Genomic DNA, 56,998 nt, shown 5'->3' with positions numbered 1-56,998 from the left:
ACGGCGATGGCCGGGTTCCTCGGCGGGGCGGTCGTCTACGTCGGTCTCGACGTCCTGCTGGAACGACGCGGTGCACGGAAGAAGCGCAGCGGGGCCGGCTCGACGGGATCCGGGACCGGCCTCGGCATCGCCCTCGGCGCGTTGCTCGACGGCATCCCGGAGACGGCGGTGCAGGGAGTCGGGCTCGCCGCGGGCGGCTCGCTGTCGATCGCGGTCGTGGCCGCGGTCATCATCTCGAACCTGCCGGAGGGGCTGTCCAGCACGTCCGACATGAAGGAGAACGGTCGGGGAGCGCGGTACGTGTTCTCCGTCTGGGGCGCCATCGCCCTCGCGTGCGCCCTCTCGGCGCTCGGCGGGTACGCGATCCTCGGGCAGGCACCGGCCGGGGTGCAGAGCGCCGTGACCGCCGTCGCCGCCGGAGCCATCCTGGCGATGCTCGCGGACACCATGCTGCCCGAGGCCTTCCGGAAGACCGGCCCCTGGACGGGCCTCATCGCTGTCCTCGGGTTCTTCGCGGCGTACGGCATCCACGTGATCGGCGGCTGACCTGGAAGCACTCAGCGCCGGTGCGTTCCCGGTGCCGGTCACCCTGGTCTGCGCCGCGCTGCTCGTGATCGCCGTGGGCTGCGCGGCGTTCGTGGCGGTCGACGTCGCGCCGCCCGCCGCAGATGCGCGTCATGGCGTTCGTGTGGCCGCTCACGATGCTGTTCGGCAGCGTCGTGTGGCTCGTCTTCTACCTGCGCCGGGGTCGGGCCACCGCGCCTGTCCACGGACGGTGGGCGGGCAACGCGATCGACACGAGTCACTGCGGTGCCGGCTGCGCACTCGGTGACCTGATCGGGGAGTTCGGGCTCGCGGCGTTCCCGGCGGTCGGGGTGGCGGTCGGCCTGGGCACGCTCTACCAGGACCGGATGATCGCCGGGTGGATCGTCGACTTCGTCATCGCGTTCGTGCTCGGCATCGCGTTCCAGTACTTCGCCATCGCGCCGATGCGGGGCCTCGGCGTCCGGGCCGGGCTCGTCGCAGCGCTCAAGGCCGACACGTTGTCGATCATCGCGTGGCAGGTCGGCATGTACGGACTGATGGCGGTGTGGCAGCTGGTCGTGTTCCCGGCACTCGTCGGCGGACGCGCGAGCGTCTTCTCGCCGGAGTTCTGGGTGGCGATGCAGCTGGCGATGGTGGCCGGCTTCGTCTGCTCGTACCCCGTGAACGTGTGGCTGGTGCGTCGGGGGATCAAGGAGGCCATGTGACGGACCAGCGAACGGACGGGAGGCCCGGTGCCAGCTGGCACCGGGCCTCCCGTCCGTTCTGTGGTCGCGCTACGGGCGCAGGAGCACCTTGCCGACGCGGCCGGCGGTGTCGCTGGCGCGCACGGCGTCGCGGACCTGCTCGAAGGCGAAGGTCTCGGCGACGGGGAGCGTCAGCGAGCCGTCGAGCACGCGGGTGATGAGCTCACCGAAGAGCTGCCCCTTCGTCTCGTCCGGCATCGTCTTGCTGACGACGGAGCCCCAGAAGCCCTTCACGGTGAGCTGGCCGAAGATGACCTTGCCCGACGGGATCTCGAGCGTCGGCGACGCCATCGCGCCGAAGACGACGAGGGTGGCGTTCTCGCCCAGCACCGAGGCGATGTCGCCGGCGGCCTTGCCACCGACCGACTCGACGCCCGCGATGATCGGGGCGCCACCGGTGATCGCGGCGACCTGGTCCTGCCAGTCGTCGGCGTCGGTGGCGACGATGCGCTCGATGCCCTGCTCGCGGAGCTCGTCGACACCGGCGGCGCGACGGACGAGTCCGATCACGTTGATGCCGCGGGCGGCACCGAGCTGGGCGACCATGCGACCGACCGCACCGTTGGCGGCGTTCTGGATGATCCAGTCGCCCTCGTGCAGGTCGAGCGAGTGCAGCAGGCTGATGGCGCTGAACGGCATCGAGACGAGCTGGGCTGCGGCCTCGTCGGTCATCGCGTCCGGCACCGGCACGAGTCCGGCGGCGTTCGCGGTGTAGTACTCGGCCCAGACGCCGAAGGCACCGCCGGCGACGCGCTGGCCGACCTGCAGGTTCGTGACGCCCTCGCCGAGTGCCTCGACGACGCCGAGTGCCTCGGTGCCCGAGGCGGCGGGGAGCTCCGGCTTGAAGCCGTAGGTGCCGCGGACGGTCCACAGGTCGTGGTTGTGGATGGGGGAGAGGACGGTGCGGACGAGGACCTCGCCGGCGCCGGGCGTCGGGACGGGGCGCTCCTGCACCTCGAGGACGTCGGCGGGCTCGGCGAACGTCTCGTGGACGACGGCGCGCATGGTGGTGGGGGTGGTGGTGCTCATGGGTCAGTCCTCCGAGACGACGATGGTGACGTCGATGTTGCCGCGGGTCGCGTTCGAGTACGGGCAGACCTGGTGGGCAGCGTCGGCGAGGGCCTGGGCCTGGTCGTGCTCCAGGCCGGGGATGACGACCTCGAGCATGACGGCGAGCTGGTAGCCACCGTTGCCGTTCGGGCCGATCGACACGCGGCCGCCGACGGAGGAGTCGGTGATCTTCACCTTCTGGCTGCGGGCGACGCCCTGCAGGGCGGAGTGGAAGCAGGCGGCGTAGCCGGCGGCGAAGAGCTGCTCGGGGTTGGCGCCGTTGCCGGAGCCACCCATCTCCTTCGGGATGGCGAGGTCGAACTCGACCGTGCCGTCGCTCGTGGCGACGTGGCCGTTGCGGCCTTCGCCGGTGGCCAGGGCCTCGGCGGTGTAGAGGGCTTCCATGGGGTTCCTTCCTTGTGGGCGGATCGTGCAGGACGTGGGCGCTGCGTTGGGGTGCTGCGTGCTCTCGCGCTCAGCGACAGTTCACGGGCGCACGTGGGCGTGAGCTGTCGCTCAGCGCGAAACGGCGCCAGCGGGATCGGCCGCCGCGTGCATCGTCTCGGTCAGCCGGTGCAGCGTCGCGATCAGCTCGGCGGCGGCGCGTTCGTCGGCCAGGCCCATCCCGGCGGCGATGCGCGCGGGGATGCCGCTCAGCTCGGACCGCAGTTCGCGGCCGCGCTCGCCGACGGTCACCGTGACGACGCGCTCGTCGGTGCTGCGGCGCTCGCGGCGGACCAGGTCGCTCTGCTCCATGCGGCGGAGCAGCGGCGAGAGGGTGCCGGAGTCGAGCTGCAGGTGTTCTCCGAGGCTCGAGACGGTCTGGTCGCCCTCGACCCACAGGGTGACGAGCACCAGGTACTGCGGGTACGTCAGGCCCCAGGGTTCGAGCATCGTGCGGTACGCCTGCGTGGTGGCGCGGGACGCCGCGTAGAGGGAGAAGCACACCATCTCGTCGGTCACGGGCATGCGTCCACACTGTCACGCAACTGAGTTGTGTGCAACCTACATCGACGGTTCGCAGGCGAGCTCACAGCGAGCGCCGGGCAGGTGCCCCGCCTCGGCGAGTGCGGCCTGGGCGTCCCGGAACGACGAGTAGGGCACGTGCACCCCGCGGACGTCCCGGTAGTCGGTCAGGCCCGGACCGGCCCAGTACACGACCCCGTCGTCACCGACCTCGGCGATCGCCCGGCGGATCGCCCGCGCCGGGTCCGGCTCCTCGACGACCAGCGCGTCGTGCCCGCTCGCCCGCGCACCGTCGACGATCGCCGCCCGGATCGGGGCGGGGGCCTCGAAGCGGGGATGGTGGTCGGCCACGACGACCACGTCAGCGGCCTCGGCCGCCACCGCTCCCATCGCCGCCCGCTTGCTCGGGTCACGGTCGCCGTCCGCCCCGAGGACGATCCCGACCCGGCCCGGCGCGAACGCACGCACCGCCGCCAGGCTCTTCGCGAAGGCGTCGGGGGTGTGCGCGAAGTCCACGAAGACACGGGGCCCGGTCGCCGCCGACGCATCCGCCATCCGCCCGGGCACGACGACGTCGAGGCGGCCTCGTGTCGCCTCGAGCAGGGCGGGCACCGGCACGCCCGCGGTCGCGAGCATCGCCACCGCCAGGCCCGCGTCCGCCGCCATGTGCACGCCGAGCAGCGGGAGGTCGAGGTCGATCGTCGTGCCGTCCGGTGCGGTCAGGGTCGACCGGGTGCCGTCGGGCCGCTGCTCCCGCACCAGCACGGTCCAGTCGGCCCCGGCCGCGGGGGCGGTCGAGATCGTCGTCACCGGGACCGTCGCCCGCCCGACGATCCGTCGGCCGGCAGGGGAGTCGAGTGACACCACGCCGGCGCGCGACCGAGCGGGCGTGAACAGCAGGGCCTTCGCCGCCAGGTACTCGTCCATGTCGGCGTAGTCGTCGAGGTGGTCGTGTGACAGGTTCGTGAAGCCCGCCACGTCGAACCGGACGCCGTCGGTGCGGTGACGGGAGAGGCCCTGCGCACTCACCTCGAGGGCGGCTCCGTCGACCCCGCGTTCGGCTGCGCGTGCCAGGAACGCGTGCAGTTCGGGGGCTTCCGGTGTCGTCAGCGCACTCGGCAGCGACTCGTCGTCGACACGGCGCTCGACCGTGCTGCTGATCGCCGACCGCCACCCGAGCCGGCGCATCAGGGCGTCGAGCAGGTGCACCGTCGACGTCTTGCCGTTCGTGCCGGTCACCCCGAACAGCGGGAACGGCAGCGACTCCGTGCCGGCGAGGAGCCGTGCGACGGCGCCCAGGTGGGCGCGGACGTCCGGGACGACGAGGACCGGCAGCCCGCTCCGTCGCGCCGCGGCCTGCCCGTCCGGGTCCGTCAGCACCGCGGCAGCACCGGCGTTGCGCGCCGCCTCGGCGAACTGCGCGCCGTGTGCGAGGCGGCCGGGGAGCGCGGCGAACAGCATCCCCGGCCGGAGTTCGTCGGTGGCGAGCGCCAGGCCGGCCACCGGGACGGCGCCGGGGCCCACACCGCCGCCGGCACCCGCGAAGGGCCCGGCACCCCCGCCGGGACCGTCGACACCGAGTGCTCGGGCGAGCTCGTCGAGCCGGACCGGGCGCGGTCGGGCCGGTCGTAGGGCGTGCGGCATCGCGGCTCCTCGTCGTGGGCGGACCCCGATGGTGCGCCACGCTCCCGGAACGGCGTCCCAGGTCCGCCCGCAGCGCACGACGAACACGCCGACGGCCGAGGCGGTTAGGCTGACGTGACCCACGATGACCAGCAGCGACCTCGACACCACCACGACCCCCGGCAACGGATCGGCGTCCTCCCACGGCAAGACGATCCTGATCGGTGAGCACGCCGTGGTCTACGGCGCACCCGCTCTCGTCCTGCCGGTGCTCGACGCACGGGTCGTGGCGACGGTCACCCCGGTCGCCGCCGACGCCGAGCAGCCCGGTCACAGCCTGCAGTCGACCGTGCACACCGGCCCCCTCGACCTCGCACCAGCGGCCGTGATGCCGACCGTCACCGCCGTCACCGCGACCCTGCGCCACTTCGGGGTCACCGACCGCCACTTCCACGTCCGGGTCGACAGCGAGGTCCCGACCGCCCGCGGCATGGGCTCGAGTGCCGCGGTCGCCGCCGCCGTGACCGCCGCCGTCGCCGATGCCCTGGGCGAGACCCTCGACGTCGAGACCCACCACGAGCTCATCCAGGAGTGCGAGCGCGTCGCCCACGGCCGACCGTCCGGCCTGGACGCCCGGGGCGTCGTCGCGTCCGCGCCGGTCTGGTTCGAGGCCGGCCGGATCGAACCCGTGACGCTCGGCGCCCGGTTCACCTTCGTCGTCGCGGACACCGGCGTCCCCGGGCACACCCGCGAGGCCGTCTCAGCCGTCCGCGCCCGCCACGACCAGGACCCGGTCGGTGTCGGCGCCGTGATCGACCGGATCGGCGCGCTCGCCCGGCGGGCACGGGGGACACTCGAGGACGGCGATGCCCAGGCTCTGGGTGCCACCATGGACGCCGCGCACGACCTGCTCAGCACACTCGACGTGTCGAGTGGCGACCTGGACCGGCTCGTCGACGCCGCACGCGATGCGGACGCCCTCGGCGCGAAGCTCACCGGCGGCGGGCGGGGCGGGTGCGTCCTCGCGCTCGCCGCGGACGACGACCACGCGGACCGCATCGCGGCCGCACTCCGCGGCGCAGGGGCCGCAGCCACCTGGACCACCACGATCGGAGCCCGCGCTTGCTGACAGCCACCGCCGTCGCGCACCCCAACATCGCCCTCGTCAAGTACTGGGGGAAGGCGGACGCGCAGCTCGCGCTGCCCGCCACGGGCAGCGTCTCGATGGGGCTCGACGTGTTCCCGACGACGACCACCGTCACGGTGGACGGCGGACGGGAGGCCCGTGACGCGTTCACGCTGAACGGTCACGTCGTCGACGACGGTGCGCTGGTGCGCGTGCAGCGGTTCCTCGACCTGGTGCGCGAGCTCGCGGGGTCGTCCGAGCGGGCATCGGTGGTGTCCGAGAACACGGTCCCGACCGGTGCCGGGCTGGCATCGAGCGCGTCCGGCTTCGCCGCCCTGGCGACCGCGGCCGCCGCGGCCTACGGCCTCGACCTGTCGCCACGGGACCTGTCCCGTCTGGCCCGTCGCGGTTCCGGCTCGGCCACGCGCTCGATCCCCGGCGGTGTCGCCGTCTGGCACGCCGGCGACGACCAGGGCTCCTTCGCCGAGCCGATCCCGGCCCCGCCGATGGCGATGGTCGTGGTCACGATCGACGCCGGCCCGAAGCCGATCGGGTCGCGCGAGGCCATGCGCCGCACCATCGCGACGTCGCCCTTCTACCCGGCCTGGGTGACCTCGACGACCGAGACCGTCGGCGACATGCTCACGGCCTGCGCGGCCGGTGACTTCACCCGCATCGGCGAGATCACCGAGAGCAACGCGCTCCGCATGCACGCGACGATCGAGGGCGCGTTCCCGCCGATCCGCTACCTCAACGCCCGCAGCGTCGCCGTGTTCGACGCCGTCGCCGAGCTGCGTGCCGGCGGCACCGAGGCCTACGCCACGGCCGACGCGGGCCCGAACGTCGTCGTGCTCACGAAGCCGCAGGACCGGTCGGCGGTCGCCGGCGCGCTCGCGTCGCTGGGGGACGTCATCGAGTCCGGCACCGGACCTGCCGCGCGGGTGCTCCGCTCCGAAGAGATCGGGAGCAATCCCGACCAGAAGGAGTCCGCGCAGTGATCGAGTTCCGTGCACACGGCAAGCTGTTCGTCGCCGGCGAGTACGCCGTCGTCGAGCCGGGCCAGCCGTCCGTCCTGATCGCCCTCGACCGCGCCATCACGGCGAAGGTGCGCGAGGGCCACGGCGCGGGCAGCGTGCACTCCGAGGAGTACGGGCACCTGCCGCTCACGTGGACCCGTGCCGAGGACGGCCTCGCGCTCGACCGTGAGCGCCACCCGTACGACTACGTGATGGCCACGATCGACCTGGTCGAGAAGCTCCGCGCCGAGCACGGCATCGCCCCGCGGTTCCACGACCTGCGCATCGAGAGCCAACTGGACGACGCCAGCGGCCGGAAGTTCGGGCTCGGGTCCTCGGCCGCGGTCACCGTCGCCACCGTCGGCGCTCTCGACCGGTTCTACGGCATCGGCCTGACGCAGCGCCAGCGCTTCCAGGTCGCGCTGCTCGCCACCATCCGGGTGAACCCCCGGGCCTCCGGCGGCGACCTCGCCGCGAGCACGTTCGGCGGCTGGCTGCGCTACAGCGCCCCCGACCGCGAGCGCCTCGCCGCGATGCTCGGCGACCACGCCGTGTCCGCGATCCTGACCGACGCCGACGCCTGGGACGGCTTCGACGTCCAGCGGCTGCCCGCCCCCGAGAACCTGCAGCTCCTCGTCGGCTGGACCGGCTCGCCCGCGTCCACCACGAAGCTCGTCGACGTGGTGCGTCGGCACCGCGACGGCGGGTACCAGGCGTTCCTCGACGAGAGCCGCAGCTGCGTCGACGACCTGACCACGGGCCTCCAGACCGGCGACGCAGCGCGCACGCTCGGGGCCCTCCGACGCGCCCGCGGGCTGCTGCAGCGCCTCGGTGCGTCCGTCGGGTCGCAGATCGAGACCGAGCGTCTCGCGACCCTGTGCGACGTCGTCGAGGCCGCGGGCGGGGCGGCGAAGCCGTCCGGGGCCGGCGGCGGCGACTGCGGCATCGCGCTCGTCCCGGCGGACACCGACCCCGCTGGCATCCACCGCGCCTGGGAGGCGCACGACATCAGACACCTCAGCGTCGCGGTGCGAGCACCAGAAGGAGCCCTCGATGAGTGACCTGCTCACACCGATCCCCACCAAGTGGGTCGGCCCGATCCGCGTCAGCGGCAACGCCGTGCAGGGGGAGCACGAGGTCCCCCTCGCCACCTACGAGTCGCCGCTCTGGCCGTCCGTCGGCCGCGGCGCACGCATCTCGCGCATGGTCGAGGACGGCATCGTCGCGACCGTCGTCGACGAGCGCATGACCCGCTCCGTCGTCGTCCGTGCCGACAGCGCCGCAGCAGCCCACGTCGCCGCGGGCCAGATCCTCGCGCGCCAGGACGAGCTCGCCGCGATCGTGTCCGGGCAGAGCCGGTTCGCCAAGCTCATCGAAGTGCACCCGGAGATCGTCGGGGACCTGCTGTTCCTGCGCTTCGCGTTCACCACCGGCGACGCCTCCGGCCACAACATGGTCACGCAGGCGGCGGACAAGCTGCTGCCGGCGATCCTGGACTGGCAGCCGGGCCTGCGGTACGTCTCGGTGTCGGGCAACTTCTGCACCGACAAGAAGGCCACCGCCGTGAACGGCATCCGTGGCCGTGGCCGCAACACCATCGCCGAGATCGTGATCCCCGGCGAGGTCGTCGAGAAGCGCCTGCGGTCGAGCACCGCGCGCATCGTCGAGCTCAACATCGCGAAGAACCTGATCGGGTCGACGATCGCCGGGGCCATCCGCTCGGCGAACGCGCACTACGCGAACATGCTGCTGGGCTTCTACCTGGCCACCGGGCAGGACGCCGCCAACATCGTCGAGGGCTCGCAGGGCATCACGAGCGCCGAGGACCGCGACGGCGACCTGTACTTCGCGACCTCGCTGCCGCACCTGATCGTCGGCACGGTCGGCAACGGCAAGGGCGGTGACCTGCCCGTCGTCGAGGACGCCCTGGTGCGCCTCGGCTGTCGCGAGGACCGCGAGCCGGGCGGCAACGCCCGCCGCCTCGCTGCCCTGTGCGCCGCGACCGTCCTGTGCGGGGAGCTCTCGCTCCTCGCCGCACAGACCAACCCGGGCGAGCTGATGGCCGCCCACGTCGCCATGGAACGTCGCGGCGCGAAGCCCGCAGGGGGTGCGGCATGACCGGCGTCGGCATCCACGACATCGCGATCGCGACCGGCCACCACGTGCTCGAGCTCGACGACCTGGCCGAGCGGCTCGGCGTCGACCCGGCGAAGTACCACGTCGGCATCGGGCAGGACGCCTTCAGCGTGCCCGCGCCCGACGAGGACATCGTCACGATGGGCGCCGCCGCCGCGAAGGAGCTCATCGACCGGCACGGCGTCGACGGCATCCGAACGGTGCTGTTCGCCACCGAGTCCGGCGTCGACCAGTCGAAGGCCGCCGGTGTGTACGTGCACGGCCTGCTCGGGCTGCCGAAGGCCGTCCGCGTGGTCGAGCTGAAGCAGGCCTGCTACGGCGGGATGGCCGCCGTGCAGCTCGCACTCGGCATCGTCGCCCGCGCCCCGCACGAGCGGGTGCTCGTCATCGCCGCCGACGTCGCCCGGTACGACGTCGACACCCCGGCCGAGCCGACCCAGGGTGCCGGTGCCGCCGCGATCCTGGTGTCCGCCGACCCCGACCTGATCGAGGTCGAGCCGGCGGCGGGTGTCTACACCGCGGACGTCGACGACTTCTGGCGGCCGAACGACCGCTCCACCGCACTGGTCGACGGGCGGCTCTCGGTGAGTGCGTACGTCAACGCGTTCGTCGGCGCCTGGGACGACCTGGCGGAACAGGGCGGCCCGGCGTACGACGACATCGCCCGGTTCGTGCACCACCAGCCCTTCACCAAGATGGCGATCAAGGCGCACCGCAAGCTCACGCAGCACGTCGGGGCAACCTTCGACGAGGCCGACCTGGCGATCGGGTTCACCTACAACCGGCAGACCGGCAACACCTACACGGCGTCGCTCTGGATCGGCCTCGCGGCACTGCTCGACCTCGACGACGACCTGGCTGGGGAGCGACTCGGCCTGTTCAGCTACGGCTCGGGCAGCGTCGGCGAGCTCATCACCGGCATCGTCCGGCCCGACTACCGCGAGCACCGTCGTACGGGTCGCGTGCGGTCGCTGCTCGAGGCACGGGTCCCGCTGACGGTCGACGCGTACCGCGCGCTCCACGCCGCGGGTGCCGCCACCAGCGAGGACGTCGAGCGTCCGCGCGTCACGACCGCGCCGTTCCGGTTCGCGGGCGTTCGCGGCGGCGCGCGCCACTATGAGGCGTCCTAGACCGGACACCGGGACGGACGGGAGGCCCGTGGCGGCGCCGCCACGGGCCTCCCGTCCGTCTGTCGGTCACGCTGCGGACAGGACCTCGCGTTCCAGCCGCTGGTAGCTGGCCTCCATGCCCTCCGTCATGCCGGTCGCGAGGATCGCGTCCCGCTGCTCCCGGTCCGGGTAGGTGACGAGCAGGGTCATGAGCGTGACGCCGTCGTTCTCGTCGAACTGCAGGTCGTTCGTGTTCGGCGGGAAGGGCGCCCCGGTCATGCGTTCGGTCGACACCATCCGGCGTTCCGGTTCGACGACGAGGTTCTCGCCCTCGAACCCGAAGGGCTCACCCTCGGTGTCACCCGTCGGCGCCCAGGCCTGCCGGAACGCGCCGCCCGGGGTCAGGTCGTTCTCGTACACCGTCATCTCCCACCCGTCGGGGCCGAGCAGCCACCGGCGCACCAGGTCGGGCTCGGTGTGCGCCCGCCAGAGCAGGTGTCGCGGCGCCGCGAACGCCCGGGTGATCCGGACGTGGGTGTCGTCGAGGACCTCGGTCCCGGTGCCGGCACGGAGGGCCCACTCGCGCAGGTCGGCGAGCACCCGGTCGAGCTGGCCGAAGGCCTGCTGGTAGCCCTCGAGCATGCCCATCTGGAGCATCGCGTCGAGGTCGGCGGCCGAGGCGAACGAGGACACCACGGAGACCCGGGCGCCGCCCTCGGCCGGCTCGAACGACAACACGGTCTCGCCTGCGGGCAGTGACTCGTCGACGGTGCCCTGGGGGTCGGTGAACAGGTCGCGGAAGACGATGCGACGGGGCTCGTCGACCTCGGTGACCTGCCAGACGGCGTGGAACCGCTCGCCCTGCGGTGACGTCATCCGGTAGTCGGCACGGCCACCGGGGCGCAGGTCGAACGTCGTGAACGTCGCGGGGAACCCGGGCGGTCCCCAGAACCGCTCGAGCTGGCGCGGGTCGGCGAAGGCGGCCCAGAGGCGTTCGACGGGGACGGGGAACTCGGCGACGAGGGTCATCGAGAGGGTGTCGGGATCGGTGTGGACGGACGTGGTGGGCATCATCGCTCCTGGTGTCGTCGGGTGTCGTCTGGTGCTGGGTGTCCGGAGGCGTCGCCGTCGAGGAGGTCGCCCAGACGGTCCATCCGGCTGTGCCAGAGGCGGCCGTAGGCGTCGAGGAGGGCACGGACCCGTTCGAGCTGCTCCGGCTCGGCGCGCACGATGCGGGTGCGGCCGCGGGCTTCCTTGCTCACGAGTCCGGCTCCTTCGAGGACGGCGACGTGCTTCTGGACGGCGGCGAACGACATCGAGTAGGCGTCCGCGAGCTCGCTCACGGACGACGACCCGACGAGCGTGCGCCGGACGATGTCACGACGGGTCGCGTCGGCGAGTGCGTGGAACACCCGGTCGACCTCGGCGTCGGACAGTTCGATTCGTACAACCATTTGGTTGTAGGTTACGTCCGGACGGTCTCGTCCACAAGGGGGACCTGCCGGTAGTCTTGCCGCGGAGATCGGAGGGGCGATGGCGGAGCAGCTGGGTGCGTCCGATGCCGTCCGTGCCCTCGTCGCCACCCTGCCCCGTGCGCCGCAGCTGTCCGATGTGGTGACCGGCGTCGGTCGGATGGTCGGCAAGCCCACGCGCGTCGTCGACGTCGACGGGCCGAGCTGGGGTCCGCTCACCGCGCTCGTGTCGCAGTTCGAGCACGAGAACCTGGTGCTCGTGCCGGCCGACGCACCGCCGCTCTACCGCATGCACTGCGTGCTGCACGAGCTCGGGCACCTGGTGCACGGCGACGTCGGCACACCCACCCCGTCATCCGTCGCCGAGTTCGCCGCCGGGGGTCACGTCTGCCGTCGTGCGCTCGACGCCGACTCCGGGCTCGTGAGCATCTCCGACGACGACGAGCACTTCGCCGAACGGTTCGCCTACGAGCTCGCGACGGTCCTGCTCGCCGGGGCCACGGGCGCGGACGAGCGGGCCTACGGCTGATGGCCGTCCTGCACGCCGCGGCCTTCTGGTTCGCGGCGCTGATCTTCCTCGCCCGCACGCCGTACGTGCTGCGGAACCCCCGTGGTCGGGCGGCCTGGGGTGCCACCGGCGTCGGGGCGCTCGGGCTCCTGACGCTCGGCAGCGTCGTGCCGCAGCCGGCGCTCGACGGCGCCCTGGGCGGCTCGAACCTCATCAACCTGGTGCAGAACGTCTGCGCGACCGTCGCGTTCTGGCTGATGCTGCGCGCGAGCACGGACGACCTGCCGGAGCGCCCGGTGCTCGCCAGGCCGATGGCGCTGCTCGTCGTGGTCGTGGCCTTCACGGTGCCGTTCCTGCTGGTCGAGGAGCGCGGCGGGACCGACTTCCACTTCATCGTGCGCGAGATCGAGCAGACGCCGATGTGGCTCTACGCGAGCGTGTACATGGTGGGCGTGGGACTGATCGCCGCGACGACACTGCGTCGCGGCGTGCTGCAGGACCCGGTGGCACTCGTGGTGTTCCGCGTCGGGCTCGCCCTGGTCGTCGTGGCGAGCGTCGACGAGGTCGCGTCGCTCACCGCCGACCACTTCGGACTCTTCCCGGCCGGGGTGCGGGACGGCCTGCGCCTGGCCTTCGATCCGCCGTTCTACCTCGGCATCGTGCTCATCGTCGTGGCGATGGCCTCGCTGACGTTCCGACGGTGGGGTCGTGACCTGCGCCACCGCGGGCACCACCGACGCCTGCGCCGCATCGCCCGTCGGCACGCGGTGCGGGCGGTCGAGCGGCCGGGGGACCCGCAGGCCCGGACCTACGACCTGGTCATCGCGATCCGCGACGCCGAGGTGCAGGGACGGACCCTCGACGACGCCGAACTCGCGCAGGTGCGGTCGGCGGAACGGACCCTGACCCGGAGCCTCGGAGGATGACGGCGTGACGATCGTGTGGTGGGTGCTCGGAGCGCTCGTGGTGCTGGTGGCGGTGTCCCTGGTGGTCCTGGTCGTCCTGCGGAAGGTCGTCGGCAGGATCGTGCTGCCCGGCGGCGATCGGTGGACGCCCGTGATCGAGTCCGACGCTGACTCCGTCCGGCTGCCGATCACCGACGACACCGTGCGGCCGGGGGAGTACGGGCTGTGGCACGACGGCCCCGGGCACACCACCGTCGGGCCGGTGCTCGAAGTCGACGAAGCCGCCGGGTTCGTGCGCCGGGCCGTTGTGCGGACGACCGGCGCGGTGTCGTCGCGGGTGCGGTGGAGCGGACACGTGCACCCCGACCCGGCGGCGATGGACGTCGACTGGTCCGAGGTGTCGCTGCCGACCCCGGTGGGGTCGGCACCCGCGTGGGTGGTGCGGCCGGGTCCGGGCGGCGCTGCCGACCGCGCTCCGTCTCCCGACCGCGCGGCTGCCCAGGGTGCGGACCCCGAGGCTGTCCGCACGTGGGCCGTCCACGTGCACGGGATCCGGACGACCCGGGTCACCGCGCTCCGGACCGTCCCCGCGGCGCTCGAGCTCGGCTGGACCTCGATCGTCCCGTCGTTCCGCGGCGATGGCGAAGCACCGTGGGAAGGACGGGCCTCGCACCTCGGCGCCCGTGAGTGGGCGGACGTCGAGGCGGCGCTCGACCACGCCGTCGCGAACGGCGCCCAACGGCTCGTCATCGTGGGGTGGTCGATGGGCGCGACGATCACGCACGAGCTCCTCGCCCGCTCCGCGCACCGCGACCGCCTGGCCGGGATCGTGCTCGTCGCCCCGGCCCTGGACTGGTCCGTCACCGTGCGGTCCCAGGCCCGCCGCGCAGGACTGCCGGGCCCCGTGGTGGGCGCTGCCCTCGGGGCGATGGCGGCACCGGTCCTCTGCCGGCTGGTGGGGCTGCGCTCGCCGGTCGACGTGCGCGCGCTGTCCTGGTTGCGCGCACCCCGGTCGCTGCCCCCGACCCTGCTCATCCACTCCACGGGCGACACCACGGTGCCGTTCTCGGCCAGTCAGGAGTTCGCCGATGCGCACCCGGGCACGGTGACCCTGGCGGTCAGCGAGCCCGCCGAGCACGCGTGGGAGCGCAACGTCGACGCCGTCTGGTTCGACCGCACCATCACGAACTGGGCATCGCACCTCGAACACACCGGAGCGCAGGAGTAGAAGGAGCCATGGGGCAGCTCATCTACGACGGCCAACCGCTCGACCTGCGGATCGACGACCGCGCGCTCACGCACCTGCAGATCGTCATCGTCAACATGCTCCGACGCGACCACCGCTTCGCGTTCTCGTGGAAGGACGACGTCGTCCACGGCAACGGTCGCAGCACGATCTGGCTGAACCCCAACGTGAGCCTGCACTTCAAGTTCACGGGCAGCCGGGTGCCGTCGATCAACCGCAGCTGGCTCGAGGACCTCTACGCCTCGGCCACCTCGGGGTCGGGGCTCGTGCTGACGCCGGAGCCGCCGGACACCAGCACGGCGGCCGACTCCGCGTGGTCGCGGGCGGTGGCGCCCGGCGACGCGGACGACGCCTCGGGGACACCGAGCGGGAGCACGGCGCGCTGATCCCGGGAGCAGTAGCACAGCGGGCTGATCCGGGTCAACGGGTTCCACTCGAACTCCACACCTCGTACGGTTTCCGTACCGCGGTTCGCTGTCGTCCCCCCGCACCGGCCCGCCAGGGCGCCGGTGCTGGCAGTGTCCGCGGCAGGAGGGGAACCCGAACAGCCCGTGACGCACAGCGAGTCCGGTGCCGACCAACCACCGGTGGCCGAGACGAGCGAGGGACGTGAGTCCCGGATCAGGGGACTCCCTGCTCGGGTCACCGGCGCCACGCGTCGGTGATGCGTGCGTCACGCTGCAGGGCTCGCCGGTCCGCCCCCATCGACCGGCGCTCCTCCGGGACCGCCCCGGCCATCGGATTCGGGTTCCGTGGCCGGGGCGGACTCATCCCGTCTGCATGCGGCTCAGTAGACGTCGCGCACGTACCGCTTCGCGCGACGCATGTCGGCCAGGTACGCCTGCGCGTCGTCCTCGCCGCGCCCGCGTCCGGTCCGGATGACCTGGAGCAGCGCGGCCTCGACGTCCTTCGCCATGCGTGAGGCGTCGCCGCACACGTACACGTGGCCGCCGTCCTCGAGCCAGGCGAAGAGCTCCGCCGAGCGCTCGAGCATCCGGGTCTGCACGTAGACCTTCTCGGCCTGGTCTCGCGAGAACGCAAGGTCGAGGCGGTCGAGCACGCCCTGTTCCTGCAGCTCGGTGAGCTCGTCCTGGTACACGAAGTCGGTGTCCCGGTGCTGGTCGCCGAAGAACAGCCAGTTGCGTCCCGTCGCCCCGGACACGGCCCGCTCGTGCAGGAACCCGCGGAACGGCGCGACACCCGTGCCCGGTCCGATCATGATCATCGGGGCCGACTCGTCCGCCGGCACCCCGAACGACGCGTTCGGCTGCAGGTAGACGTCGACGGTGCCGTCCGGGTCGACCCGGTCGGCCAGGAACGTCGACGCGACACCGGCGTACATCCGGTGCGGGTCGCCGTAGCGCACGGACGCGATGGTCAGGTGGATGCGGTCCGGGTGGGCCAGCGGACTCGACGAGATCGAGTACTGCCGCGCCTGCAGCGGCCGCAGGTTCGGCAGCAGCTCGTCGAGTCCCGGGGCGGCCGGTCCGGCGTCGCGGAGCAGGTCGAGGACGTCGCGTCCCCAGAGCCAGCGGTCTAGCTCGTGCTTGTCGCCGTGCGCCACGACGGCCGCGAGCTCGCTCGACGGCGCGCGCTGCACCAGGTCGGCGATGAGGTCCTTCGAGGGCGTCCGGATCTCACGGTCGGTCCGCAGGACCTCGGTGATCGGCCGGCCGTCGAACGCCTCGCCGCCGTTCGCGCCGACCTGCTCGAGCAGGTCCGCCACGAAGACCTCGTCGTTCACCGGCACGACCGCCAGGGCGTCGCCGGCCGCGTACTCGATGCCCGAGTCGCCGAGGTCGAACTCGTAGTGCCGGATCTCCTTCGCGCTGCGCGGCGAGGAGAGCAGCCGGTTCTCGACCAGGCGCGACGGGTACGGGTTGCGCTTGTTCCACTGCGACCCCGGACGGGAGGCACGGCTCGCGCCCGCCCCGCCGGTCGCGCCGGCACCGTCGCCGGCACCACCGCCCGCGGTCGCGCCGGGTGCAGCCGTCGCGCCGGCCTCGGCGGCGAGGCGGTCGAGGACCGCCGCGGTCCACAGAGCGGCCGGGTCCTCGAAGTCGACGTCGCAGTCGACGCGGTCGTGGACCCGGGTCGCGCCGAGCTGCTCGAACCGGGTGTCGAGGAGCTTGCCGGCCTGGCAGAACTCGTCGTAGCTCGTGTCGCCGAGGCCCAGGACGGCGTACTGCAGCCCCTCGAGCCGCGGCACGGTGCTCGCCTGGATCGCGTCCCAGAACAGCCCGGCGTTGTCGGGCATCTCGCCCTCGCCGTAGGTCGAGGTGACGACGAGCACGTGCGACATCTCGGCGAGCTGCTCGGGGGTGACGGCGTCGAGCGCGCTGGCACGACCGCCGAGTCCGCGGGCCTTCGCGCCGGCGACGAGCTCGTCGGCCAGGAACTCGGCGTTGCCGGTCTGGGTGCCGAAGAGCACGTCGATCGTCGTCGTGGGCGCGCTGGCTGCGACCTTCTTGCCGGCGGCGGCGATGCCCGCGATGAACCCGGCGAGCCAGGACTCCTGGGCGGCCGAGAACGGTGCGTCGACGGGGATCAGCGACCCGGTCGGGGGGAGCAGGCTCACGCGGTCACCGCCTCGGTCGGCGCCTGCGGTGCACGGCGGGCGATGTCCTCGAGCGCCGCGGTGGCGAGCAGCTCGTCGAAGCGGGCCTCGCGGACGCGGCCGTCGTTCTTGGCGTTCTGGTGCATGATCCACCCCGTGGTGCCCGGCGCGTCCATGCTGCGGTTGTTCCGCTGCGTGAGCGCGCGCTTGTAGTCGTCGAGCCGCTTGATCGCGATGAGGGTCGCGAGCTGGTCGTCGGCGAACCGGTCGAGCGTCCCGCGCAGGTACTTCACGACGCGCTGCTTGACGGAGAAGTCCTCGGTGAGCACGAGGTTCTTGACGGCCTCGGCGACCCGCGGGTCGGCGGCACCGAACGCACCCGGGACGCGCTCCAGGGCGACGTCCTGGGCGACCCCGAGCACGGTGTACGACGACAGCAGCGAGAACATGTCCTCGCCCTGGTCGCCGAGCGCCGGGGCACGACCGTCGAGCACCGTGCGCTGGTCGCGGTAGTCGAGCTTGAACGCGCGGAGCTTGTCGGTGGCGATCGAGGTCGCGAGCTCGTCGAGGAGCTCGGGCCGGGTCGCCGCCGCGAGGATCTCGCCGGCGTCCTGCGTGAGCAGCAGGGCACGGGGCATGCCGACGTAGACGTGCGCGCGGGCGGTGTCCCACTCGGCGAGCAGCCGCTCGGCCAGGGCCGAACCCGTCGCCTCGAGGTGCCACTCGAGCAGCAGGCGAGCGGCGGCCTCGTGGAACGCACCGCGCTCGGTGTCGGTGACCGGGAACACCAGGAGCGAGTCCGTGCTGGCACGCTCGGCGACCTGGCCGGAGGGGTCGTACTGGTACAGGAACCCGCCGGACATGCCGTTGCCGAGGCCCTTGCCGAACGCGCCGAGGTTGAACACGGCGCCGCCGGTCATGTACTCGCACCCGAAGTCGCCGAGGCCCTCGACGACGGCGGTCGCACCGGAGTTGCGGACGGCGAACCGGTCACCGGCCTCGCCCTCGACGAAGGTGCGACCACCGGTGGCCCCGAACAGCGCGAAGTTGCCGACCAGCACGTTGCCGCCCTGCTCGGCGCTGCCGCCACCGGGGGCGCGGACGATGATCCGTCCGCCGCTCTGGCTCTTGCCGACGCCGTCGTTCGCGGTGCCGGTGTGCTCGAGCACGACGCCGTCGTTGTTGAAGACGCCGTAGGACTGCCCGGCCGAGCCCTGCGTGCGGATCGTGACCGCGCCGTCCACCAGCCGGCGGCGTCCGCGGTCGTCCGTCGTCACGGCGGGCAGGCCCTGCACGTCCTCGGCCCCGAGCTCGTGGTTGAGCAGACGCTCGAGGTCGATGCCGAGCTGACCGCCGACCGACTTGTCGGCGTTGCCGAGCAGCACGCCGTGCACGAGCACGTGCTCCTGCGCGTGGTCGACGAGGGCGGTGCGGACGCGCTCGAGCAGGGCGTCGTCGGTGTGGAAGTCCTTCTCCAGGTACTCCGGGTCCGCGACGACCTTCTCGGGCACCTGGGCGAGCAGGGCGCGGGCGTCGAGCCGGCCCACGCTCGCCGGGTGGTCCAGGAGCTGCAGCAGGTCGGTCCGGCCGCGGGCCTCCCGCAGGGAACGCAGGCCGAGACGGGCCAGGATCTGCCGCACGTCGTGGGCGATGTTGAGCAGGTACTGCGCGAGCGCGCGGGGGTCGCCCTCGAACGCCTCGGCGTTCGTGGTCAGGCCCGCCGGGCACTTCACGTTGCAGTTCTTGGCCATCACGCAGCCGAGCATCATGAGCGCGGTCGTGCCGAACTCGAAGCTGTCGCCGCCGAGCAGGGCGCTCGTGACGACGTCGCTGCCGGTCTGGTGCGCACCCGAGCAGCGGAGCGTGACCTTCTGGCGCAGGCCGTTCGCGACCAGGGCCTGGTGCACCTCGGCGACGCCGATCTCGGCGGAGCGGCCGGCGTACTTCAGGCTGGTGACGGCCGCGGCACCGGTGCCGCCGGTGTTGCCCGCGACGTTGATCACGTCGGCGCCCGCCTTCGCGACGCCGACCGCGATGGTGCCGATGCCCTCGGACGAGACGAGCTTCACGATCACCCGGACGCGGGCGGCCTTGCAGTCGTGGATGAGCTGCGCGAGGTCCTCGATCGAGTACGTGTCGTGGTGCGGCGGCGGCGAGATCAGCTCGACGCCGGGCGTACCACCACGGGCCGCGGCGATGTCCACCGTGACCTTGGGTGCGGGCAGCTGACCACCCTCGCCGGGCTTCGCGCCCTGGCCGATCTTGATCTCGAGCTCCTCGAGCATGGGGTCGGCGAGGTAGCCGGCCCAGATGCCGAACCGGCCCGAGGCGAACTGCTTGATGCGCGAGCCGCGGATGGTGCCGTAGCGGGAGTGGTGCTCGCCGCCCTCACCGCTGTTCGACATGCCGCCGACCATGTTCGTGCCGTGCGCGACGGCCTCGTGGGCGGTGGCGACGAGTGCGCCGTGGCTCATCGCACCGGACGCCAGGGTCCGGGTGATCTCGTGGGCCGGCTGCACCTCGTCGAGCTCGACGCTCGCCGGGGCGCTCTGCAGCAGCGCGAGCAGGGCGACGGCCGCACCGGTGGCGCGGAGCGTCACCCCGGTGTCGTCGACGGCGTCGACGTCGATCTGCCCCGGGTGGAGCAGCGCGAGGCCGTCCGCCAGGGCCGCGTGGCGCAGTGCACCCGTGGTCCCCGTCGACGTGAGCTCCAGGCGGAACCGCTCCGTGCCTCCCGGCAGGTCCTGGTCGTCCGACGGACGCGAGCCGGAGAGCCCGCGCACGGTGACGCTGGCGTTGCCGCTCGTCGAGAAGCGGCCGAGCTCGCGGGCGAAGTCCTCGGCCGTGTCGATGCCGGTGACGTCCGCGGGCAGCGCGAGCACGTCGCGGAGCGCGGCGGGGCGGCGGGACCGCTCGTCGTGGGTCGTCTGCAGGAACGTGACGTAGCCCGGCGTGATGCGGTGTGCGTCGATCTCGGCATCGCTCAGCCGGTCGTACCCGGTGTTCCGGTACGCGGCGTCGGTGATGCCGAACGAGTCGTCGAGCTGGCCGAGCGTGAGCAGGCGCAGCGCGTCCGAGTCGCCGGAGCGTTCGAAGGCCGGGCGCTCCTCGGTCATGCCGCCGAACCCGCGGACGCTCGCGACACCGAACGAGTGGCCGGCGCCGTCGGAGCGTTCCTTGAACAGGCCGAGCAGCGGGACCTGGCCCTCGGACGCCACCGAACGGGCACGCTCGTGCCAGTCCGTCGCCGCCTGGGCGATGCGCGCGAAGCCGACGCCGCCGACCGGTGCCTGCATGTGCGGGAAGATCCGCGCGAGCACGTCGTCGCCGGTGTCGAGGTAGTTCGGCTCGAAGAACTCGCCACCGATGTAGCTCTCGGCGGTGCACAGGCCGACGCGGCCCATGGTCTTCGCCAGGGCCTTCTCGGCGGCCTTGCGGAACTGCTTGAGTGCCAGGTCGGTCGCGGTCAGCTCGCCGGCGGGTGCGGGTGCGGCGGGGTACTTCTCCTCCGCACGCAGCCGAGCGCTCAAGCTGTACACAGCGGCGGCACCGAAGCCCAGCGCGGTCGCGACGTGGTGTGACGATGGCAGCTGACCGCTCTCCGCGACGACGGACACCCGCAGGCGCAGACCGGTCTCGATGAGCCGCTGGTTCACGGCGGCCACGGCCAGGATCACGGGGAGGGGCGCATGGGTCGACGACACCTCGCGGTCGGTCACGACCGCGATCCCGCCACCGCGCGCCGCGAAGGCCTCGATCGCGTCGCACAGCACGTCCAACGCGCCGCGCATCGCGTCGGCGTTGGCCTGCTCGTCGGCGGGCACCGGCACGTAGAGCATGTCGAAGCGCTCGAGCGGGACGATGTCCTGCTCGCGCAGCCGCACCATGTCGAGGTGCCCGAGGATCGGCGACTGCACGACGAGCTGACGCCCCGTGGTGCCCGTGCCGTCCGGCTTCGCGCCGAGTGCCACGCGCATCGACATCCCGTCCGCCTCGCGGATCGAGTCGAGCGGCGGGTTCGTCACCTGGGCGAAGCGCTGCGAGAAGTACTTCGCCATGCCGCCCTCGGTGTCGCTCAGGGCGTTGATCGCGTTGCCGTAACCCATCGCCGAGATGCGCTCCGACCCGTTCTGCAGCATCGGGTCGAGCATGAACCGGAAGCTCTCCTGGTTCAGCGAGTACGCCACGTACCGGCCGGCGAGCGACAGATCGCCGTCGTAGCCCAGGGTGGACGTCGTGCGCTCGTAGTCCGGAGCGGGCACGTCGTCCAGGTTCACGCGAGCGGCGTCGAGCAGGGTGCCGTAGTCACGGCGGGCCGCGAGCATGTGCAGCACCTCGCCCGTGCGCATGCGGGTGCCGGTGCGGTGGTCGACGACGAGCATGCCGCCGGCCTCGATGCGGCCCCGGTGCACGACCTCGTCGGCGTCGAACTCGACCTGGCCGGCCTCGGACGACACCATCAGGTACTCGGCCGTCTCGACGGTGCGCAGCGGGCGCAGGCCCAGGCGGTCCAGGCGGGCGCCGACGACGTCGCCGTCGCTGAAGATCACGGCGGCGGGACCGTCGTTCTTCTCCTCGTACAGCGAGAAGTACTCGAGCATGTCCCGGACGTCCGGGGTCAGGGTGCGGTCGTTCTCCCACGCCGGCGGCATGAGCGAGACCACGGCCTCGATGATCTCGAGCCCGTCGTCGAACACGCGGCTCTGCAGGGTCTGGTCGAGCCGGCTCGAGTCCGACTGCCCGGGCGGGCGGACGATGCTCCGGGTGCGGGCCCGCGCGAGCGCCTCGTCCGACAGCCGGTTCTTGCGGTCGGTGTTCAGTTCGCCGTTGTGCGCCATCAGGCGGAACGGCTGCGCCATCGTCGGGTGCGGCTCGGTGTTCGTCGAGAACCGGGTGTGGAAGTACAGCGTCCGCACCGAGTGCCGGGGGTCGCGCAGGTCGGTGAAGTACCCGATCACCTCGCCGGAGTTCAGCCGGCCCTTCAGGATCTGGGTCCGGGCGCTGAGCGACAGCGGGTACAGGGCGGCGTGCTCGGCGCGCTCGGCGGCGGCCTGGGCGTAGGAGACGGCCTCGATGGCGAGCAGGGCGCGGTTCGCGGCGGCGTCGACCTCGGTGCGGTCCCAGTCGGACGGTGCCCGGAAGACCCACTGCACGATCGGCAGCTGGTACTGCTCGGCCTCGGGGCGCGCGACGGAGTGGTCCACCGGGACGTCACGGACCAGCAACAGCTCGAAGCCCTCGGCCGTGATGGCGTCCGTGACGGTCTGCTCGGCACGGGCGCGCTCGTCGGTGCCGTCGGCTCCGTCGCTGCTCGGCACGAAGCAGTTCGCGACGCCGAAGTGCCCGGCGCGCAGCTGCTCACCGGTGATGGCGCTGAAGAACTCCACCGACAGGTCGATGCTGACACCCGCGCCGTCGCCGACACCCTCGGCGGACTTGCCGCCGCGGTGCGGGATGGAGCAGAGCGCTTCGTCGCCCTTGCGGATGACGTCGTGGCTCGGCGTCCCGTCGAGACGGGTGATGAAACCGACGCCGCAATCGCTCGATTCGCGGGCAGGGTCGTAGAGACCGAAAGAGGTGGGGTTCACGTGCGGGTCCAGTGGGGCGTTGCCGACAGCGGACGGCGCGGGCTGCATCGATGGAGCGCTCGCCGCGGGCAGACCGATGGTGGCAGTCGGGCCCTGTGGGGTGGTGGTGCGGTAGGGCGATGCTACGGCTTGGTATACCGACCGTGCAACACGGGTGGTGTGGGGCGCGGCGCGGGGTTCTCCGGCTGGTGCGAGGTCGATCACCCGGTGCGAGGTCGCAGCGCCGCACCGAGTGGACGACCTCGCACCGGGAGGAGCGACGCGGCGGCAGGTGCCGTGCTGCTCGCACCCGCCACGCCAGCCCGTGGGACGGACCCGGTGACCGCCGTGCTGGCGTCGGCCGCCAGGGTGGTTCCGGGGCGGATGAGCTCGCCGATCCCGCGCGGCACCGCGCGCTCCTCGCACCGTTCGAGGGGTCAGGCGTACCGCTGTGCTGCCCGGAGTGCGGCGCCGGTGTACGAGCCGCCGAACAGGAACACGTGCAGCAGCAGCGGTGCGAGCTGGTGGAGCTCGACGCGCTCCTTCCAGCCGTCGGCCAGCCGTGACTCCCGGTCGTAGGCGGCGAGCACCGTCTCGAGCCGGGGGAGCCCGAACAGCCCGAGCAGTGCCAGGTCGGTCTCCGCGTGGCCGCCGTGGGCGATCGGGTCGATGAGCACGGCGCCGGTCGGTTCGGACGGGTCCGTCGGCCAGAGGACGTTACCGGCCCACAGGTCGCCGTGCAGGCGCGCGGGGCGGTCCCCGACGAGCACGGGCTGCGGCGACCCGAGGGTTCCGTCCTGCACGCGCTGCGCGACCCGCTCGAGCACGGCGGCCTCATCGCGGTCGAACCCGCCGGCGTCGACGATGCGCCGGACGAAGTCGCGGATGCGGTACTCGGCGAAGAACTCGCCCCAGGTCGCCGGCGCCTGCTCGGCCGCGGCGAACGGCGTGCGAGAGCGGCCCATCCGCAGTGCCGCACCGCGGGTCCATCCGGCGGGCGGCGCACCCCAGTGATCGGCGCCGGCGGCGTGCATGTGGGCGAGGGAGCGGCCGAACCGCTCGGCCTGGGCGGCGGTGGGCGAGCCGTCGGAGATCAACTCGAGGTCGAGCACGGTCGGGCCCGGACGCCCCAGCACACGGGCGATGCGGGTCCCTCCGGTGTCCTCGGCCTGGGCGAGCCAGGCGAGCCCGGCGGCTTCGGCTGCCGCCTCGTCCGCGGTGGTGAACGTCTTCACGTGCGTCTCGGCCATCGGCCCATCCTGCCGAGGGAGCACCGTCGACCGTTCAGCCGACGGTCACCCGGTCACGCGCTCGGCTCTCCCCGCCGGGCCGCGTGCACCACGAGTGCCAGCTGCACCCGGTTCTCGACGCCGAACTTCTCGTACACGTGCCCGACGTGCGTCTTCACGGTGGCGAGTCCCACGTACAGGTCGGCGGCGATCTGCGCGTTGGACGCCCCGTTCGCCACGGCGAGTGCGACCTCCCGTTCCCGCTCGGTCAGCAGGGCGAGCAGCCGGCGCGCTTCGGTGTCGTCCGCAGCGGCGCCGGCCGTTCCGCCGCCCCGGCCACCGGCCGCCTGGCCCGAGCGTGGCCCGGCCGCGAACGCGATGACCCGGTCGAGCACGGACGGGGACAGGATCGAGCGCCCGGCCGCCACGGTCCGCACGGCCTGCACGAGTTCGTGCGGCGCGGTGTCCTTGAGCAGGAACCCACGGGCACCGGCCTGCAGTGCTCCGAGCACGAGGTCGTCGCCCTCGAAGGTCGTCAGCACCAGGACGGCCAGGTCGGGTCGTCGGCGCAGTTCGCGTTCGGTGGCGACGAGTCCGTCGCACCGGGGCATCCGGATGTCCATGAGCACGACGTCGGGCGCGGTCGACGCGATGACACCCTCGGCTTCGAGCCCGTCGCCCGCTTCGCCCACGACCACCAGGCCGTCGTCGCCGCTGAGCAGCATGCGGAGCCCGACGCGCACGAGCTGGTCGTCGTCGACCAGGACGACGCGGACGGGAGCGGTCACGGGGTCCACGGCAGCACCGCCTCGACCACGTGCACGCGTCCGTCGTCGCTGCCGGCGCGGAAGCTCCCGCCGACGAGACGGGCGCGTTCGGCGAGCCCGCGCAGGCCGTGCCCGGCCGAGTGCCCGGAGGCGTCCGCGGGCGCAGGTCCGTCGGCCAGCGTGTTCGACACCACCACCCGGATCGCCGACCCGCGGACGGTCTCGACCACGACGTCGACGGGCTCTCCTGGGGCGTGCCTTCGGGCGTTCGTCAGTGACTCCTGCACGATCCGGTAGGCGTGTCGCCCCACGGCGGTCGGTACCGCCGCACTGTCGGCGTCGACGCGCGCCCGGACGGTCGCACCGCCGGCACGCGCCTGGTCGAGCAGGGTGGGCAGGTCGACGAGGGTCGGCTGCGGAGGCGCGGTGCCGGTCACCTCGTCGCCGCCGTTCGCCGCGGGGTCGCGCAACACCCCGAGGACGTCGCGCAGGTCGGTGAGCGCGGAGTGCGCCTCGGCCCGCACGACCCCGGCCGCCGCGGCGGTCTCGTCGGGGGTGAGCCCCGGGCCGCGGTACTCGAGTGCACCGGCGTGCAGCGCGACCAGGGACAGCCGGTGGCCCAGGACGTCGTGCATCTCGCGGGCGATGTGGGCGCGCTCCTGCTCGCGGGCACGGTCCTCGCGCAGCTGCTGGTCGCGTTCGAGCAGGGCCGCGCGCTCGCGCAGGGACAGCAGGAGCGCCCGGCGCTGTCCGATCCCGATGCCGATCGCGACGAGCAGGGCGATGCCGACGGCACCGGCGACGAGGATCTGCCAGAGCGGCATGGCGTCGTCCTGGGGCGCCAGGACGACGTCGTAGAGCACCGTGGCACCGAGCAGCACCGCACCGGCGACGGCGAGCTCGACGGCCCGGCGCCGGGTGGCGAGCGACACCGTGGCGATCGCGGCCGCCCCGACCGCCAACGTCGACACCGAGCTGAGGGCAGCGATGACGACCGTGATCGACAGCGGTGCCCGGTGCCGGAACGGCAGGAGGACGAGGGCAGCCAGACCGGCACCCACATCGCCGAGGATCAGCGCGCCGACGTGCAGGTCGCTCCAGCCGCGGGTGTCCATCGACGGCCACACGAGCCCCGCCGTGAGCAGTCCGGTCAGGGCCGCGACGGCGACACGCCAGCTCTGTGACCACACACGCTGCCCGAGTGGCACAGCGGGGAGCGCGGTCGAGGTCATGCCCCGAGCCTAGGGAGCCGTCGGGACGAGCGGATCCGCCGAAGGTCGGAGGTCGGGGGTGCCCCGTGTCTCAGACCGCGTCGACCAGGGCCCGCGCCAACGGGTGCCACGCACGGGACGACGGCCCGCTCAGCACCAGGGTCCGTTCGAGCCGCCGGGCCATCGGGATCATCACGAGGTCGGGCGGCAGCATCCCGCGGCCCAGGGTCGGCACGATCGACACGCCCTCGCCTCGCTGGATCATCCCGAACATCGTGCTCATCTCCCGCACCCGGTGGGCGTAGCGGAAGGGGCGGCCGTCGAGCTCGTGGAGCTTCTGGACCTGGTACTCGCAGCCGCCGCCGCCCGCCACCAGGCCGTCCTCGTGCAGGTCGTCGAGCGTGAGCGCGGGCAGTTCGGCGAGGGGGTGGTCGCGGCGGATCACGGCGGCCATCTCGTCCCGCGCCACGACCACGCCACCTGCGGGTGCCGGCGACGGGTCGACGAGCACTGCGGCGTCGACGGTGCCCGCCTCGAGCCACTCCGGCATCTCGTCGTCGTCCCCCTCGTAGACCTGCACGTCGACGTCCGGCAGGGTCACCGCCCACAGCTCGCGGAGCCGCGGCAGCAGGCCCTGGCAGACGGTGGGGACGGCGGCGAGGCGCACGGTGCCGCGCGCCGAGGCGGGCCGGACCACCGCCTCCAGGGCTTCGACCGAGGCGAGCACGCTGCGGGCGTGGGCCAGCAGGCGGTCGCCCAGCGGTGTGGCGGCGGCGACCGTGCCACGGCGCACCACGGGGCCGCCGACCTCGCGTTCGAGCCCGGCGACGGCGTGGGACACCGCGGACTGGCCGACGCCCAGGGCGGTCGCCGCCGCGGTGAAGGACCCGGCGTCGAGCGTGGCGACGAACGCGCGCAGTTGCTGGACCGAGACGGTCATGCGTCCTCCTCATGTCGGCATGAGCCCCATGCGTTTGCCGCATGTCACTCGCTGGTCCGACACTAGGCCACGTGAACGCCCTCCTCTACGCCCTCGTCGCACTGACCTGGGGCTCGAGCTTCCTCTTCGCGAAGATCGGGCTCGACGGTCTCGCCCCGCAGCAGGTCGCCACCGTGCGGACCGTGCTCGGTGGGGTGACGCTCGTGGTCGTGTTGCTCGCCACCCGGCGCCGGTGGCCCCGGGAGCCGCGGACGTGGGCACACCTGGCGGTCGTCGCGGTGTTCCTCAACGCGGTGCCGTCGTCTCTGATGGCGTGGGCCGAGCAGACGGTGCCGTCCGGGCTCGCGAGCATCTACAACGCGACCACGCCGATCATGACGCTGGCCGCGCTCGCGGTGCTCGTGCCGTCCGAACGGCTGCGCGGACGGCAGGTGCTCGGGATCGTGCTCGGCATCGTCGGGGTGCTCGTGCTGGTCGGCCCGTGGGACGTCCTGACCGACCCGGAGGTCCTGGCGAGCGTGCCGGGGCAGGTCGCACTGCTCGGCATGACCACGTCCTACGGCATCGGGCTCGCCTACCTGCGCCGGGTGGCCGTGGCGAGCGCGTACGACCCGGTCACGCTGGCGACGGTCCAGCTGACGCTGGCCTCCGGGATGCTCCTGCTGGTCGCGCCCGTCATCGCGACCGGTCCGGTGCAGCTGGACGGGAGGATCGTGGCCGCGATGATCGCGCTCGGTTGCGTCGGCACGGGGCTGGCCTACGCCTGGAACACCCGGCTCGTGCAGGCGTGGGGCGCCGGTCGCGCCTCCACCGTCACGTACCTGACGCCGGTGGTCGGGGTGGCCCTCGGTGTGCTCGTGCTGGGGGAGCGGGTGCGGTGGAACGAGCCCGTCGGCGGACTCGTCGTCCTGCTCGGGATCGCCCTGGCGTCCGGGGTGCTCCTCCGGCGGCGGGAACCTGCGGCGTCCGCCGCCTGACCGGTCCGCCGGGTCGAGCCGTAGGATCGGCGGTGACGACGACGAGGTCGTCGACGAAGACGGAGACGGGCATGCACGACACCCACACCACCCGCGCGACCGCGTCGGTCGCAGCCATCCTCGCCGAGTCGGCGGCGCGCTACCCGGACGACATCGCCGTCATCGTGGGCGACGTCCGCACGACCTACGCCGAGCTGTGGGCGCAGACCCTGGCCTACGCCGGGGCGCTCCGCGCGCGGGGTGTGACCGAGGGGGCGAAGGTGGCGATGCTCGTGCCGAACGTCGCGGACTTCCCCCGCGTCTACTACGCCACACTGGCCCTCGGCGCGGTGGCCGTGCCCGTGCACGCGCTGCTGAAGCGCCGCGAGATCGAGTACGTCCTGCGCGACAGCGGAGCGACCCTGCTCGTCTGTGCTGCCCCGCTGCTCGGTGAGGGCGCTGCCGGTGCCGAGCTCGCCGGTGTCGACGTCGTGACCGTGCTCGCGCCGGCGACGACCGACGACGGGTCCGCGGTCGGCCCCGACCGGCTCGAGGCGCTGGCGCAGCAGAGCGTGCCGCTCGACACCTACGTGCCACGGCACCCGTTCGACACCGCGACGATCCTGTACACGAGCGGCACCACCGGCCAGCCCAAGGGTGCCGAGGGTTCGCACTTCTCGCTGCTCGAACAGGTCAACACGAACCTGATGACCACGTTCGACATGCACCGCGGGGACGTCCTGCTCGGCGCCCTGCCGCTGTTCCACACGTTCGGGCAGACCTGCACGATGAACACCGGGTTCCGGACCGGCGCGACGCTCGTCATGCTGCCGAGGTTCGACGGCGACTCGGCGCTCGCCGCGATGGTCGAGCACGGCTGCGGCATCTTCATGGGCGTCCCGACGATGTACATGGCGCTGCTCGACGCCGCGACCCGCTCCGAGGCCCGTCCGACACTCCGGTACGCGATCTCCGGCGGTGCCTCGCTGCCGCTCGCGGTGCTCGAGCGGTTCCAGCAGGTCTTCGACGCGCCGATCCACGAGGGGTACGGGCTGACCGAGACCTCGCCGGTCGCCACCTTCAACCACGTCGGACGGCCCCCGCGGCCCGGCACGATCGGTACCCCCGTGTGGGGCGTCGACGTCGAGATCGCCGACCCCGAGGTCCGCGACGCCATCGTCATGCTGCCGCACGGCGAGATCGGCGAGCTCGTGATCCGCGGCCACAACCTGATGAACGGGTACCTCGACCGGCCCGAGGACACCGCAGAGGCCATCGTCGACGGGTGGTTCCGCACCGGTGACCTCGGTACGAAGGACGACGACGGGTACCTGACGATCGTCGACCGCACCAAGGACATGATCATCCGCAACGGCTACAACGTGTATCCGCGGCAGGTCGAGGAGGTCCTCGCCACCCACCCCGACGTCGCGATGGCCGCGGTGTTCGGCGTGCCGCACGCGGTGCACGGACAGGAGATCGAGGCCGCGGTGGTCCTGCACGCGGGCGCGTCCGTCGAGCCGCAGGTCCTGGTCGACTTCGTCGCCGCCGAGATCGCCGCGTACAAGTACCCCCGGGTGGTGCACGTCCTCGACGCGCTGCCGCTCGGTCCGAGCGGCAAGGTGCTCAAGCGCGAGCTCGTCGACCGGTTCGGCGTCGCGGTGACGGCCGTTCCGTGATCCCTGCCCCGACCGCGCAGGGGCGATCCGTACGCTGACCGGGTGACCGCCAGCAGCGCCCCTTCGATCGTCCGACTGCTCTTCGCGTCGTCGCATCCCGGGCCCACCGTCACCGTGACCGTCCTCGCCGCGGTGATCGCCGCGGCCGTCGGACACCCGGTGTGGCTCGTGGTCCTGGTGGCGCTGACGGTCGTCGCCGGGCAGCTGTCGATCGGCCTGGCGAACGACTGGATCGACGCGGACCGCGACCGGGCCGTCGGGCGGAGCGACAAGCCGGTGGCCCGCGGGCTCATCGCCGTCGGCACCGTCCGCACGGCCGCGTACGCCACGGCCGGGGCCGCCGTGGTGCTCTCGCTGTTCCTGGGTCCCGTCGCCGCGGTCGCGCACCTGGTGCTCGTCGCAGCGGGGTGGGCCTACGACGCCGGGCTGAAGCGTTCGGTGTGGTCGGTGGCGCCGTTCGTCGTCGCGTTCGGGCTGCTGCCCGTCGTGTCCGTCGCGGCCGGGCCGGAGGGGCAGTGGCCGGCGTGGTGGGCGATCGCCACGGGTGCCGTCTTCGGGATCGCCATCCACTGCACGAACGTGCTCCCCGACCTGGTCGACGACGCCGCCACCGGTGTCCGGGGGTTCCCGCACCGGCTCGGGCTCCGTGGCGCGGGGATCGTCGCGTTCGCCTCGCTCGTCGTCGCGGCCGCCCTGGTGCTCGGCGGACAGGTGCTCGGCGACGACCCGGTGCGGGGCCTCGGGGTCGTGCTCGCGGTCCTCGGTGCCGTCGTGGTGGCCGGGCTCGCGGTCGTCGGCGTCCGGTTGGTGCTCGCGGGACGGGCATCACGCATCCTGTTCCGGCTGGTCATCGCGTCGTCCCTCGTGCTCGTCGTCGAGCTCGGCTTCGCGGGCGCGCGACTCGTCGCCTGACGACGCGGAACACGCTGCGCGTCTGCGCGCCCGACGCGAGCCGTCAGGCCCAGCGCATCGCGTAGAGCCGGGCCAGGCCGTGCGCGGTCGGCAGTGCCAGGGCGGTCCGGAGCAGCGCCTCCCGGCCGGTCGCCGTGACGGAGCCGAGCGGACGGCCGAGGGCCATGTTCACCTCGGCCTGCCGGGCCGCACGACGGGCGGCTGCTTGACGGCGGGCGGCGTACCTCGGCCAAGGACCGGCGACTCCGGTGCGGACCGCACGCGCGAGCAGCGGCGCCAGCTCGGCGGCGTCGAGCCAACCGAGGTTCATGCCCTGCCCGCCGATCGGGCTGATCTCGTGGGCGGCGTCCCCGATGAGCACGACCCGGCCGACGCCCACGCGGTCGGCGGTGCGACGGCGTACCCGGAAGCCGCTGGTCATCGAGCAGCTCACGGGGTCGGGGACGACGCCGGTGCGGTCCGCGACGAGTGTGGCCAGACGTCTGACGACCACGGGGTCCGGAGCAGCCGTCGCGCCGCGTTCCGCCGCCGCGAAGGCGTCGTCGTCCGGCACCAGGGCGACGTACCGGCGCCGTGCACCCGGCAGCGGGAAGGACTCGACGACGCCGTCCGGGCCGACGTCGACCAGCGCGGCGGACCGGGCTGACGGCTCCTCTGGATCGGCGAAGTCGCCCATCACGTAGCGGTCCGGGTACTCGCGTCCGGTCGTGCCGATGCCGAGCAGATCGCGGACGACGCTCCGGGCACCGTCGGCACCGACGACGAAGCCCGCGCGGATCGTCACCGTGTCGCCGTCCGGTCCGGTCCCGGTGGCGTCGACGTGGTCGGTGTGCGGGGACAACGCGGTCAGGGTGGTCCCGGTGCGCAGGGCGTCCGGTGCGCTGGTGCCGAGCCGGGCCCGGAGCAGGGACTCGGTGCGGTGCTGGTCGAGGGTGGCCACGTACGGATGGGCCGGCGAGGCTCGCTCGAAGCGCAGGGTGCCGAGGGTCCGACCGCGGCTCCTGGCCACTCCGGCGTGCACCAGCGAGGCCTCGGCGAGCACCGCGGCGTCCAGCCCGATCTCGGCGAACGCGTCGAGGGACGGCGGGTGGATGCCGATGGCCCGCGAACCGGTCGGGGGTTCGACCCGTCGTTCCCACACACGGACGTCGACACCCCGCCTGGCGAGGAGCGTCGCGAGGAACAGGCCGACGGGCCCACCTCCGACGACCAGGACGTCCGTTCGTTCCGCGCTCACGGGCCGAGCCTACGGAGCGACGGTGCCGCCGGGCCGGATGTACCGAGAGCGCAGTCCGGTGCCGGCGTCTGTCCGGCCTCACACGTGCGCCGGAGTTGCCTTCCGCCGAGGGGACGACCAGCACCTTGGAGGTTGACCATGAGCACACCCGACGACCGCACCCGACCCGACGTCGATGCCGCGCGGCGGGACGCAGGGACCGGGCCGGCGCACGACTCCGACGGCGCGACCCGAGCAGTCCCGGCGGAACGCGGCGCGACCCAGCGCGAGACCGTGCTCGAGCGCGAGAAGGAGGAGTTCTCCGGCTTCAAGTGGGGATCGGCCTTCTTCGGTTGGCTCACCGCGACGGGCACCGCCCTCATCCTGACGGCGATCCTCAGCGCGGTGGGCGCCGGGGTCGGCCTCGGCCAGAACGGCGGCGACGTCGACGACGCGGCGAAGGACGTGACCCGGAACGGTGACGTGGTCGGGATCGTCGGTGCGATCGCCCTGGCCGTGATCCTCTTCGTCGCCTACCTGTGCGGCGGGTACGTCGCCGGACGGATGGCCCGGTTCGCCGGTGCGAAGCAGGGCATCGCCGTGTGGATCTGGGCGGTCGTCATCGCCGTCGTCGTGGCGGTGGTCACCGCCGTCGCGGGGTCGCAGTTCAACGTCCTCGGCAACCTCAACAGCTTCCCGCGGATCCCGATCGACGAGGGCACCCTCACCGTGACGGGCATCGTCACGGCGGTCGTCGTCGCCGTCATCAGCCTGGTGGGGGCCGTCCTCGGCGGGATCCTCGGGATGCGCTACCACCGCCGGGTCGACCGCGTCGGCCTCGGCCGCTGAGCGCCGGCCGCCATGACCGCAGGACGGCACGTCAGCACGTCAGCACGTCAGCACGTCAGCACGTCAGCACGTCAGCACGGAAGGGAACACACCATGATCGACTCCACGAACCTGAACAGCGTCTTCGGCGCGCAGGTCACCGATCCGGACGGTGCCAAGGTCGGCACCGTCAAGCAGGTCTACGTCGACCAGCAGGACGGACACCCGCTCTTCGCGAGCGTCAGCACCGGGCTCTTCGGGCGGTCCGAGTCCTTCGTGCCGCTCGAGGGAGCCGACCTCAGTGGCGACGAACTCCGCGTGGCCTTCGGCAAGGACCAGATCAAGGACGCTCCGCGGGTCGAAGGCGACGGCGAGCTCAGCGACGAGGAGCAGGACCGCGTCTTCGACCACTACGGGATCGGCGGCGGGCACCAAACCGGGCAGCAAACCGGGCAGCAGGCCGGGCACCAAACCGGGCAGCAAACCGGGCAGCAGGCCGGGCAGCAATCCCGGCAGCAGGCACCGCAGGAGACAGGTCAGCAAGCCGACCAGCAGACCGGCGGGACCTCCGACGCGACCGATGCGACGACCGGTACCGACCCCGATCTGACGGCGGGCGCTGCCGGCCGCGACACGTCCGGATCCACCGGGCAGGGTTCGTCCGCGTCGACCGGGCAGGGCACGACCCGCTCGGCCGGACACGACACCTCGGGTCCGGACACCGACGACGCGATGACCCGCTCCGAGGAACGCCTCGAGGTCGGTACCGAGCAGGTCCCCGCCGGCCGCGTCCGACTCCGCAAGCACGTCGTCACCGAGCAGCAGAACGTCACGGTGCCGGTGCAGCACGAGGAGCTCCGCGTCGAGACGGAGCCGATCACCGACGCGAATGCCGGTGCGGCGCTCGATGGCCCGGCCTTGTCGGACGAGCAGCACGAGGTGACGCTGAACGAAGAACGCGTCGTCGTCGACAAGGAGACCGTCCCGGTCGAGCGGGTCCGCGTCGGCAAGGAGACCGTGACCGAGCAGCAGCAGGTCTCCGAGGACGTCTCCCACGAGGAGATCGACCTCGACCAGGACGGCACGACGCGTCGCTGAAGCGTCGCCGACGCGTTCTGGGACCGAGAACGCGAGAGCGGACGGACGGGAGGCGCGGTGCCAGCCGGCACCGCGCCTCCCGTCCGTCCGTGGCCCCGGGCCAGGGCCCCGCTCCCGCTGCGTCAGCCGGTCACGTCAGCCGGTCACGTCGCGGACGTGCGTGCCGCGCTCGGCCCTGGCGCGACCCGCTCGGACCCGTGCGCGGAACCGCTCGACGGGCACCTCGACGGCGTACGCGGCACCGATCGACACGATCACCACGGCGCCGACCAGGCCGACCGTGCCCCAGGGACCGATCGCGAAGGTGCCGAGCAGCGCGATCACCAGCGGGTGCCAGAGGTACGCCGAGTACGACACCCGGCGACCGAACCACGACACCGGTGTCCAGGCCAGGGCGGCCGACACCGGGGAACGCACCGAGACCAGCCCGCCGATCGCCACCGCCGCGATCAACCCGGTCAGCGGCAGCACGATGCCGAACGTCGACGCGTGCCGGGTCCAGTCGTCGTCGATCCAGAGCAGCACCCCGACCAGCAGCGCGAGACCGAGCCAGGTCGCCACGTGCCCGAGGACCCCGGCGGCCCGCACCCGCACCCGTTCGTCGTCGAGCAGCAGCGCCAGCCCGCAGCCGATCGCGAGCGGCACCACCCCGAGCACCGGCGAGAAGTAGACGTCGGGCGTGGCACCGCCGCTCGGGCTGCGGTAGCTCGCCCACGACGCCGCCGACGCCCCGACGACCAGGACCCCGAGCCCCGTCAGCAGCCAGCGGCGGCGGACCCGGAGTGCGGCGAGCAGGACCAGGACCGGCGGCCAGACCAGGTAGAACTGCTCCTCCATCGACAGGCTCCACGTGTGCGCGAAGACGCCCTGCGAGGTGTCCCAGAAGGCGCGGAACAGGTCGCCCGTGTAGGTCAGCGCGATGAACGCCGCTTCGCCGGACGACAGCGACGCGCCCTTGTAGTCACCGACCCAGTTCCAGAGGAGCAGCCCGACGACGACGAACGCGAGCAGCGCCGGGTACAGGCGGAGCAGCCGCTTCACCCAGAACGAGCCGAGGCGCACCCGCCCGGTGCGACGCCGTTCGCCGAGCAGCAGCGTCGTGATGAGGAAGCCGGACAGCACGAAGAACACCGTCACGCCGATGAAGCCGCCCTCGAACTGCGGCACGTGCAGGTGGTACAGGACGACCACCAGGATGGCGAGGGTCCGGAGTCCGTCGAGCGCGGGTGCACGGTGCGTCAGCGGAGGTGGTGGAGCCTGCGACGACCCGGCCCCCGCGTGCGCCGGGGTGGCCGTGCGGTGCTGTGGCTGCGCCTGCGTCGGCGCGTGGGTCAGCGTGGTCGTCGCCATGGTCCCTCCCCGCGCTGCTCGGTTGCGTGTCGCCGACCAGGGTCCTCCTCGCGGGTAAGAGGAGTCTCAACGAGCGGGGTGCACCAGGCTCGTCAGGGCATCGAGTCGCTCGTGCGCGATCGCGGCGAAGGGGCGGTCCTCGTCGGGTGCGATCCACTGGGCGAACGACAGGTGGAACACGGTGACCGCGGCCTCGGCGGCCATCGTCGCGACCGGCTCCGGCACCGCTCGCTCCCGCAGGACCTCGCCGAGGCGGGCCTTCAGGGTGGCGAGCTTGCCGAGTTCCCGCTCGCCGAGGGCCGCGTTCGCGTCGATCACGTGCTGGCGCGCACGGGACCACCCCCGACGGTCCTCGGGGAAGAAGTCGGCGCTGGCGTCCAGCGCGAGGCGGATCAGCTCGAACGGCGCGGTGCCCTGGGGAGCGGCGGTGATCGGGTCGACGAACATGGCGAGGAATCCGTCCTGTCCCGCGAACAGCACCTCGGGCTTGTCGGCGAAGTGCCGGAAGAAGGTGCGCTCGGTGACCTCGGCCGCCGCCGCGATCTCGGCCACCGTCGTGCGGTCGTACCCCTGCTCGGCGAACAGCTGCAGGGCGACCGCCTGGAGTCGCGCGCGGGTGCCGGGTTGCCAACGAACCATCCCCGCAGTCTACTGATGACAGTGGCTGACATCGAGTGCTACGGTGATGTCAGTTCATGACATCAGGTTGTGAACACTGCGGAAGGGAACGCTCATGCACGTGTTCGTCACCGGGGCCTCCGGCTGGATCGGCTCACACACCGTCGACGACCTGCTCACCGCCGGTCACGTCGTCACGGGGCTCGCTCGCTCCGACGCCTCGGCCGCGGCACTCGCGGCGAAGGGCGTCGAGGTGCTCCGCGGCGATCTCGACGACCTGGACGTCATCCACCGTGGTGCGGCCGAGTCCGAGGGCGTCCTGCACCTCGCCAACAAGCACGACTTCGCGAACCCGGCGGTGTCCGACGCCGCTGAACGTGCATCCATCGAGACGATCGGCGCAGCGCTCGCCGGCAGCGATCGTCCGTTCGTGTTCGCCGCCGGGGTCGCCGGGCTCGCCTCAGGGCGTCCGGCGACCGAGGCCGACCCCAACCCCTTCGTCGGTCCGGACGCTCCGCGCGGTGGCGGCGAGAACCGCGGCTTCGACTTCGTGGAGCAGCGCGTCCGCGCTGTCGCAGCACGCTTCAGCCCCACCACACACGGCCCGGGGGACCACGGGTTCGTCGCGTACATCGTCGCCACCGCCCGGCAGCACGGGGTCTCCGCGTACATCGGCGAGGGCACGAACCGCTGGGCCGCCGTGCACGTCGCCGATGCCGCCCGGCTCGTGCGGCTCGGCCTCGAGCAGGCGCCGGCGGGCACGCGGATGCACGCCGTGGCGGAGACCGGCATCCCCACCCGGGCGATCGCCGAAGCCATCGGCGAGGGCCTCGGGCTTCCCGTCGCCTCGATCGACCCCGCTGACGCGCCCGCGCACTTCGGGTTCATGGCGTCGTTCTTCGGCATGGACATGTCCGCCACGTCCGAGGCCACGCGCGAGCTGCTCGACTGGCGGCCCACCGGCCCGGGGCTGCTCCAGGACATCGCCGCCGGCGCGTACTTCGACGTCCGGGTGGCGTAGGACGGCTGACGTCGAACGACAGCGACGACGTCGTTCGTTGCACGCGCGCACTGTTGCGAAGCGCGCGCAGCGACAGTGTCGACGTCGCCGGACAGCGACATCGTCGTTCCGCGTCGGCCGGTCCCACGGTCCCGGCCACGCGTCGGCGCCAGCCCCGCGCACCACGCGTCGGCCGGGAGGCCCGTGGCCGGCCCGCACCGCGCCTCCAGGCCGCCGCGCCCCGTGTCCACGGCACGCAGATCGTGAGCAGGAACGGCCGGGTCCGACGTGCGGACCCGACCGTTCCTGCTCACGAAGCGAGCGTGCGAGCGACCTCGGCGGCTACTCGGCCTTCTGCAGCTGCCAGGGGTCCGGCTCGCGGTCGCCGTTCGGGCGCACCGGGCGCACGTCGCCGACGATCGGGATCGAGCGCTTCCGCATGAACCACACGTAGCGGACGAAGAAGTGCGTCAGGGTCGACATCCGGTTGCCGGCACCGAGCAGGCTCGTGATGTGCACGAACACCCAGGCGAGCCAGGCGACCGGGCCGACCATCGTGATCCCGCCGCGCAGCTGGGCGACCGCGGCGTTCGTGCCGATCGTCGCCATGGTGCCCTTGTCGAAGTACTTGAAGCGCTCGGTGGCCTTGCCCTCGAGCAGGCGCACGATCTGCCGCGCCGAGTGCCGTCCGCCCTGCAGCGCGGGCTGGGCGAGCTGGGCGAGGGCGTCGTCCTGCGCGGCGATGTCGCCGGCGGAGAAGATCCGTTCGGCGCCCTTCACGCTCAGGTCGTCGTTCACCTGGATGCGGCCACCGTGGGTCTGCGGCAGGCCCCAGCCCGAGACCTCCTTGTGGGCGGCGACACCGGTCGCCCAGATCACCTGCGACGCGGGGATGAACTCGCCGTCCGCCGTCATCACGCCGTCGCGCTTGACCTCGGAGACGCCGGTGTTCAGCCGCAGCACGACACCGCGCTTGCGCAGCACCTTGGCGGCGTAGCGCCGCAGGCGCGGCGCGAACGGCTTGAGCAGCTCGCCGCTGCGGTGCACGAGCGTGATCGAGATGTTGCCGCGTTCGATCTCCGGGTACGCGCCGACGAGCGCCTGGTCGCGGAGCTCGGCGAGCGCGCCGGCCATCTCGACGCCGGTCGCACCGCCACCGACGATCACGATGCGGATCTCGTCGGGGCCCTGGTTCGCCGCCGCTTCTTCGAGCCGGGTGAACAGCTCGTCGCGGATGCGGAGCGCCTGCGAGCGCGAGTACATCGAGTAGGCGTACTCGTACGCACCGGGGGTGCCGAAGTAGCTCGTGTTCACGCCGTTGGCGAGGATCAGGTAGTCGTAGTGCAGGTGCTCGCCGTCGGACATCTCGGCGATGCGCTCGTCGGTGCGGATGCCGGTGAGCAGGCCGTGACGGAACTCGGCGTTCGACTGGCGGGCCCGGAGCGAGCGCAGGAAGTACGTCACGTCGCCGGCGTTCAGTCCGCCCGTCGCCACCTGGTACATCAGGGGCTGGAACATGTTGTAGACGTGACGGTCGACCAGGGTCACCCGGACCGGTGCGTCGGCGAGCTCGCGCATGGCGGCCACACCGGCGAATCCACCGCCGACGATGACGACGTGCGGGCGGGTGTCCTGGGTCATGCTTGCTCCGGTGTTCCTCGGGTGCGTGTGGTCACCCACGAGGGTACGCGCGGTTTGCCGGGGCGCATGACGGGTGGGGCCGGGAGGCCCGTGGTGCGTCCGTCAGGCGTCGAACCGCCCGTAGGTGTTCAGCACGTTCCCCTTGCTCGTCACGGTGCTGTCGACCAGACGCAGACGTGTGGGCGGGTCGGTCGGTTCGAACAGTCGCCGGCCGCGGCCGGCGATCGCCGGGTGGATCATGAGCTGCAGTTCGTCGAGGACCCCGGCGAACAGCAGGCTGCGGACGAGCGTGACACTGCCGCAGACGGCGATGTCGGCTCCCTCGCGCTGCTGCAGTCCGCGGACGAACGCGGGGACGTCGCCCGGGATCCGCGTGCTGTTCTGCCAGGTCAGGTCGCCGCCGAGCGTGGTGGAGGCCACGTGCTTCTCGATCGGGTTGATCCACTGCCCGAACGGGTCGTCCGCGTGGGCGGGCCACCACTCGGACCACTCCAGGTAGCTGTTCCGCCCGAGCAGCACGGTGTCGGTCCGGGCCATCCAGGCGCCCATCGCCGCACCGAGCTCGTCGTCGAAGCTGTCGTACTGGAACTCGTAGGGGTCCTGCACGACGCCGTCGACCGACGTGAACAGACCGGCAGTGGTCTTCCGCATGGAACGGATCGTACCCGCCGGTCAGCTCCCGGTGCCGTCGCCCGGGAACCGGTTCGTGCCGGGCACCTGGGTCGTCGACTGCGTCCGGTCCGCACCGATCGCGTGGCCGATGGCGAAGCCGACGCCTCCGCCGACGAGCAGTGCGGCGAGCCCGACGATCGCGGCGAGGAGCGGCCAGAACCACGGGGGCTTCGGGCCGGTGCTGCGGCGGTTGGTCGCGGTTCCGGCTCCGTACCAGGGGGTGGTGCCGTTCGGGGCGGTGGAGTCCCAGGCGCCCGGGGTCCGGGGTCCGGCGTCCGCACGGTACTGCGGCTGCGGCTGCGGCTGTTGTTGTTGTTGCGGCGCGGGGGCGTCGAGCGTGGAGGTCGACGTCGGGGTCGGGGCGACGCCCCAGCCGGTCGGCGTCGTCGCCCGGTCCACCGGGTGGGAGCCGTCCGGCTGGTGGTCGTTGGTGGGAGTGGAGTCGCTCATGTCAGGAGTGCACACGGCCCGGCTGTGTGCGGCCGATGACGAGGCTGACCCGGCGCTGCGAACCGCCGCGTAGCCTCGGTTCGTGCGCGCTGCTGTGGAGACCGTCCGGATCGACGGGTTGCCCGTGCGCCTGCACGCGATGGCGTCGCGGCAACCGGTCCGCGACGACACCGACCCCACCGTCGTGTTCGTCCACGGCATCGGGATGTCCCACCGCTCCTTCGCTCGGTCGCAGCGCGCCGTCGCCGCCGAGCACCGCACGATCAGCGTCGACCTGCCGGGGTTCGGCTGGCTGCCCGCAGCCGGTCGACGGCTGTCGATCGAGGAGCTCGGCGACGTCGTCGTGCGGGCCGTCCGCCACCTGGTCGACGGCGACCTGCTGCTCGTCGGGCAGTCGATGGGTGCCCAGGTCGTGGTCGAGTCCGCCCGGCGCCACCCGGAGACCGTCGCGGCGATCGTGCTCGTCGGTCCGGTGATCGACTCCGAGCGGCGATCGCTCCCGCTGCAGGCGCTCGACCTGGGCCGGGACGGGTTCGTCGAGGGCGTCCGGATGAACGGCGTCCTGGTCACCGACTACGTGCGGAGCATGCGGCAGTACACGCGTGAGCTCGGGCCGATGCTCCGCTACCCGACCGAGCGGACGATCACCGAGGTGACGCAGCCCGTCCTCGTCGTCCGCGGCACCCAGGACCCGATCGCGCGGCACGACTGGTCGGCTCGGGTCGCGGCCGCTGCGCCGAACGGCACCTTCGTGGAACTGGTCGGCCCGCACCACGTGCAGGAACGGCAGCCGGACGCCTTCGCACGCCTCCTCGAGTCGTTCCGCAGCGCCGAGCGCCTGGAGGGGCTGCGATGACCCGGCCGGCCACGTCGGGGACGGAGGCGGCGCGGACGGGGCGATCCGGGCCTCCAGGCCGTGTCCCGCTGGTGCGACGCGCGTGGTGGGCCGCACTCGACTGGGGGTACGCGGCGAGGTGGCAGGTCCGGAGCCTCGGCCCGACCACCGCGGACGACTACCGGACCGGTGCCGGGCAGCCCGTCGTCGTGGTCCCCGGCGTCTACGAGACCTGGCACTTCATGCGGCCGCTGATGGACGCGCTCCACGATCGGGGACACCCGGTGTACGTGCTGCCCGTCCTGCGGCACAACCTGCGGCCCGTGCCCGACTCGGCGCGCGAGGTGATCGCGACCCTGGAGGAGCAGGACCTGCGGAACGTGCTCGTGCTCGCACACAGCAAGGGCGGACTGATCGGCAAGTACGCGATGACGCAGCTCGACCAGCACGATCGGATCGACCGGATGGTCGCGGTGTCGACGCCCTTCGCGGGCTCGGTCTACGCGCGGCTCGCACCGGTTCCGCACCTGCGGGCGTTCCGGGCGGCCGACCCGGTGCTGGCGGGGCTGGCACGGGAACTCGACGCGAACGCGCGGATCACCTCGGTGTACGGGGTGTTCGACACGCTCATCCCCGAGGGCAGCGAGCTCCAGGGGGCGACGAACGTGCGGCTGCCGGTGGGTGGGCACTTCCGGATCCTCGGCGATGCGCGGACGCGGTCAGCGGTGCTGGCGGCGGCGGATCCGGGTGGGGGCTCCGGCGGCGGCGGCGGCTCCGGCGGTCTTTCGCGCTGAGCGACACTCCACGGGCGCGTGGCCGCGTGAGGTGTCGGTCAGCGTGAAACCGCGTCGGCCGCTCACCGGTCGGCGACACTCGCCCGCTCGACGATCCGGTGCGGCACGACGACGGTCCCCGGCGCGGCACCGCGGTCCGCGATCCGACGGGTCAGCAGGTCGAGCGCCGCCGTCGCGAACGCCCGACGGTCGAACGACACCGTGCTGAGCGACGGGATCGCGTACGCGGCGCCGTCGACGTCGTCGAACCCGATGACGCTGACCTGGTCCGGCACCCGGACGCCGCGGGCGGCGAGCACGTGCAGCACTCCGAACGCGATCGAGTCGGTGAAGGCGAAGACGGCGTCGGGCAGGGGGTGCTCGTCGAGCCAGGCCGCGAAGGCCGTCGCCGCGGAACTCGTGGTCCACGCCGGCAGCGGGACACGGAGCGACGGGTCGGGCGCGATGCCGGCGGCCGCGAGCGCGGCGGCGTACCCGCGTTCACGGAGCTCGCTGGTCGCGGTCGCTGCACCCTCGGGTGACGCCCCGACGATCGCGATGCGTCGGTGGCCGTGGGCGATGAGGTGTGCGGTGACCTGCTCGGCCGCCGAGCGGCTGTCGACGTGCACCTGGTCGACGTGCTCGGGCTCGACCTCGCCGATGACGACCGTGGGCGGCAGCCCCTCGGTCGAGGCCAGGACGCTCGCGCTGAGCGACACCGGGTTGAGGATCAGCCCGTCCACCAGGTGTGCGCGGGCACGGGAGACCAGTTCACGTTCGCGGGCCGGGTCGTTGCCGGTCTGCTCGAGCTGCACGACCCAGCCGCGTTCGCGGGCGAGTTCGACGAAGGACTGCGCGAGCTCGGCGGAGTACGCGCTGCCCATCTCCGGCAGTGTCAGCGCGATCGCTCCGGAGCGGCCGTTCCGCAGCCCACGTGCGGACAGGTTCGGCACGTAGTCGAGCTCGGCGACCGCCCGCTCGACGCGTTCACGGGTCTCCGGGCGCACGACCACGCCGCCGTTGACGACGTTGGAGACGGTCTTCGGGGACACCCCGGCGAGGGCGGCCACGTCCCGCACGGTTGCGCGCATCGGGACGAGCGTAGCGCGCGCGCTCCGGTGAGGACGCTCCCGGGCGGTACCCGGCTGGCCGCTGCGGCCGCTGCGACCGTTGCGGCCGTTGCGGCCGTTGCGGCCGTTGCGGCCGTTGCGGCCGTTGCGGCCGTTGCGGCCACCTCAGCCGGCGACGGCGGCCTCGACCGCAGCGGTCACCTTCGGCTCCAGGAACGGCGCCATGGACCGCGCGTAGGTCTGCGTGACGTGCTGCACCTGTCGGTAGACGACGACGCCGCCGATGACCGAGGGGCAGGTGCCGTCAGCGCAGAACATCGCCGTGGAGTCGATCAGCGTGACGCCCGGCGTGGTCCGCGCGGCCTGCGCAACCGGGTCGTCGATCAGCGCGTCGGCCTCGGAGACGTCGCAGGCGGCGCCGTCACCGTGCTGCTCGACGCAGCTCGGCACGTCGGACACGCCGCCGATGCCCGGGTCGGGGTTGTCGCGCAGGGCCACGATGCTCGACCCGGCCTGCTGCAGGCGGACCCAGGTCTTCGCGTACTGGCCCGCCGCATCGTCGCGGACCTGGGGCGTCATCTCGTCGGCGTGCCGGATGATGCCGTGCGGCCACGGCGTGCGGGACATCGCGGCGACGAACACGACGTCGTACCGCTCCTGCTGCAGCCGCTCGAGGGTGTCGGCCTTCCAGGTGTTGCACGACGGGGTCACGAGTGCTCGGGTCATCGGACAGCCGGAGTGCAGGTAGGTGGTGAGGCTCCAGTGCTGCGCCTTCGCGATGAGCTCGAGGGACGGCACGTAGTTGGCGGCGTGGGAGTCGCCGACGATCGCCAGCCGCACGGTGCCGTCGGGGTCGCCGACCTCGCAGCCCCGGACCGTGGTGTCCTCGCCGGCGACCTGGCACCCGGCGCCGGACTGGTCGGCGAACGAGTCGGACGCCGCCTGCACCGGGCTGGGCGTGAGGTCGGCCGCGTCCACCTGCGGGCAGTCCGCCCCGGGCTGCATCGCTGCGGCACCGTGGCAGGCTCGGCTGGTCAGCGTGCCGTCCGCGGTGACGGTGACCCCGGTGGCGGCACCCGCGGACTCCTCTCGCGCCACCGACCAGTACATGCCGGCGGCGGGCACGGCGACGACGAGCATGCCGGCGATCGCGAGCACCAGGACGCCGCGGTGCCGCGGGTGCCGCGCACGCATGCGCTCGCTGGAGAACGCGATCACGGGCTGCTCGATCAACCGGCGCGAGAAGTGCGCGAGGACGAGCGCGACGACGAGCACGATGCCCTTCGCCCAGAGCGGGGTCGCTTCGCCCGTCGGGGTCCCGATCACGAAGGGCATCACGATCAGCAGCGGCCAGTGCCAGAGGTAGAGCGAGTACGACACGTCCCCGAGCCACTGCACGGGTCGCAGCCGGTACAGGAACGCCGGGCTCCACGCGGGCTCGGGCATCCCGCCCGCGATGACGAGCGAGACCCCGATGATGGGGATGAGCGCCGTCCAGCCCGGGAACGGCGTCGACGCGTCGAACCGGAGCGCGGTCGTCGCGACCAGCACGAGGCCGGCCCAGCTCATCGCCGCCGCCAGCGCCGCGGGGATCCGGACGCGCTGCAGGCCGAGCCAGAGCAGGCCGCCCGCGGCGAACTCCCACGCCCTGGTCGTGGTGAGGAAGTAGGACGCGGGGGTGTGCGCCGTCGCCCAGATCGAGTACGCCAGCGACAGCACGAACACGATGCCGAGCGCGACGGCCATCGCCGGAGCGAGGGACACACCGTTCCGGCGTCGGCGCCGGTACCGCACGAAGGCGCAGAACCAGAGGACGAGCGGCCAGACGGCGTAGAACTGCTCCTCGGTCGACAGCGACCAGAAGTGCTGCACGATGCTGGCGTCGGACGCCAGGGCGGAGTAATCGACGGCGTTGCCCGCGAGCGCCCAGTTCTCGACGTAGAGCGCGCTGGCGATGATCTGCTCGGTGAAGTCCTTCCAGAGCGTCCGGGGGACGAACACCGCGGTCAGGATCACGGTCACGAAGAGCGTCGCCATCGACGCCGGCAGGAGTCGCCAGGCGCGTCGAGCGTAGAAGGCCCGGAAGCTGAACCGGCCGGCCGCCAGTGGTTTCGCGATGTGCGCGGTGATGAGGAAGCCCGAGATCACGAAGAAGACGTCGACGCCGACGTAGCCGCCGGGCAGCACCTCGGGGAACAGGTGGTAGAGCACCACCGCCCCGATGGCGACGGCACGGACGGCCTGGATCTCGAGTCGCAGCGTCCTGGTGTCGGCTGCACCGCCCCGACGGCGAGCGTTGTGACGGGCACGGTGGCGCGCGACAGGAACGTGTCGCGCTGCGCGCGCGGGCGCGACCGTCACGAGCTACCCCTTGCCTCACGGTGCGCGGTCCCTACCGCGCGCCCCGAACATACCGCCCGGGCCGCCACGACGCGAATCCGCCTCGCCTCCGACGCCGCGGCTGACGCTGACGCCGATGTGGACGGCCACAGCGGACTCGCGCTGCGGCGCTCCGGCGTCACGCCGGGGTGACCGCCACCGTCCTGCCGGTCCGCACCGACTCCTGCGCCGCCAGCACGATCGACAGCGTCCGCAGCCCGACCCCGACATCGGGCTGCGGCTGCTCGCCGGACCCCACGGCCGCCAGGAACGTGCGGAGCATCGGCAGGTCGTGGTCGGGTCCGTACCGGAGCTCGATCGGCCGGCCCCCGACCGCGTCGAGTCCGCGAGCAGCCGCCCCGAAGAAGTCCACCGACACCGTGCCACCGGTCCCGGCGACGTCGAGCGTCAGCCCACCCCACACCGGCGACGTGTCCGGTCGGCTCCACGAGCAGTCGATCGCCGCGATCGTGCCGTCGTCGTACGTGATGGTCACCAGACCCGCGGTCTCGGCGTTCGCGCGGTCCGCGTGCAACACCCGGTTGGCGACCGCGGTGACGGACACCGGCGCCGCTCCGGTCAGCCCGTCGATCAGGTCGGCGACGTGCACGACGTGGTCGACGAGGGCGCCGCCTCCGCTGGACCGGACGTCGGTGAACCAGTGCCGGGCGAGCGGCAGCATGCCGTTGTTCGCGCCCCGGACCGAGAACACCCTGCCGATTGCGCCGGAGTCCCGCGTCGCGCGCAGCCGGTCGAACGCCGGGGCGAAGCGCACCGGGAACGCCATCATGAGCAGCACCCCGGCGCGGTCCACCGCATCGCGGATGGCGAGGCCGTCCTGCCACGAGGTCGCGAGCGGCTTCTCGCAGAGCACGTGCGCCCCCGCTGCCGCCGCGAGCTCGACGTGCTCACGGTGCCGGGCGTTCTCGCTCGTGACGATCACCGCGTCCGGGCCCCAGGCGAGCAGTTCGTCGACGGAGTCCGCGTACCCGGCGCCGAGCGCGTGTGCCAGCTCGGCGCCGCGCAGGTCGCCGAGTTCCGTCCCCGTCGAGACGCCGTCCGGATCCGTGCCGCGCACCTCGACGTCGGGCATCGCCGCCAGGGCGCCGAGGTAGCTGATGGCGTGCGTGTGGGCGAAGGAGAGCACGCCGACCCGGAGCGTCACCGCGACACCTCCACCGGCTGGCCGGACTCGATCGAGGCGATCGCCGCGTTCGCGATCCGCACCGCAGCGACGCCGTCATCCACGCTGACCCGGGGCGGTGCACCGCCGTCGAACGCGGCGAGGAAGTCGGCGAGCTCCAGCGCGTACGGGTCGTCCGCCGGGTCGACCGTCGGCAGGAAGCCGTCCACGGAAGCCGGTGCCGCGAGGTCGCTCCGGGTGTCCTCCTCTGCCCGGGACGAGTGCGACAGGCTGCCGAGCGTCCCCGTCACCGAGTACTCGGTCGTGAAGGCGAGGTGCTGCGGCCCCCACAGCCCGGCGACGTGGCTGATCGCGCCCGACTCGTGCGTGAGCAGGACGTGTGCCGCCTCGACCGGCTCCGCCTCGGAGCCCGCGCGGACGCTCACCGCCGACACTCGGGTCACCTCGCCCGCCACCCAGCGTGCGATGTCGAGGTCGTGGATCATCTGGTCCATCACGATCCCGCCCGACAGCGCGCGGTCGCCGAACCAGGGGACGTGGGTGGGGAAGGCGCCGGACCGCGAGAACCGCAACACCGCCAGGTCGCCCAGGAGGCCCGTGGTCGCGGCCTCGTGCAGGCGCGCGTACGCGGGGAACCAGCGCACCACCTGGGCCGGGTAGAGCTGGACGCCTGCGTCCGCAGCGCGCGCCGCCAGGTCCGCCGCGTCCGCGTCGGTCCGGGCCAGGGGCTTCTCGGAGACGACGTCCTTGCCGGCCGCGATCGCCGCACGGACGACCTCGGCGTGGGCGTGCGTCGGGACCACCACGTCGACGACGTCGACCCCGGCGAGGAGTTCGTCGAGGCTGTCGGCGACGGTGATCGTGCTGCCCTCGGCCCGGGCGGTGTCGGTGAACGCGGCGACGAGTTCGTGTGCGCCCTCGCGAGCGTGCACCACCACGTCGCCCAGACGGAGCAGCCCGGGCAGGTGGGCGACGGAGATGCCGCCCGCGCCGACGAGCCCGATGCGTTTGCGGGCGAGGGACTCCGACTGCGACGTCATGGGGTCAGCGTAGGAGACGCTGGGAACGACGGGCTGGTCAGCGGGGTCCTGCCACGCCGACCAGGTTGCCCGCCGGGTCGTGGAAGTGCCCGATCGTGACACCGCCGCCCTCGTTGCGCTGCGCCGGCAGGACGACGGTGCCGCCGAGTTCCTCGACCCGCTCGAGCGTCGCAGCGACGTCCTCGACCCCGACGTAGAACAGCGCGTGGGCGGTGAACCCCGGGCCACCGCCGATGCCGCCCGCGACCGGCCCGGCGCCCGGCACCGGGTCGAGGAACGAGTACGAGGACTGGTCGGAGACAGCTGCGGCGACCGGGGCGCCTGCGGGGGAGTCCCAGCCGAAGAGCGCGGCGTAGAAGGCCCGCAACCGGTCCGGGTCGGGGCCGATGAGTTCGACGTGCACCACTGCGTTCGTCATGCGCGCCGTTCTACTCCGACCGAGGCCCTGAGGTCAGGCCAGCCAGCCGGGGTCGGCGAAGAGCTCCTCGAGTTCGCGCAGCAGTCGGGTCGTGTGGAAGCCGTCGGCAGCAGCGTGGTCGACGTGCAACGCCAGCGGCAGCAGCGTCCGGTCACCAGCGGCCCGGTACCCGCCGAGCGTGATGATCGGCAGCAGGTGGTCCCAGCCGTCGCGCACCTGGAGCGAGAAGCCGGTGAACGATGCTCCCGGCAGGGTCGAGACGTCGAAGACGTTGCCGGGCCGGTCGTCCTGCGGGAACATCCGGGTGTCGTCCCGGTACTCCGCCATCGTCGACACCGCAGCGTCGTGGAAGGTGCTGAAGTCGTCGTGGTACGGCACGACGAGGGCGGAGAACGTCTCGGTGTCCGTGTGGAACACGGTGAACATCGGGTGGACACGGTCCCACACGGCGGGGGAGCCGTCGTCCAGCAGCTGCATCCGGAACTCGTCGTGCCGGTTCACCACGGTCGCGATGGCCCAGAGCTGCGACGCGTAGGTCCGACGGCCGGTCGCTCGGACGCGCTCGACGAAGGCGGTGACGTCGAGTTCGACGGTCACCTCGTACGCGCACGGCACGCGGTGCCGGTAGTGTTCGAAGTGCTCCCGGCGGGGCCACTGGTCGACGTCGATCGCCCGGAGTTCCGTCATGGCTCCACCCTCGTGCGGGATCGCTTCCCTACGGTGGAGCCATGCCGACGCTCGAACGTGTTCCCGCCCTGGTCGCCACCGGATTCCTCGCGATCCCCGTCGCTGAAGCCCTCGTCGCGTTGCCGACCGAGGTCGTCATGAAGATCGAGGGTGCCCCGATCGACGCCGACCTGGCGGACACCGCAGCATTCTCGGAGGCGTACGGCTACCCGCTGGCCGGCGGCGCCAACTGCATCGTCGTCGCGGGCAAGCGCGGCGACGAGGTCCGCTACGCCGCCTGCGTCGTCCTGGCATCGACCAAACTCGACGTCAACCGGGTCGTGAAGCAGCTGCTCGACGTCCGCAAGGCGAGTTTCGCCCCGATGGACGAAGCGGTCGAGCTGACCGGCATGGAGTACGGCGGCATCACCCCCATCGGGCTGCCGTCGTCGTGGCCGCTCTACATCGACGCGCGGGTCCTCGACGCCCCCGAGGTCGTCATCGGCGCCGGCCGTCGCGCCGCGAAGCTGTTCCTGCCCGGCGCCGCACTCACCGCGCTGCCGAACGTGACCGTGGTCGAGGGTCTGGCGACCGAACCGGTCAGTCCGACGGCCGGATGAGGCAGAACGGGTGCCCCGCGGGGTCGAGGTAGACGCGGAACGTCTCCGTGCCCGACCCCGTCGCCGTCGCACCGATCGCGAGCACCGCGGCCTCGCCGTCGTCCAGGTCGTCGACCTTCACGTCGAGGTGGCTCTGCTGCGGCACCGCTTGCCCGGGCCACTCCGGCGCCCGGTAGTCGTCGACCTGCTGGAACGCCAGGATCGGACGGTGGTCGGTGAACGGGAGGGCGAGCTCCGCCCAGTCCTCGTCGAAGCCGACGATCTCCCCGCCGAGCAACTCGGCGTAGAAGCGGGCGAGGGCGCGGGTGTCCGGGCAGTCCAGGACGACGACGTCGAGTGTGCCGATCATGGCCGACACGGTAGACCCATCAGCGTGCGGCGGTCAGGGCCTTGGTGATCCGCTGCAACGAGACGGTCTCGGCGGTCCCGAGTTCCTGCGCGAACAGGCTCAGCCGGAACTCCTCGAGCATCCACCGAGCGTGCACGAGCTCCGGGTGCGCCCCGACCGCGGGCGGGAAGGTGCCGCCGGCATCGGTGTAGCGGTCCGTCGCCACGGTCACCTCGCGCATCCAGGTCGCGTCGCGTCCGGGGTTCTGCAGCAGCTTCTGCACGCGCGCCTCGATGCCCTGCAGGTAGACACGGATGCGGCGCAGCCGGTCGAGCCCCGCGACGGCGACGAACCCGGGGAACACCAGGCGCTCCATCTGCTGCCGCATGTCGCTGAGGGCGGCGAGCAGCGACATCGAGTTCGCCTGCTTGAGTGCTCGTTCGGCGGAGCGCTGTGCGGCCAGGACGGCCGCGACCTCGGACACCGCGGTGAACATCGTGTCGACGACGGAGGCCGACACGGCATCGCGGACGGACTCGAACTCGGCCTTCGTGAAGACGAGGCCGTCCGGGTGTGCCCGACGGATACCGGCGTCGACCACGGCGGCCAGCACGTCGTCGAACAGCGCGGCGGTAGACGGGTAGGGGCTGGCGGCGAGCGCGAGCTTCTCCTGCGCGGTCAGGTGCGACTGGATGTACGACACGGGCGACGGCACCGCGTGCATCACCAGACGGCGGACCCCGGCGGGCATCCGGACGACGCGGTCGGAAGGGGTGGCGAGCAGCTGCACGCCGACGGTCGCCTTCGGACCCGTGCCTTCTTCGACCAGGGACGGGTACGCGCGGATGACACCGCCGGCCTGCTTGGTGTCGAGGGTCTGCGGCAGGTCCTGGTCGGGCCAGGTGGTGAGTCCGGACTGTTCCAGCGGGCGACCGGCGCCGGCGGATGCGACGCGAGCCGCGCCTCCTGGCCGTCCTGCGCCCTGCACCGTGGCGGAGGCGACACTCTGCCGGGTGCGGTCCTCGAGCTTGGTCTGCAGGGCCGACAGGTCCTTGCCGGTCTCGACCCGGCGACCACGCTCGTCGACCACGGCCCACGTCGGCAGCAGGTGCGCGGGGACACGGGACAGGTCGAAGTCGGACTCGGAGACCGGCACGTAGGTCATGCGCTGGATCGCCTTGGCGAGGGTGGCGCGGAACGACTCCGTCGGCTCGGTCGGGGCGTCGTCGGGCAGCTCGGCGACGATCTTCTCGGCCCAGTCGGCAGCGGGCACGACGTTCTTGCGGATCTGCTTCGGCAGCGACTTGATGAGCGCGGTGACGAGTTCTCTCCGGAGGCCGCGCACCTGCCAGTCGAAGCCCTCTTCGCGCATCCGGGGCAGGAGCGCGAGGGGGACCTGCACGCTGACGCCGTCGTCCTCGGCACCGGGCTCGAAGCGGTACTTGATGGCGAGACGCTGGTCGCCGCTCCGCCACTGGGTCGGGTACTCCACGTCGTCCTCGGCCGCCTCGGCCGCTGATTCGTCCAGCAGGTCCGAACGGCGCATCGTGAGCAGGTCCGGCTGTTCACGGCGAGTCGTGCGCCACCACCCCTCGAAGTCGCGGGTCGTGGCGACGTCGGCCGGGATGCGGGCGTCGTAGAACTCGTAGACGTTCTCGTCGTCGAGCAGGATGTCCCGGCGGCGGGTGCGTTCCTCGAGTTGCTCGAGTTCCTTGCGGAGCTTCCGGTTGGCGCGGTCGAAGGCCTGCTGCGAGTCCCACTCGCCCTCGACCAGGGCGTGGCGGATGAAGAGCTCACGGGAGTGTTCCGGGTCGATCCGCGAGTACTGCACGCGGCGGCGCTGCACGATCGGGACACCGAACAGGGTCACCCGCTCGTAGGCGACGACCGCGCCCTGCTTCTTCTCCCAGTGCGGCTCGCCGTAGGTGCGCTTGAGCAGGTCCCCGGCGAGCGGCTCCACCCAGGCGGGGTCGATCCGGCCGACGGTCCGGGCGAACAGCCGGCTGGTCTCGACGAGTTCGGCGGCCATCACGGCGTCGGGCTGCTTCTTCGCGAGCACGCTGCCCGGGAAGACCACGAACCGGGTGTTCCGGGAGCCGAGGTAGTCGCGCTTCTCGCGGTCCCGCAGCCCGATCTGACTGAGGAGTCCGGCGAGCAGTGCCCGGTGCACGGCGTCGCCGTCGTCGGAGCGGGACTGCCCGACTCGGACGTCGACCTGCTTCGCGGCACGGGAGAGCTGCCGGTACAGGTCCTGCCACTCGCGGATGCGCAGGTAGTTCAGGAACTCGGCCTTGCACAGCCGGCGGAACGCGCTCGACGAGAGTTCCTCCTGCTGGTCCTCGATGTGGTTCCAGAGGTTCAGCAGGGTCAGGAAGTCGCTCGTCGGGTCGGCGAAGCGGGCGTGCAGCTGATCGGCGTGCGCACGCTTCTCGAGTGGGCGTTCGCGGGGGTCCTGGATGCTCAGGGCGCTGACGATCGCGATGACCTCGCGTCCGACGCCCTGCCGTCCGGCCTCGAGCACCATCCGACCGAGCCGGGGGTCGATCGGCAGCCGGGTCAGCTGTCGCCCGGACTTCGTGATGCGGCCGTCCTTGTCGACGGCACGGAGCTCACGGAGCAGGTCGAGGCCGTCCTTCACGCCCCGGCTGTCCGGCGGCTGCAGGAACGGGAACGACTCGATGTCCCCGAAGCCGAGCGAGATCATCTGCAGGATGACCGCGGCGAGGTTCGTGCGGAGGATCTCGGGGTCGGTGTACTCGGGGCGTCGGCCGAAGTCGTCCTCGGAGTAGAGCCGGATCGCGATGCCGGCACTGGTGCGGCCCGCTCGACCGGAACGCTGGCTGGCGCTGGCCTGCGAGATCGCCTCGATCGGCAGGCGCTGCACCTTGGCCCGCGGGGAGTACCGCGAGATGCGTGCCGTCCCCGTGTCGATCACGTACTTGATGCCGGGCACGGTCAGTGAGGTCTCGGCGACGTTCGTGGCGAGGACGACACGACGGCGGATACCCGGGGTGTGCCGGCGCTCGAAGACCCGGTGCTGGTCGGCGGCGGACAGGCGGCCGTACAGCGGCAGGACCTCGGTGCCCGGGTAGCGCTTGCCCTCGATCGCGTCCTGCGCGTCGCGGATCTCGTTCTCGCCGGACAGGAACACGAGCACGTCGCCCGGGTCCTCCTGCGCCAGCTCGTCGAGGGCGTCGGTGATGCCCTGCAGGGTGTCGCGGTCGTCGGCGGCGTTGCCGCTGTCACCGGTGCGGGAGTCCGACTCGTCGTCGGCGTCGTCGTCCTGGTCTTCGGCGACGAGGGGGCGGTACCGAATCTCGACCGGGTAGGTGCGGCCGGACACCTCGATGATGGGGGCGTCGTCGAAGTGCTTCGAGAACGACTCCGGGTCGATCGTCGCGCTCGTGATGATGAGCTTCAGGTCGGGGCGACGGGGGAGCAACCGCTTCAGGTAGCCCAGCAGGAAGTCGATCGTCAGGGACCGCTCGTGCGCCTCGTCGATGATGATCGTGTCGTACCGCTTCAGGTCGCGGTCGAAGTGGATCTCGTTCAGCAGGATGCCGTCGGTCATCAGCTTCACGCGGGTCTCGGAGCCGACCTTGTCGGTGAACCGGACCTGGTAGCCGACGAGCCCACCGAGCTCCCCGCCGCCCAGTTCTTCCGCCACCCGCTCGGCGATGGTCCGCGCCGCGATCCGGCGGGGCTGGGTGTGCCCGATGTGCTCACGACCGAGCTCGAGGCAGATCTTCGGCAGCTGCGTCGTCTTGCCCGAGCCGGTGGCCCCGGCGACGATGACCACCTGGTTGTCACGGATGGCAGCCGCGATGTCGTCCCGCCGCTGCGAGACCGGCAGTTCGGGCGGGTACGTGATGACGGGCAGCGGAGAAGACATGAGCATTCCAGGATACAGGCGCGCCGGGCGGGAGGGGCGTCAGGCGATCTGCTGGGCCAGGGCGTCCGCCGACCGGGAGGGTAGTTCGCACACCCGGTCGTGGCAGACGTACGCGGCAGGGTCGAGCACGTCGCGTCCCTCGAACAACGAGAACCCCGCCCCGGCCCAGTCGCGTGCCTGCTCCGGCGTGGTGGTGGCGACGACCGTGCCGGGGCGACGAGCACGGTGTGCCACGGCCCGCATCGGGTCGTCGGTGCCGCTCGTGACGACGACGATCTCGCGTGACGGCCGTTGCAGGGCGAGGGCGACACCGAGGGCATCCGCGTGACCGAGGGGTCGCTCGGTCCCGGTGCGGGCGCGGTCGGCGACGAGTCGTGCCGCGGCGACCCGCAGCGCCTCGTCGCCCGTCAGTGCCCCGAGCGTCGCGGCGGCCGATGCCAGCGCCACGGTGCCGGACCGCATCGCGGTCTGCGGCTGTTCGCCCGTGGCGGTCCCCGCGGAGGCCAGCACCGGGTCGACGTCGAAGCGCTCGGCCAGGCCGTCGTCGACCAGCGAGCGTGCGACGGTCGCGTAGGAGACCTCGCCCGTCACCAGGGCCAGTTCGAGCAGCCCTTCGGCGAGCAGTCCGACGTCCTCGACGGTGGCCGGGGCGGAGGACGCCCCGCGCGGTGTGCTGGACCGCACTGTCACGTGGCCGTCCTGCACGTGGGCGGCGAGGACGGCGTCGGCCGCACTCCGCGCGAGCGCGACGAGTTCTGGATCGCCGTGCCGCGCGCCGGCGATCGCGAGCCCCCGGATCGCCAGGCCGTTCCAGCCCGTGAGCACCTGGTCGTCCAGCGGTGGCGGGTCGAGCTGGGCGCGCTCGGCGACCGGTCGGCGGTACCACTCACCCTCGACCCGACGGCCGTCGATGGTCGACTCGCTGTCCTGCGCGGCGACGAACGCCCCGTCGGCACGGCGCAGGGTGTCCCGGAGGAAGTCGGCGATGCCGCGGGCCTGCTCGGCACCCGCGACCGCGAGCAGCCCTGCGTTGTCGTAGAGCATCCGTTCGTAGTGCGGCACGCTCCAGTCGCGCCTGGTCGCGTACCGGAAGACGCCGCCGTCGGCGTCGGTCAGCTCGGACGCGCGGATCGCGTGCAACGACCGGTCGAGCAGCCCGTCGGCCTCGGCGTCGCCGTCGGCCGCCGCGTCGGCGAGGAACTCGAGCAACGGCGTGCTCGGGAACTTCGGCGCGCCGCCGAAACCGCCGTACGTGGTGTCCTCTGCCCGGGACAGCTGGTCCGTGACGGCCCGGATGGCGTCCTCGGACGGGAGGCCCGGGTCGGCTCCGGCACCGCCGTCGCCCGATCGGGTCGCTGCGTCCGCCACGGCGCCCTGCCGGATCGCCGTCGCGATGGCCGAGGCGTTCGCGTCGACCTCGTGCCGACGCTCGGTCCAGGCGTCGAGCACCGCGGCCAGGATCTGCCGGAACGCCGGGACCTGCCCGACGGGAGTGGGCGGGAAGTACGTCCCCGCGAAGAAGACGTGGCCGTCGGGCGTCAGGAACGTCGTCAGCGGCCAGCCGAGCTGTTGCGTGAAGGCACTCGCCGAGGCCATCAGGCTCGCGTCGACGTCCGGGCGTTCTTCGCGGTCGACCTTCACCGACACGAAGTCCCGCCGGAGCAGCTCGCCGATCTCCGGGTCGGCGAAGCTCTCGCGCGCCATGACGTGGCACCAGTGGCACGTGGCGTACCCGACGGACACCAGCACCGGGACCCCGCGCTCGCGCGCTTCGGCGAACGCCTCGGGACCCCACTCGCGCCAGTCGACGGGGTTGTCGGCGTGCAGACGCAGGTACGGGCTGACCGAAGTGCCGAGGCGGTTGTCGTTCATGGCTCCAGCGTGCCCGCCCGCGACTGGGCGGACCACCGCCCGGGGACATCTGTGGACGGGACGGCCGCTCTGCACAGGCCGTGCGGGGAGATCAGCGCTCGAGCCACCCCGTGATCGACGCGAGCCGTGCGGCCACCTGGGCGGGGCTCTGGCCGTCGGTGTCCACCCGGGCGACCGTGCCGGCAGTGGCCGAGTCGAGCCTCCCGGCCGTCCGCGTGCTGTGCGCGAGCTGCGCCTGCGGGACGGCACCACCCGCTCGTCGAGCGAGCCGGTCGGCGGTCGTGTCGTCGGATGCGCGGAGCAGGACGACGCTGACCAGCGGATCGTCGCCCATCGCTACAGCGAGGCGCTCGTGTTCGAGCACGGACACGGTGTTCGTGTAGACGAGTCGGTGGTGACCGATCGCCCGGTAGCCGGCCCAGATCGTGGCCAGGTTCCGCTGGGCCAGGTGCGCCTCGGGGTGTTCGACGTGCGGCGCCGGGTGGGCGAGGTCGAGCAGGTCGCCCTCGATCACCGCGTGCCGGACGTCCGCAGCGACGAGCATGTCGTGCAGTGCCTCGGCCGCGGTGGACTTGCCCACACCGGAACGTCCGCCGACGAACAGGACCTCGGACCGGAGCACCGTGTCAGCCCAGGTTGAGGGACAGGAGTGCGAGTGCGGCGTCCTCGGGGCCGTAGTCGAACATGTGGTCCCAGAACGGGTCGTCGGCCCAGGGGACGTCGCCGTCGGCAGGCGTGGCGTGGGCGGTCTCGACCAGCCATGCCAGTTCCGGGGCGACGGCGGCCTGGAACTCCGGCGGTTCCCACCCCAGGGCACGTGCTGCCGTGGTGTCGAGGACGAACGGCGACGGCGACGACCAGGGCGTGCCGCCCACGAAGGCGGGCGCGTCCTCGTCGAGCAGGACCTCGTCGAACCGGTGGTCCAGGTGTCCGGCGATCGTGCGGACGATCTCGAGCACGGTCGGGGCGGAGGCGTCCGCGACGTTGAGGATCCGGCGGTCCGGTGCGTCCGCCACGAGTCGGACGAGCGAACCGATTCCGCTCGCCGCCGTCGTGTGGTCGATGCCGCGGCCGTGGTCGGCGAGCAGGATGCGTTCCCGGCCGTCGAGCGCGCGGCGGACGACGAACCACTCCCGCGGGCGGCCGATGTCGACGCCGTACACCTTCGACGGGCGGAGCACGGTGACCGGGGCGCCGTGGTCGAGCAGGACCTGTTCGGCCGCCACCTTCGCGGCGCCGTACCCGTCACGACTCGTCGGGTCGCCGTCCCCGGCGGTGACCGTGGGCTGGATCTCGGTGACCGCGCCGCCGAACACCGGCTTGTCGAGCGAGTTCGCGTGCCGGCCCTGCTCGTCGGCGTAGACGGCCTTGGACGAGACGAAGACCGTCGAGCCGACGTCGTCGAGGAACGGCAGGAGCTGCTGGGCGTCGTCGCGCGTCACACCGACGGTGTCGACGAGCAGGTCGGCTCCGGGGCGGAGCAGGTCACGCAGGACGGAACGGTCGCGCCGGTCGCCGGGGACGAACGTGGCCCCGGAGGCCGTCAGACTGTCGGCGACCGGGCCACCGCGTCGGGCGACGAGGTCGACCTGCCAGTCGTCGCCGCCACGGCCCGAGGCGTCGAGGAGCGCACGTGCGACGGCCGAGCCGATCCCGCCGGTGCCGCCGAGGATGACCGCGCGTCTGGTGCTCATGGTGCAACGGTAGTGCGGTGTCGGCCGTTCGCCGTCGGTCCTCGGCTGTCCGTCCTCGGCCGTCGGCCAGGCGCGGCCGCCGTTCCGCGACCGGTTCCGTCAGGAGGCGAGTTGCTCGTGCCGCCACCAGTCGGCCAGCGAACCGTCGTAGACCTTCACCCGGTCGTGCCCGAGCACCGTCAGGGCGAGGGCGTCGACGCACGCGGCGCTGCCCACCCCGCAGTACGTGACGATCTCGTCGGCACCGATCACGTCGGCGAAGGCCCGCTCGAGTTCGGCACCGCGCAGGTACGCGTTCGTCTCGGGGTCCACCAGGGTGTCCGCCGTGATCGGGGTGCTGCCCGGCACGATCGGCGGGTGGTCGTCACCGAGGGCGGCCCAGGGCGCGGCGAACACCAGTGACGCCGGCTCTTCGCCGGAGACGGCACGGGTGACGCGGTCGTGGTCGGCCCAGAGCGCACGTTCTTCGCCGGCCAGGAACGCATCGGCATCGGGATCGGACGGCGCCGCGGGCGTGCGCAGTGCGCCCACGCGCACCGGGCGGCCCTCGTCGCGCCACTTCGTGAAGCCACCGTCGAGGACCGCGACCGAGTCGAAGCCGAACGAACGGAAGATCCACCACAGGCGCGCCGACCACTCGCCGACGCTGTCGTCGTAGACCACGACGGTCGACGTGTTCGTCACGCCGAGCTGTGCCGCGGCCACCTCGAAGCGCTCGGCGCCGGGGCGGGTGAACGGGACGTCGGCGTCGGCGGCGGAGAAGTCGTCGATCAGGTCGGCGAAGCGGGCGCCGGGCACGTGGCCGCGCTGCTCGTGGGCGTCCCGCCCGGGGAGCCAGGTGGTGCCGAACCCGGCCCCGACCGTGTGCACCGAGGCGTCGAGCACGACGAGCTCGTCAGCACCGAGGTGGTCTGCGAGCCACTGCGTCGACACGAGTGGTGAGGTCAGGACGGGGGCCATGCCGCACACCATAATCCGCACCCCTGACGTGGACCAGAGTCGTGGACACACGGCGCAACCGGGGGTGAGGGTGGGGTGCATGCGTGGGCATTGATCGACGATGCACCAGTCGTTCGACGAGTGGTCTGTCGGAACATGCGCGGGCATCGAGCTGTCTCTTATACACATCT

General features: G+C 72.6%; 50 protein-coding genes (1 of these 50 cut by a window edge). 20 read left to right on the top strand and 30 right to left on the bottom strand.

The features are described from left to right. Together DEJ30_RS09810 and DEJ30_RS09805 are read left to right on the top strand one after the other, a co-directional pair. Positions 1-546, top strand: partial view of a ZIP family metal transporter gene (locus DEJ30_RS09810; protein ID WP_110860909.1) — the 3' portion only. 195 nt of this gene lie to the left of the window's left edge; only the last 546 of its 741 coding nucleotides appear in the window; the start codon falls outside the window, past its left edge; the stop codon is at positions 544-546. 131 nt (positions 547-677) lie between these two features. Next, positions 678-1,250, top strand: a complete 573-nt coding sequence (locus tag DEJ30_RS09805; RefSeq protein WP_220032948.1) for a DUF4396 domain-containing protein — start codon at positions 678-680, stop codon at positions 1,248-1,250. Positions 1,251-1,319: 69 nt separating this feature from the next. On the opposite strand, the gene DEJ30_RS09800 is transcribed toward DEJ30_RS09805, so the two are convergent. The 4 genes from DEJ30_RS09800 to DEJ30_RS09785 all read right to left on the bottom strand — a co-directional run bounded on the left by DEJ30_RS09800 (position 1,320) and on the right by DEJ30_RS09785 (position 4,949). Continuing rightward, positions 1,320-2,294, bottom strand: coding sequence for a zinc-binding dehydrogenase (locus tag DEJ30_RS09800; RefSeq protein ID WP_110861105.1), 975 nt, complete (start codon positions 2,292-2,294; stop codon positions 1,320-1,322). A 27-nt stretch (positions 2,295-2,321) separates the two neighbouring features. Then, the gene (locus tag DEJ30_RS09795) at positions 2,322-2,744 is read right to left on the bottom strand and encodes an organic hydroperoxide resistance protein (RefSeq protein ID WP_027466009.1); all 423 of its coding nucleotides are present in this window, start codon (positions 2,742-2,744) and stop codon (positions 2,322-2,324) included. Positions 2,745-2,855: 111 nt separating this feature from the next. Next, positions 2,856-3,308, bottom strand: a complete 453-nt coding sequence (locus DEJ30_RS09790; protein WP_181420085.1) for a MarR family winged helix-turn-helix transcriptional regulator — start codon at positions 3,306-3,308, stop codon at positions 2,856-2,858. A gap of 36 nt (positions 3,309-3,344) precedes the next feature. Continuing rightward, on the bottom strand, positions 3,345-4,949 hold the full coding sequence (locus DEJ30_RS09785) for a Mur ligase family protein (protein ID WP_110860905.1): 1,605 nt from the start codon (positions 4,947-4,949) through the stop codon (positions 3,345-3,347). A gap of 124 nt (positions 4,950-5,073) precedes the next feature. Here DEJ30_RS09785 and mvk point away from each other — a divergent pair, with 124 nt between their 5' ends. Genes mvk through DEJ30_RS09760 form a run of 5 tightly spaced genes read left to right on the top strand, consistent with a single transcriptional unit; the run spans position 5,074 to position 10,336 of the window. After that, positions 5,074-6,057 carry a mevalonate kinase gene (mvk, locus tag DEJ30_RS09780; RefSeq protein WP_110860903.1) on the top strand — a complete coding sequence of 328 codons (984 nt, stop codon included), beginning with the start codon at positions 5,074-5,076 and terminating at the stop codon, positions 6,055-6,057. Beyond that, on the top strand, positions 6,051-7,052 hold the full coding sequence (gene mvaD / locus DEJ30_RS09775; RefSeq protein WP_110860901.1) for a diphosphomevalonate decarboxylase: 1,002 nt from the start codon (positions 6,051-6,053) through the stop codon (positions 7,050-7,052). The genes mvk and mvaD overlap by 7 nt, the downstream gene beginning before the upstream one ends. After that, the gene (locus DEJ30_RS09770; protein ID WP_110860899.1) at positions 7,049-8,131 is read left to right on the top strand and encodes a phosphomevalonate kinase; all 1,083 of its coding nucleotides are present in this window, start codon (positions 7,049-7,051) and stop codon (positions 8,129-8,131) included. The genes mvaD and DEJ30_RS09770 overlap by 4 nt, the downstream gene beginning before the upstream one ends. Then, complete coding sequence (locus tag DEJ30_RS09765) at positions 8,124-9,188, top strand: hydroxymethylglutaryl-CoA reductase (RefSeq protein ID WP_027466013.1); 1,065 nt, start codon at positions 8,124-8,126, stop codon at positions 9,186-9,188. Before DEJ30_RS09770 ends, DEJ30_RS09765 begins: the two co-directional genes overlap by 8 nt. Next, entirely contained in the window at positions 9,185-10,336 is a 1,152-nt protein-coding gene (locus DEJ30_RS09760) for a hydroxymethylglutaryl-CoA synthase (protein ID WP_110860897.1), read from the top strand. Before DEJ30_RS09765 ends, DEJ30_RS09760 begins: the two co-directional genes overlap by 4 nt. Before the next feature lie 66 nt (positions 10,337-10,402). Here DEJ30_RS09760 and DEJ30_RS09755 read toward each other — a convergent pair whose 3' ends face one another. Together DEJ30_RS09755 and DEJ30_RS09750 are read right to left on the bottom strand one after the other, a co-directional pair. Further along, positions 10,403-11,386, bottom strand: a complete 984-nt coding sequence (locus tag DEJ30_RS09755) for an SRPBCC family protein (protein ID WP_110860895.1) — start codon at positions 11,384-11,386, stop codon at positions 10,403-10,405. Beyond that, positions 11,386-11,769 (bottom strand): helix-turn-helix transcriptional regulator, encoded by a 384-nt coding sequence (locus tag DEJ30_RS09750; RefSeq protein ID WP_110860892.1) that lies wholly within the window; start codon positions 11,767-11,769, stop codon positions 11,386-11,388. The genes DEJ30_RS09755 and DEJ30_RS09750 overlap by 1 nt, the downstream gene beginning before the upstream one ends. A 79-nt stretch (positions 11,770-11,848) precedes the next feature. Here DEJ30_RS09750 and DEJ30_RS09745 point away from each other — a divergent pair, with 79 nt between their 5' ends. Genes DEJ30_RS09745 through DEJ30_RS09730 form a run of 4 tightly spaced genes read left to right on the top strand, consistent with a single transcriptional unit; the run spans position 11,849 to position 14,832 of the window. Beyond that, positions 11,849-12,316, top strand: a complete 468-nt coding sequence (locus tag DEJ30_RS09745) for a hypothetical protein (RefSeq protein WP_110860890.1) — start codon at positions 11,849-11,851, stop codon at positions 12,314-12,316. Continuing rightward, positions 12,316-13,221, top strand: a complete 906-nt coding sequence (locus DEJ30_RS09740; protein ID WP_110860888.1) for a hypothetical protein — start codon at positions 12,316-12,318, stop codon at positions 13,219-13,221. The genes DEJ30_RS09745 and DEJ30_RS09740 overlap by 1 nt, the downstream gene beginning before the upstream one ends. Positions 13,222-13,225: 4 nt before the next feature. After that, positions 13,226-14,428, top strand: coding sequence for a S9 family peptidase (locus DEJ30_RS09735; RefSeq protein ID WP_110860887.1), 1,203 nt, complete (start codon positions 13,226-13,228; stop codon positions 14,426-14,428). Positions 14,429-14,436: 8 nt separating this feature from the next. Continuing rightward, positions 14,437-14,832: an ATP-dependent DNA ligase gene (locus DEJ30_RS09730; protein ID WP_110860885.1), complete on the top strand. Its 396-nt coding sequence runs from the start codon at positions 14,437-14,439 to the stop codon at positions 14,830-14,832. Positions 14,833-15,233: 401 nt separating this feature from the next. Here the strand turns inward: DEJ30_RS09730 and DEJ30_RS09725 are convergent, their stop codons facing one another. From DEJ30_RS09725 to DEJ30_RS09695, 6 genes are all read right to left on the bottom strand, one after another. Further along, complete coding sequence (locus tag DEJ30_RS09725) at positions 15,234-17,024, bottom strand: sulfite reductase subunit alpha (protein ID WP_110860883.1); 1,791 nt, start codon at positions 17,022-17,024, stop codon at positions 15,234-15,236. Then, positions 17,021-22,591: a glutamate synthase-related protein gene (locus DEJ30_RS09720; protein WP_110860881.1), complete on the bottom strand. Its 5,571-nt coding sequence runs from the start codon at positions 22,589-22,591 to the stop codon at positions 17,021-17,023. Before DEJ30_RS09720 ends, DEJ30_RS09725 begins: the two co-directional genes overlap by 4 nt. 416 nt (positions 22,592-23,007) lie before the next feature. Further along, the gene (locus DEJ30_RS09710) at positions 23,008-23,820 is read right to left on the bottom strand and encodes a fructosamine kinase family protein (protein ID WP_110860877.1); all 813 of its coding nucleotides are present in this window, start codon (positions 23,818-23,820) and stop codon (positions 23,008-23,010) included. 53 nt (positions 23,821-23,873) lie between these two features. Continuing rightward, on the bottom strand, positions 23,874-24,596 hold the full coding sequence (locus tag DEJ30_RS09705) for a response regulator transcription factor (RefSeq protein WP_110860875.1): 723 nt from the start codon (positions 24,594-24,596) through the stop codon (positions 23,874-23,876). Continuing rightward, positions 24,584-25,798 carry a sensor histidine kinase gene (locus tag DEJ30_RS09700; protein ID WP_110860873.1) on the bottom strand — a complete coding sequence of 405 codons (1,215 nt, stop codon included), beginning with the start codon at positions 25,796-25,798 and terminating at the stop codon, positions 24,584-24,586. Before DEJ30_RS09700 ends, DEJ30_RS09705 begins: the two co-directional genes overlap by 13 nt. 70 nt (positions 25,799-25,868) lie before the next feature. After that, entirely contained in the window at positions 25,869-26,717 is an 849-nt protein-coding gene (locus DEJ30_RS09695; protein ID WP_110860871.1) for a LysR family transcriptional regulator, read from the bottom strand. A gap of 71 nt (positions 26,718-26,788) precedes the next feature. Between DEJ30_RS09695 and DEJ30_RS09690 the strand changes: the two genes are divergently transcribed. The 3 genes from DEJ30_RS09690 (at position 26,789) to DEJ30_RS09680 (ending at position 30,264) form a co-directional block, all read left to right on the top strand. After that, positions 26,789-27,694 (top strand): DMT family transporter, encoded by a 906-nt coding sequence (locus DEJ30_RS09690; RefSeq protein WP_110860869.1) that lies wholly within the window; start codon positions 26,789-26,791, stop codon positions 27,692-27,694. Positions 27,695-27,765: 71 nt separating this feature from the next. Continuing rightward, the gene (locus tag DEJ30_RS09685; protein ID WP_110861101.1) at positions 27,766-29,352 is read left to right on the top strand and encodes a long-chain fatty acid--CoA ligase; all 1,587 of its coding nucleotides are present in this window, start codon (positions 27,766-27,768) and stop codon (positions 29,350-29,352) included. A gap of 42 nt (positions 29,353-29,394) precedes the next feature. After that, the gene (locus tag DEJ30_RS09680; protein ID WP_110860867.1) at positions 29,395-30,264 is read left to right on the top strand and encodes a UbiA family prenyltransferase; all 870 of its coding nucleotides are present in this window, start codon (positions 29,395-29,397) and stop codon (positions 30,262-30,264) included. Positions 30,265-30,307: 43 nt separating this feature from the next. Here DEJ30_RS09680 and DEJ30_RS09675 read toward each other — a convergent pair whose 3' ends face one another. After that, positions 30,308-31,501, bottom strand: a complete 1,194-nt coding sequence (locus tag DEJ30_RS09675; protein ID WP_110860865.1) for an NAD(P)/FAD-dependent oxidoreductase — start codon at positions 31,499-31,501, stop codon at positions 30,308-30,310. A 138-nt stretch (positions 31,502-31,639) separates the two neighbouring features. Here DEJ30_RS09675 and DEJ30_RS09670 point away from each other — a divergent pair, with 138 nt between their 5' ends. Both DEJ30_RS09670 and DEJ30_RS09665 read left to right on the top strand, forming a co-directional pair. Beyond that, positions 31,640-32,329 (top strand): hypothetical protein, encoded by a 690-nt coding sequence (locus DEJ30_RS09670; protein ID WP_181420084.1) that lies wholly within the window; start codon positions 31,640-31,642, stop codon positions 32,327-32,329. 93 nt (positions 32,330-32,422) lie between these two features. Then, the gene (locus tag DEJ30_RS09665; RefSeq protein WP_110860863.1) at positions 32,423-33,406 is read left to right on the top strand and encodes a DUF2382 domain-containing protein; all 984 of its coding nucleotides are present in this window, start codon (positions 32,423-32,425) and stop codon (positions 33,404-33,406) included. 135 nt (positions 33,407-33,541) lie between these two features. Here the strand turns inward: DEJ30_RS09665 and DEJ30_RS09660 are convergent, their stop codons facing one another. Next, complete coding sequence (locus tag DEJ30_RS09660) at positions 33,542-34,756, bottom strand: acyltransferase (protein WP_110860861.1); 1,215 nt, start codon at positions 34,754-34,756, stop codon at positions 33,542-33,544. Between the two features lie 66 nt (positions 34,757-34,822). After that, positions 34,823-35,395, bottom strand: coding sequence for a TetR/AcrR family transcriptional regulator (locus DEJ30_RS09655; protein ID WP_110860859.1), 573 nt, complete (start codon positions 35,393-35,395; stop codon positions 34,823-34,825). A gap of 94 nt (positions 35,396-35,489) precedes the next feature. Between DEJ30_RS09655 and DEJ30_RS09650 the strand changes: the two genes are divergently transcribed. Continuing rightward, a complete protein-coding gene (locus tag DEJ30_RS09650) occupies positions 35,490-36,395 on the top strand; it encodes an SDR family oxidoreductase (protein ID WP_110860857.1) in 906 nt (301 codons plus the stop codon). Between the two features lie 321 nt (positions 36,396-36,716). On the opposite strand, the gene DEJ30_RS09645 is transcribed toward DEJ30_RS09650, so the two are convergent. The 3 genes from DEJ30_RS09645 to DEJ30_RS09635 all read right to left on the bottom strand — a co-directional run bounded on the left by DEJ30_RS09645 (position 36,717) and on the right by DEJ30_RS09635 (position 39,137). Further along, positions 36,717-38,015: an NAD(P)/FAD-dependent oxidoreductase gene (locus DEJ30_RS09645; RefSeq protein ID WP_071406544.1), complete on the bottom strand. Its 1,299-nt coding sequence runs from the start codon at positions 38,013-38,015 to the stop codon at positions 36,717-36,719. A 102-nt stretch (positions 38,016-38,117) separates the two neighbouring features. Further along, entirely contained in the window at positions 38,118-38,666 is a 549-nt protein-coding gene (locus DEJ30_RS09640) for a dihydrofolate reductase family protein (protein ID WP_110860855.1), read from the bottom strand. Positions 38,667-38,687: 21 nt separating this feature from the next. After that, on the bottom strand, positions 38,688-39,137 hold the full coding sequence (locus tag DEJ30_RS09635) for a hypothetical protein (RefSeq protein WP_146238546.1): 450 nt from the start codon (positions 39,135-39,137) through the stop codon (positions 38,688-38,690). An 82-nt stretch (positions 39,138-39,219) separates the two neighbouring features. Here DEJ30_RS09635 and DEJ30_RS09630 point away from each other — a divergent pair, with 82 nt between their 5' ends. Further along, positions 39,220-39,993, top strand: a complete 774-nt coding sequence (locus tag DEJ30_RS09630; protein WP_146238545.1) for an alpha/beta fold hydrolase — start codon at positions 39,220-39,222, stop codon at positions 39,991-39,993. Positions 39,994-40,064: 71 nt separating this feature from the next. Beyond that, on the top strand, positions 40,065-40,766 hold the full coding sequence (locus tag DEJ30_RS09625; protein WP_110860848.1) for a triacylglycerol lipase: 702 nt from the start codon (positions 40,065-40,067) through the stop codon (positions 40,764-40,766). Positions 40,767-40,828: 62 nt separating this feature from the next. On the opposite strand, the gene DEJ30_RS09620 is transcribed toward DEJ30_RS09625, so the two are convergent. From DEJ30_RS09620 to DEJ30_RS09595, 6 genes are all read right to left on the bottom strand, one after another. Beyond that, on the bottom strand, positions 40,829-41,836 hold the full coding sequence (locus DEJ30_RS09620; RefSeq protein WP_110860846.1) for a LacI family DNA-binding transcriptional regulator: 1,008 nt from the start codon (positions 41,834-41,836) through the stop codon (positions 40,829-40,831). A gap of 144 nt (positions 41,837-41,980) precedes the next feature. Then, positions 41,981-44,176, bottom strand: a complete 2,196-nt coding sequence (locus DEJ30_RS09615; protein WP_110860844.1) for an acyltransferase family protein — start codon at positions 44,174-44,176, stop codon at positions 41,981-41,983. A 157-nt stretch (positions 44,177-44,333) separates the two neighbouring features. Next, the gene (locus DEJ30_RS09610) at positions 44,334-45,359 is read right to left on the bottom strand and encodes a Gfo/Idh/MocA family protein (protein ID WP_110860842.1); all 1,026 of its coding nucleotides are present in this window, start codon (positions 45,357-45,359) and stop codon (positions 44,334-44,336) included. Beyond that, positions 45,356-46,378 (bottom strand): Gfo/Idh/MocA family protein, encoded by a 1,023-nt coding sequence (locus DEJ30_RS09605; RefSeq protein ID WP_110860840.1) that lies wholly within the window; start codon positions 46,376-46,378, stop codon positions 45,356-45,358. Before DEJ30_RS09605 ends, DEJ30_RS09610 begins: the two co-directional genes overlap by 4 nt. 37 nt (positions 46,379-46,415) lie before the next feature. Then, positions 46,416-46,796: a VOC family protein gene (locus DEJ30_RS09600; RefSeq protein WP_110860838.1), complete on the bottom strand. Its 381-nt coding sequence runs from the start codon at positions 46,794-46,796 to the stop codon at positions 46,416-46,418. A gap of 33 nt (positions 46,797-46,829) precedes the next feature. Beyond that, complete coding sequence (locus DEJ30_RS09595; RefSeq protein WP_110860836.1) at positions 46,830-47,483, bottom strand: CatA-like O-acetyltransferase; 654 nt, start codon at positions 47,481-47,483, stop codon at positions 46,830-46,832. 41 nt (positions 47,484-47,524) lie between these two features. Here DEJ30_RS09595 and DEJ30_RS09590 point away from each other — a divergent pair, with 41 nt between their 5' ends. After that, entirely contained in the window at positions 47,525-48,082 is a 558-nt protein-coding gene (locus tag DEJ30_RS09590) for a YbaK/EbsC family protein (protein ID WP_071246993.1), read from the top strand. Here DEJ30_RS09590 and DEJ30_RS09585 read toward each other — a convergent pair. The 6 genes from DEJ30_RS09585 to DEJ30_RS09560 form a co-directional block, all read right to left on the bottom strand. Next, complete coding sequence (locus DEJ30_RS09585) at positions 48,063-48,431, bottom strand: VOC family protein (RefSeq protein WP_110860834.1); 369 nt, start codon at positions 48,429-48,431, stop codon at positions 48,063-48,065. The two genes, DEJ30_RS09590 and DEJ30_RS09585, sit on opposite strands and share 20 nt — an antisense overlap. 19 nt (positions 48,432-48,450) lie before the next feature. Then, a complete protein-coding gene (hrpA, locus tag DEJ30_RS09580; RefSeq protein ID WP_110860832.1) occupies positions 48,451-52,302 on the bottom strand; it encodes an ATP-dependent RNA helicase HrpA in 3,852 nt (1,283 codons plus the stop codon). A gap of 39 nt (positions 52,303-52,341) precedes the next feature. After that, a complete protein-coding gene (locus DEJ30_RS09575) occupies positions 52,342-54,174 on the bottom strand; it encodes a thioredoxin domain-containing protein (RefSeq protein ID WP_110860830.1) in 1,833 nt (610 codons plus the stop codon). A 91-nt stretch (positions 54,175-54,265) separates the two neighbouring features. After that, entirely contained in the window at positions 54,266-54,796 is a 531-nt protein-coding gene (locus DEJ30_RS09570; protein WP_110860828.1) for an AAA family ATPase, read from the bottom strand. Positions 54,797-54,800: 4 nt separating this feature from the next. After that, a complete protein-coding gene (locus DEJ30_RS09565; protein WP_110860826.1) occupies positions 54,801-55,868 on the bottom strand; it encodes an NAD(P)-dependent oxidoreductase in 1,068 nt (355 codons plus the stop codon). A 99-nt stretch (positions 55,869-55,967) separates the two neighbouring features. Continuing rightward, on the bottom strand, positions 55,968-56,828 hold the full coding sequence (locus tag DEJ30_RS09560; RefSeq protein ID WP_181420083.1) for a sulfurtransferase: 861 nt from the start codon (positions 56,826-56,828) through the stop codon (positions 55,968-55,970). Between the last annotated feature and the right edge of the window lie 170 nt (positions 56,829-56,998).

This window comes from Curtobacterium sp. MCPF17_003 (assembly GCF_003224385.1).
In the GTDB taxonomy this organism is placed as follows: Bacteria; Actinomycetota; Actinomycetes; order Actinomycetales; family Microbacteriaceae; genus Curtobacterium; species Curtobacterium flaccumfaciens.
The sequence above is the reverse complement of the archived record's forward strand: the minus strand, read 5'-3'. Positions and strand labels throughout refer to the sequence as shown.

Coding starts and splice junctions, on each gene's coding strand:
- DEJ30_RS09805 (WP_220032948.1), top strand. CDS start 678: ATGGCGTTCGTGTGGCCGCTCACGATGCTGTTCGGCAGCGTCGTGTGG.
- DEJ30_RS09800 (WP_110861105.1), bottom strand. CDS start 2,294: ATGCGCGCCGTCGTCCACGAGACGTTCGCCGAGCCCGCCGACGTCCTC.
- DEJ30_RS09795 (WP_027466009.1), bottom strand. CDS start 2,744: ATGGAAGCCCTCTACACCGCCGAGGCCCTGGCCACCGGCGAAGGCCGC.
- DEJ30_RS09790 (WP_181420085.1), bottom strand. CDS start 3,308: ATGCCCGTGACCGACGAGATGGTGTGCTTCTCCCTCTACGCGGCGTCC.
- DEJ30_RS09785 (WP_110860905.1), bottom strand. CDS start 4,949: ATGCCGCACGCCCTACGACCGGCCCGACCGCGCCCGGTCCGGCTCGAC.
- mvk (WP_110860903.1), top strand. CDS start 5,074: ATGACCAGCAGCGACCTCGACACCACCACGACCCCCGGCAACGGATCG.
- DEJ30_RS09765 (WP_027466013.1), top strand. CDS start 8,124: ATGAGTGACCTGCTCACACCGATCCCCACCAAGTGGGTCGGCCCGATC.
- DEJ30_RS09760 (WP_110860897.1), top strand. CDS start 9,185: ATGACCGGCGTCGGCATCCACGACATCGCGATCGCGACCGGCCACCAC.
- DEJ30_RS09755 (WP_110860895.1), bottom strand. CDS start 11,386: ATGCCCACCACGTCCGTCCACACCGATCCCGACACCCTCTCGATGACC.
- DEJ30_RS09750 (WP_110860892.1), bottom strand. CDS start 11,769: ATGGTTGTACGAATCGAACTGTCCGACGCCGAGGTCGACCGGGTGTTC.
- DEJ30_RS09745 (WP_110860890.1), top strand. CDS start 11,849: ATGGCGGAGCAGCTGGGTGCGTCCGATGCCGTCCGTGCCCTCGTCGCC.
- DEJ30_RS09740 (WP_110860888.1), top strand. CDS start 12,316: ATGGCCGTCCTGCACGCCGCGGCCTTCTGGTTCGCGGCGCTGATCTTC.
- DEJ30_RS09730 (WP_110860885.1), top strand. CDS start 14,437: ATGGGGCAGCTCATCTACGACGGCCAACCGCTCGACCTGCGGATCGAC.
- DEJ30_RS09710 (WP_110860877.1), bottom strand. CDS start 23,820: ATGGCCGAGACGCACGTGAAGACGTTCACCACCGCGGACGAGGCGGCA.
- DEJ30_RS09700 (WP_110860873.1), bottom strand. CDS start 25,798: ATGACCTCGACCGCGCTCCCCGCTGTGCCACTCGGGCAGCGTGTGTGG.
- DEJ30_RS09695 (WP_110860871.1), bottom strand. CDS start 26,717: ATGACCGTCTCGGTCCAGCAACTGCGCGCGTTCGTCGCCACGCTCGAC.
- DEJ30_RS09685 (WP_110861101.1), top strand. CDS start 27,766: ATGCACGACACCCACACCACCCGCGCGACCGCGTCGGTCGCAGCCATC.
- DEJ30_RS09670 (WP_181420084.1), top strand. CDS start 31,640: ATGAGCACACCCGACGACCGCACCCGACCCGACGTCGATGCCGCGCGG.
- DEJ30_RS09665 (WP_110860863.1), top strand. CDS start 32,423: ATGATCGACTCCACGAACCTGAACAGCGTCTTCGGCGCGCAGGTCACC.
- DEJ30_RS09660 (WP_110860861.1), bottom strand. CDS start 34,756: ATGGCGACGACCACGCTGACCCACGCGCCGACGCAGGCGCAGCCACAG.
- DEJ30_RS09655 (WP_110860859.1), bottom strand. CDS start 35,395: ATGGTTCGTTGGCAACCCGGCACCCGCGCGCGACTCCAGGCGGTCGCC.
- DEJ30_RS09650 (WP_110860857.1), top strand. CDS start 35,490: ATGCACGTGTTCGTCACCGGGGCCTCCGGCTGGATCGGCTCACACACC.
- DEJ30_RS09645 (WP_071406544.1), bottom strand. CDS start 38,015: ATGACCCAGGACACCCGCCCGCACGTCGTCATCGTCGGCGGTGGATTC.
- DEJ30_RS09640 (WP_110860855.1), bottom strand. CDS start 38,666: ATGCGGAAGACCACTGCCGGTCTGTTCACGTCGGTCGACGGCGTCGTG.
- DEJ30_RS09635 (WP_146238546.1), bottom strand. CDS start 39,137: ATGAGCGACTCCACTCCCACCAACGACCACCAGCCGGACGGCTCCCAC.
- DEJ30_RS09620 (WP_110860846.1), bottom strand. CDS start 41,836: ATGCGCGCAACCGTGCGGGACGTGGCCGCCCTCGCCGGGGTGTCCCCG.
- DEJ30_RS09605 (WP_110860840.1), bottom strand. CDS start 46,378: ATGACGTCGCAGTCGGAGTCCCTCGCCCGCAAACGCATCGGGCTCGTC.
- DEJ30_RS09600 (WP_110860838.1), bottom strand. CDS start 46,796: ATGACGAACGCAGTGGTGCACGTCGAACTCATCGGCCCCGACCCGGAC.
- DEJ30_RS09595 (WP_110860836.1), bottom strand. CDS start 47,483: ATGACGGAACTCCGGGCGATCGACGTCGACCAGTGGCCCCGCCGGGAG.
- DEJ30_RS09590 (WP_071246993.1), top strand. CDS start 47,525: ATGCCGACGCTCGAACGTGTTCCCGCCCTGGTCGCCACCGGATTCCTC.
- DEJ30_RS09585 (WP_110860834.1), bottom strand. CDS start 48,431: ATGATCGGCACACTCGACGTCGTCGTCCTGGACTGCCCGGACACCCGC.
- hrpA (WP_110860832.1), bottom strand. CDS start 52,302: ATGTCTTCTCCGCTGCCCGTCATCACGTACCCGCCCGAACTGCCGGTC.
- DEJ30_RS09575 (WP_110860830.1), bottom strand. CDS start 54,174: ATGAACGACAACCGCCTCGGCACTTCGGTCAGCCCGTACCTGCGTCTG.
- DEJ30_RS09565 (WP_110860826.1), bottom strand. CDS start 55,868: ATGAGCACCAGACGCGCGGTCATCCTCGGCGGCACCGGCGGGATCGGC.
- DEJ30_RS09560 (WP_181420083.1), bottom strand. CDS start 56,828: ATGGCCCCCGTCCTGACCTCACCACTCGTGTCGACGCAGTGGCTCGCA.